The organism is Novosphingobium album (ex Hu et al. 2023), from assembly GCF_022832385.1.
In the GTDB taxonomy this organism is placed as follows: Bacteria; Pseudomonadota; Alphaproteobacteria; order Sphingomonadales; family Sphingomonadaceae; genus Novosphingobium; species Novosphingobium album.
The window spans coordinates 112,757-170,219 of the sequence record NZ_JALHLE010000004.1; the positions used below are offsets into that span (position 1 = coordinate 112,757).

The window sequence follows — 57,463 nt, forward strand, 5'->3', positions numbered from 1 at the left end:
CCCTGCTTGATCATTTGTGGTCACGAAGGCACGGGCAAAGAACACCCGGCTTGCACCGGCATCAAACAAAGACGCCAGAACATCTGCATCGTTGCTGCGATTGACATCAACCGTACCGAGCGCATCGAGCGTCTGGGAATCCTGTTCGACGATGACAAGGTGTCCCGACGCTTTCTCTTCATGCAACGACCAGCGCAAATTGCTGAGGACATCTTCCAGCGGCGAACTGACGGTTGTGACCCCGACGATGACTCCCGTCAGCGCCGCCCACAACACAATCCGGACGCGTTGATTTTTTGCGAACTTGCGCAATTGTGCCCACAACTCAGCCACGGGAGAGCATACCTTCCGGACAGAAACGACAGGTTGTTATGACACACGTGATCGCCGCGGGAAACGCCCGCTTTTGCTGACAGATATGGTGACCACGTTCGTTCATGCACGTCCCGTATTGACGCTCAGACCTTACCGGTAAGCCAAATGTCCTAAGAATCAGTATCGTTAATTTGACAAAGACACCGCAATTTCGCGGCCGCACCATCTGCCGGGCGGCCTCACATTCAACCGATGCCCAGCCCGGTGAATGCCTTTTCCAGCATGAGCAACTGCCACAGCAGACGCGAGTTGTCCGACATTCCAGATAGATGCGCATCGACGAGCGACGTCAGCCGCCGCGTGTCGAACCAGCCCGTCCGCGCCAATGCCTTGCTTGTGGCGATGTCCCGCGCCGTCTGCGCCAATGGGCCGCGGAACCATTGCGCGATAGGCGTCACGAATCCCTGCTTGGGCCGGTACAGGATGTCATCAGGCAGGAACCGCCTCATGGTGCGCTTCATCAGCCACTTGCCCTGCCCGCCATGCACCCTCATCGATTCGGGCAGGCCGGCAGCGAATTCGATCAGCCTGTGATCGAGCAGCGGTTCGCGCGATTCCAGGCTGACCGCCATGCTGGTCCGATCGACCTTGGTCAGGATATCGCCGGGAAGCCAGACCTTGAGATCGGCGTACTGCGCCCGGTCCAGCCCCGAACGCGCCGGAGCCGACCGCATGACGTCATACAGCGGCTGCTCTGCTCGGTATTCCCCGCGCAACCGCCTGAAGGCGTCCGTATAGAGCCCTTCGCGCAATTCCGGTGACGTCACCGCCAGAGCGCGCGCGTACCCTTCCGCACTGTCACCCGCCAGCGAGAGCAGCGTCGTCTTGGCGCGCAACGGCCGAGGCGCCCAGTCCGCCTTGGGGTAGATCGCCCCCAAGGTTCCGAACACCGGGCCGCGCAACCCTTGCGGCAGCAACGAGCGCACGCGGTCCTCGTTGTACTGGAACAAGTGGCGGCGGTAGCCCGCCAGCGCCTCGTCGGCGCCGTCGCCGGACAAAGCGACCGTCACCGATTCCCGCGCCAGCTGGCAAACCCGCCAGGTCGGCAGCGCTGAGGCATCGGCGAAAGGTTCATCGAACATGCCCGCCAGCGCATCGATCGCCTCGAAATCGTCGGGCGAGACCAGCCGCGAGGCGTGATCAGTGTGGTACTGCTGCGCGACCTGCGTGGCGTAGGCGCTTTCGTCGAGCGCGGCGACGTCGAACCCGATCGAACAAGTCCTGACCGGGTTCGAACTGGCCTCGGCCATCAGCGCGACAACGCTGGAACTGTCGACCCCACCCGAAAGGAAGGCGCCCAGCGGAACGTCGGCCACCATGCGCGAGGAAACCGCCTGCCGCATCAGGTGCAGCAGTTCCGCTTCCAGATCGGCCACCTTGCCCTTGTGGCGGTGTTCGAAAGACACGTCCCACCACTGGCTGGGGCGCGGCATCGGCGCGCCGTTGCGCAGCAGCAGCGAACGCCCCGCGGGCAGCTTCGTCACGCCCTTCAGGATTGCGCGGTGATCGGGGACATAGCCCCAGGCAAGATAGTCCTCGACCGCGAGCGGATCGATCTCCCGCCGCAGCAGCGGATGCGCCAACAGCGCCTTCAGCTCCGAGCCGAAAGCCAGACTGCCGTCGCTGAGCGGCGCGAGATAGAGCGGCTTCACCCCCAGCCGGTCGCGCGCGAGGAACAGCGTGCGCGCATCGAGATCGTAGATCGCGAAGGCGAACATGCCGTGCAACCGGCTGACGCAATCCGGCCCCCAGCGCTGCCAGGCGGCAAGGATGACCTCGCTGTCGCCGTCGGTGCGGAAGTGGGCGCCAGCCTCCTTCAGCTCCTGCCGCAATTCGCGGTAGTTGTAGATCTCACCGTTGAACACCAGCATCGCACGGCCATCAAGCGACGCCATCGGCTGCGGCGAACCGGCAAGGTCGATGATCGACAGGCGGCGGTGGCCCAACCCCACGCCCGGCGCGGTCCAGACGCCGTGCCCGTCGGGCCCGCGGTGCACGAGCGCATCGCACATGGCATCGACCCTTGCGGGATCGACCGGCTTGGGCGTTTCCAGATGAAAGATACCGGCAATACCGCACATGAGGCCGGGACTTTACCGGACGTGAGTCATGCGGTCCATCCACGGCCCCAGCGGGCCTGTGGACGCGCGGAAATGGCGGATGGCCTCTTCGGCCGGGCCTTGCGCCGTATCTTCCGCCGAGAGTATCAGCATCGTGGTGGGCCGCACATGGAAGGACAGGTGGTTGGCCATCACCGCCAGCTTCAGCCGGGCATTGCTGCCCGACAGCAGACTGCCGTTGCGGTACCAGGTGACGGCCAGCCGCTTGGCAGTGCCCCCGCCCAGCAGGCGTTCGCTCCGCCCGTCGCCGAAAGCAGGCCCTGGTGCCTGCCAGGCCCACGGGCTGTCCGGCATCAGGGCACCCTGCCCGAAGCCACCCGCTTCATGGCCTTCGCCCTGCCGCGAATAGAGCGCCACGAAGACATCGACCTGCCGGCCTTGCTGGTCCCTGTAGCGCCCGAGCAGCCGGTGCCCGGCCCCCTCGGCGCGCGGTTCCCACCAGATCCGCGGCGTGTAATCGACGCGCGTCCAGCCGGGAACGGCGGGCAGGTCGATCTGCCGGGGCAGCGGCGCCGCCAGCGTATCGGCCGCATAGGCCCAGCCACGCACCACTATCAGCAGAAGCAGGAGTGCAGCCAGCACCTTTCCGCCCGAAACCGCCCTCGTCTCCAGACGGCCCAGCAGAGGCGATGCCGCAAGGGCCTCAGCATCGATCACCGGTGCACTGGGCTGGCGGTCGAAGAAACGCCATGCACCGAAGATCACCAGCGCGAGCACGATCGCGAAGAAGAACCAGCCATAGACGATATGATCGAACCCGGCCGCCACTTCGACGCCGAAGAACTGCGCGGCGTAGATCGTGCCCCAGGCACGAATGCCATTGGCTACGATCGGCACGACCAGACAGGCCACCATCAGGGCCACGCGACGGCGCCAACTCACGAAGCAGACATTGGCCGCCAGCACCCCGAAGGCAATCATGGCGATCAGGAACTTCACGCCGGAGCACGCCTCGGCAACTTCGAACAGGCCCGCAGGCGTGTCGATGAACACGCCGTCGATCACCGCGGGAATACCGCTCAGATGCGTCAGGGCGACAGTGATCTCCGCCGTGATCATCTGAAGCATGTTTTCCAGCTCCTCGCCCACCGGAACGAGGAAAACCATGTAGGCGAGCGGGAAGAGCAGCCCTGCCGTCACCCGAACACCCAGCAAGAGCGGCACCACCGCTCCCGGCATCGCGACCGCAGCCGCCTGCCGGGCGATGTCCAGCCCGGACATCGCGCCGAGTAACCAGAGGAATGCTGCCGCTGCAAAGGGCACAAGGCCGGGCCACCACACCTTCGGCTCGAGCCTTTCGAGTTCCGGCCAGCGCTGCCAAACCAGCCAGCCGAGGATCGCCGGGATCAGGACGATGTGGTTATAGGTCGAGATGTCCCACCATTGCCGCGCCATCGCTGCCCAGTCGGAAACGAAGACCGCGAGCAGCACAGCCCACACCAGCGCCAGCCGGACCAGCGCCGCATGCCAGGCGGGAGACAGCCGCTGTCCGGCCGCAGTAACAGAGGTCATCACGGCGCGCATTTCAGGCGGCATCGCTCATGTCCTCGCTGCCCTCGAAACCGAGATAGCCCGGAAGCTGTGCCAGCGCAGCGTCCCATGCCGCATGGCCGACGATCCATTCGCGCGCAGCCATGCCCATGGCCCGGGCCCGTGCCGGATCGTGCGCCAGCGCGACGACGGCGCCGGCAAGCTCGGCATCACTCTGCGCAATGGCAAAGTCCCGCCCGTCCTGCGCATCGATCCCGGTCGCCGAACCGGGCGAAAGAACGACCGGCAGCGCCATGGCCATGGCTTCGAGCACCTTGTTCTGCACACCGCGCGCGATTTCGAGCGGGACGAGCGCGATATCGGCGGCGGCGAGCCACGGCCTCACGTCCTCCACCCTGCCCCAGACTTCGATGCCGTCACGCCCCCCGCGTGCCTGAAGCACGGCAGGCGGATTGCGGCCGACCACGTGCAGGCTGGCCTGCGGGCAGGCTTCGCGCACCAGCGGCATGATCCGGTCGATCGCGCGCATGACCGCCTCGATATTGGGCGCATAGTCCATCTGGCCGGTAAAGATCAGGCGCGGTGCGCCGCAAGCGGTCATGCGCGGCTCCGGCGTGACCAGCGCGGGATCGAACCAGACGCTGTCCATGCCATTGCCCATCGCGCAGACCCGCGCGGCCGGATCAGACAGGCGTGCGTGGAGCAGCGCCGCTTCCGCCTTGCTGATCAGCAGGGTGACATCGCTGGCCCCAGCGATCCGCGCTTCCTCAGCCTGCAGCAGGTACCCTTCGCGGCGCTCCATCCACGACCGGATACCATGGCTCTTGGTGGCATAGGCCTCGAACTTGGCGGAATCAACGTCGACCAGATCGGCGACCACGCGTCCCCGGTAACCGTTGGGCACGTACTGTGCCATCTGGCCGGAGAAGATGTAGATCACGCTGATGTCGCGCTGCGCGAGCACGTTGCGGACATAGCGTTCGAGACGGCTGTCATGGAAAGCGGCGATGCTCAGCGGCTTGCCCGTCGCCAGCGCCTCAAGCCCGGCCACCGGCAGCCGCTTGCGGCGGCGGACAAGGCGATAGCTGGCGCTCAGCGCGGCAAGATCGGCCTCGAAGCGGTGATCCTGCTCATCATCCGCGAATGTCGCGACATGAACCGGCGCCAGCCGCGCCAGCGCCTTCAGGACATGGTGCGAGCGGATCTTGTCGCCCCGGTCCGGCGGGAACGGGATGCGATGGGCCAGAAACAGGATCTCGCCCATCAGCCGATCCCGCGCGCGATCAGTGGCCCGAGGCGGTTAGCGACCGGTAGCGGCAGGCGCTGCCACACCTTGATCTGCAACGAGAGCTTGGAACTGGTGGGATCGGCCCCGCGCTTGGCCGTGCCGGGCCGCGTCCACGTCGCATACGTCAGCAGTTCGGGCTCGAAACCCCAATTGCGCTTGAAGTGATAGGCGCCGCTGTTCGTCTTGGAGCGGCCGAAATCAAATACCGTGCAGCCGCGCCGCCGGGCGTGGAGCATCAGCTCGTAATACATGCGGTCGTTCGCGCGCAGGCGCCTCGCTTCCCACGTACCGCCGCCCCAATAGGGCATGACCGCGCCGCCATGATAGACACTGATGACACTCGCCACCGGCTTGCCCTCGTGGCGCACGGTGAGGATATCGGCCTGAGCGCCGAAGGCATCGACCACGCTGTCGAGCAGCGCGCGCGGGAACACCGGGGTGCCGAGGTTGCGGTAGCTTTCGCAGAAGACTTCGTAATGCGCCTGCCGGTCGCGTTCGGCCGTGCCCACTTCCACCGTCAGGTCGTTCGCCAGAGCCTTGCGCACGTCGGCGCGCTGCTTTCGCGGAATGTCGAGCAGTTGCGTTTCGTCATCTGCGGCCAGCGGGCGGGCGAAGTTGCAGTGCGATTCGGTCTTGAGCGCCCAGCCGCCCTGCTCCTGCGGCATCGGGCCACCGCGCAATTCGATCGTCGGGCACGACAGACGCCGCGCCAGTTCCTCGGCCGCGGCGAACATGCTGCGCGGATCGACATCCTCGTTGGCCAGCAAACCGCCACCGACGGCAAAGCCGGTGGAGGCCAGCACACGCCCGAACACCGGCGAGTGAATGGCATCGAACGGCAGGAACGCGACGATCTCGCCCTGACGGGTCTTCACCAGCGCGTGGGCCTCGTTCCCGGTCGCCTCGGCGACGGACAGGAACCAGGCCGGACGGTGAAACGGTGTGCCATGCGGATGGCGGGCCACGTAAGCCTCGATTCGCGTGATCTCGTTCGGATCGTGCAGCGCCGCAATGCGCACCGAGCTGCGGGTCAGGGGGAACGGCGCGTTCATGCCGCCAGTGCCTCCGCCCTTGCCGCTTCGCGCGCTGCCAGTTCGTCCATGCGGCCCCAGCGGAAATCGCCGATCAGTTGGCGCAGCTTCCTCTCCATCACGCCGAGATTGGTGTAGTGCCGCAACCGCGAGCGCAGCGGCGCATGGGCAACGCGCGGCTGGCCGGGATCGATCTCCCACGGGTGGAAATAGAACACCGCCGGGCGCTGGTCCTGCCCGTTGACCTGCCGGATCGCCCAGCGAGTAAAGCCATAGGGCAGCACGCGGAAGAACCCGCCGCCGCCCGCAGCCAGCCGCCGCCCGGCGAAATGCGCGGTCGTCACCGGAATTTCCACGAAATCGCTGCCCGGCAGCGGATGGAACGCAAAACGCGGCGCCTCGCGCCAGCCGTAATGGTCGTGCACGATCGGCGCGACACTGGAACTGTAGGCATAGCCCTGTTCGGCCAGCACCTCGAACGCCCAGAGCGTGCGTGCGTCGATCGAGAAACTGGGTGCACGGTAGCCCTTCACCGCGACCCCGCAGGCATCCTCGATCGCCTTGCGGGCGCGGGTGACATCCTTGGCGAAGCCCTCGGCGCCGAGCCGGAATACGCGCTCATGATCCCAGCCATGGCTGGCGATCTCGTGCCCTTCGGCCGCAATCCGGCGCATCATCTCCGGGTGCCGCTCGGCGATCCAGCCCAATGTGAAGAACGTGCCCTTCACTCCGGTATCAGAAAAGAGCTGCAGAATTTCCGCGCAATTGCGCTCCACCCGGCCAGTCAGCGTGGGCCAGCTCTCGCGGTCGATCACCGTCTCGAAGGCGCCGACCTGAAACCAGTCCTCGACATCGACCGAAAGCCCGTTGACCGGCTGCTGGCTGGTATTCATCGGACGCAACTCCAGACGGCCGGATGGTCAGGCGGCTTCGCGCTGTCCGTCGCCGCTTTCCATCCATTCGATCATCATCGTCAGTGCATGACGCAACAGGCGCTCCTGCTCGCCAAGGCGGGCCTCGAGCCGCGCCGCGTGATCGCTGACCTCGACCAGACGGGCCTGCAGGTCATCCACGAGCACCTGACCGGAACCCTGCTGCACGTCAGCCGCATCGCGCCCCTGAGCCGTGGCGGCAAGTTCGAGCACGGCCTGCTCCAGCTCGTGGATCCTCGCGTCGCGATCGGCCATCGCCTTCTCGATTAGCGCGGTAGCAGCCATCATATCGATCCCGGCAGGCGCCGCGGCGGGTGCCACAGCATTGCTCCCTTGCTCTGCTGTCAACGCGACCGGCGGGATCGTTCCCGCTTCGGGATTCTGCGTGACCAGCGCCAGAGACCCGTCGTCGCTCATCTCGTCCAGCACCTGATGGACCATGGCGCTGTCGATAGTGTCGCGCTGATCCACCGCACCGAGCAGTAGCAGGCGGTTGACGATCTGGTTGATCCGGCGCGGAATGCCGCCGGTCGCTTCATAAATTTCCGCGAAGACGACCGGGTCGAAACCGGGATTGCCCTTCCAGCCGGCCCGTCCGAGACGGTGTTCGATATAGGCCTGCACTTCCTCGCGTTCCATCGGCCCGAGGTGGTGCGTTGCAATCACCCGCTGACGCAGCTGCTCGAGCTGATCGCTGTGCATCAGCGTGTCGCGGAACTCGGGCTGGCCGAGTAGCAGCGTCTGCAGCAACGGATGCGAGCCGAGCTGGAAGTTCGACAGCATGCGCAACTCTTCCAGTGCCCCTACGGCCAGGTTCTGCGCCTCGTCGATAATCAGCAGGCAACGGCGGCCCAGCCGCGCTTCCGCGTGGAAAAACGCTTCGATCGCCCCCAGTGCCGAGGCCTTGTCATGCCCCGTCACCGGCAGGCCGAAAGCCTGCGCGACAACATGGACGATCGCCTCACCGTCGAGCGCGCTGGTCACCACATTGGCCACCGTCATGCGCGAGGGATCGATCGTGGCCATCAGATAGGCGACGAGCGTCGACTTGCCGGACCCCACCTCGCCGGTGATCACCACGAAGCCTTCGGCCTGCGCCAGGCCGTAGCCGAGGTAGGACAGCGCCTTGCGGTGAGTCACGCTCTCGAAATAGAATTCCGGGTCCGGGGTAAGCTGGAACGGCTTTGCCTGAAGTCCGTAGAAATCGTCGAACATTGTTGGTCCTCCTGTCGGACTCAGAAATTGTAGCGAAGGCCGGCCAGCGCCGAAGCCGTCCAGATATCGTCGATCGCCGGATCCTTGCGGCTTGCCCCGTCGATCCCAACCGCAAGGCTCGCGCGCAGACGCCGGGTCAGCAAGCGAAAGTAACTGGCCGAGGCCCCGTAGGCGGCGGTATCCGCGAACAGCGCATCGTTGCTCGACAGCCAGTTGGCGTAGGCATTCGCCGACCAGCCGGCATTCCGTCCCAGCCGCCCGCTCAGATACGCCGCGAGCCAGTAGCTCTCATCGATCACCCCGTTCGCCGAAGCCAGAACAGTCCCTTCCGCGGCTATGAACTTGCGGCGGTCATAACCGAGCCCGACACCGGCATCGAGCAGCCCGATCTTCTTGGTAAAACTGGCGGCGACACCGCGCGCCCGGAACGTCGAGGAGCGGAGCGAGGCGAGCGCGCCGGACAGGCAGTTGCTGCCGTCGAGCGAGGACACGCAGCCCGTGAGGTCACCTGTCACCGGATCGCGCACCGCCTCGAAGTCGTCGGGCAGGTCGTCGATCAGGCGATTGAGCTGGCCGCCGAAACCGGCAATGTTGTCGTACACGGCGACGCTGAACTGGCTGCGGTCATCGGGCGCGTAAGACAGCGTTCCACCGAAGCTTGTGGTGCCATAGCGGCGTCCGACATGCGCGGACAGTGAGGTGCGGCGGCTCGGGCGCCACATGACCGCGACATCCCAGATCATACCACTGACGTCGTAGGCCAGCACGCGCGGGGCGCTCTTGTCGGTCACATAGCGGCCGTCGGAGCCGATCACAGGATTGCCATCAGCATCGCGCACGGCATCGCGGCTGGAGATTTCGACGTCCTCATAGCCGATGGCCGCCACAGCCTGCACCGTGCGGCTGACGGGCACGGTCACCATCGCCCGCGCCTGCATGTCACGCACGCGCTGGTCGAGGTTCGAGATGTCTTCCTGATAGAAGCTGCCGCCTACGCCGAGACCGACAGGCAGCACTGCGCCAGGAGCCACGCCTGCCTCCAGGTCGGCGACCTGCGTCACACTCTTGTCGAAGGTGTCGGCGGCAGCGGTACCGACGCTCGCGACATAGGCATTCGACTGGTCGACCTTGGTGAAGCCCGCGCGATAGTTGGCGGTGACGTCCACCGCCCCGGCGCGCGTCGCCACCGAAGGGCCGCCATAGACCGAATAGATATCGGTGCGGGTCTTGTCCGAAACGACGGAGGAACCGGTGCCATTGAACGAGGCCCGCGTGGCCAGGGCGCCCGCCTCCAGCGTCACGCCCGGTGCTACGGTGGTGTACCCGCGCACGATACCGCTGATCGCATCGCCATCCCGCGCCTTCTTGCCCCAGCCGAACTGGCGCTCGTAGCGCACGGATACCGATGCCGCATTGTTGCGCCCCGCTATGCCCGCATCAACCCCTGCCGCAAGCTGGGTATAGGTCAGCACATCGTTGCCCGGCGAAAGCTGCGCATCGACGATCTGGTCAACCTCGATGTATGGGCTGATTTCGAGCCGCTTGCTGCCCTTGTGGCTACCCTTACCCCCACGCTTACTGGATCCGGCGGGCTGGTAGACCGGCGTTTCGCCCTGATCGCCGCCACTCATGCTGCTCCCGCCACCTTCGTAGCCGATGGTCTGGGCCCGTGCTGTGCAAGGTGCGGCAAGAAGTGCCACCGCGCACAGCGATGCGCTCGCGGAGAGCCCTCGCGGCAACGACTGTCGCAGCCAGGTCATCCCTTGTACCCGTAGTAGGAACCGAACCGGCGTCCGCTCGGGCTGAATTGCGCACCGTTGAGCAGCAGTTGCACGTTTGGGCAGGCATTGAGCAGCGAGATCGCATCGTCCAGCGCCCCCTGACCAGTCCGGTCAGCGCGTACGATCACCACGACTTGCCCGACATATTTCGCCAGTTCCGCCGCAGGCGAGGCGGCGAGGACCGGCGGGGAGTCGAAAATGATGATGCGGTGCGGCGCGCCTTGGGTCAGACGATCCAGCACGCGGCCCGTGCGAGAACTCGACAGATACTCGCTGTCATGGCTGGTCGTATCGCCCGCAGGCAGCACCCAAAGCCCCGGAATGTCGGTGCCGAGCACGCATTCGGTTACATCGACGTTCTCATCCATCAGCGCGTCCATCAGCCCCGGACCACCCGGCAGCCTGAGCGCAGAAAGGATCGACGGCTTGGCGAAATCCGCATCGACAAGCAGGACTTCGCTTTCCTTTTCCGCAGCGATCGAAAGGGCAAGGTTGAGCGCGCAATAGGTCTTGCCTTCCCCCGGGAGAGGCGAGCCGATCAGTACCCGCTGCGCCATCGGGCCCGCCTTCTGGCGTCGTAAATCCGCTGCCTGAACGAGGATCTGGCGCTTGATGATCCGGAACTCCTCAAGGAGCGCCGTTACCGCGCCTTCAGGAACGATAAGCCCCTGCTCGCGCAAGTGCTCGCGGTCCACGTGATGGCGGGTTCCGTTGAATTCCACCGGCACGGCGACAGGTGCAGGCGCAGCTTGGGTGGCAGATTCACCTTGCGATGCCATCGGCGCCGGAGCGCCCGCCTTCGCCACAGGCTGCGGCGGCTGCGCAGGGGGCACAGGCACTGCCACCTTCGCCAGTGCCTGTGCTTCAGGAGGAAGCGGAGCAGGATGGGCAATAAAGCTGTTCAGGCCGAAGCGCCCGGCGGCACGCTCGATCAGCGATTCGCCTGGCTTCGGCGGGCAGGAGGCGCCTTTGGGCATGGGGATCTTGCTGTGCTCGGTCATGTCCGCTTCCCTCAGGCCACCATTCCGCGCTGGACGAATTCGACGGCCAGCAGCACCACGAACAGTCCGCACAGCGCCGCACCAGCAGTGTAGAAGTATTTCAACCGCTTGCGGCCCAACGCCCGCGCATCGTCCGTCAGGTTTTGCGAGATCGCGCCGAGAACCGGCAGACCGGTAATCCGCTCGAGCCCGGACGTAGTGGTGAACACCGACCGTACCCGGCTGAGTGCGAAAGCCCCCGCGCAGCCACCGCAGATCCCGACCACCAACACGCCCAGCAACAACACCGGACGGTTGGGAGCGACCGGCGAGCGCGGCGTCGTCGGCGGATCGACCACCTCGAATTTCACCGCCTCGCGCTCGGTCTTCACTTGGCCGCGCAGCTTGAGTTCCTCGCGGTCCTGCAGGAGCTTGTCATACTGCTGGCGCAGCACGTCATAGTCGCGGTTGATGCGCTGCGCTTCGGTGGCGAGTTCGGGATCCTTGATCGCCGAAGCCATCAGCGAGGCCACGTCGGACTGCAAAGCCGCCTTGCGCGACTGCAGCGCCTGGACATTGGCCTGCCGCTCGGCACGGATCGACTGGAGCGACGAGTAAGCCGGGTTGATCGCGCCACCGCCATTCGCCGCTTCTTGCGCCGCCGGTCCTTTGAGCGCGGCGATCTGGTTGCGCGCCGCTACCACGTCGGGATGGCTATCAGTCAGCCCCCTTGCCTTCATTCCGGCCAGATCGGACTGGGCCTTGGCCAGCGCCGCCTGCGCTCCGCCGCCAGCGCCGGCGATCGTACGGGGTGTTCCGGCCAGTTGTCCGTCTATCGCGGCCAGCGCGCTCTGTGCTCCGGCAAGATCTGCCTCGACATCGCGCAGCGAAGATCGCGAGGTTTCAAGGCGCTGCACCACGGCCGCGCCGCCCTGGGCCAGCTCGGGATGTTCCGCCTCGAACGCGGTGCGTTTCTGCTCGGCCGATTCCAGCTGCTTTTCGCGCTGGCGCAGCTGCTGGTTCACGAATTCCAGCGTCTCGACCATTTCGCCGCGGTCACCCGAGAGGTTCTCCTCGCGGAAAATGTCGATCAGCTTCTGCGCCACCGCCTGCGCCAGCCTGGCGTTCTCGGAATCGGAAAACGACGAATAATTCGCAGTCGCGGTGATCTGGAACAGGTTGTCCTGCTGGCTGACGATCTTCACATTGTCGGCCAGGCGAAGCACGGCGGCTTCCATCTGCTTGGGCGATTCGATGGTATCGCCAAGGCGCGTGCCGCGAACCACCTTTTCGAGGTTAACCGCACTCGTCAGCGTCTGGCGAATACGTTCAATGTCACGCTTCTTGTCAGCAACGCCGATGCCGACCTGTTCGGCCAGCGCATCGTCGAGCTGGATGAAGATCCGGGCCTGCGATTCATAGCTGTTGGGAATCAGCGCCACCACGAACCAGCCCAGCAGGCAGATCGCCCACGCCAGACCCAGCGCGATCCAGCGCCGGGTCCAGACACTGTGGACCGCCGAAAGCAGCTCTTCGTAGAGGTTGTTCATTGCGCCAACCCGCTCCTCAGAACATGCTTTCGGGGATGATGATGACGTCGCCCGGCTTCAGCATGACGTTGGCCTTGCTGTCGCCCTTCTTGAGCAGATCGCCGAGACGCAACTGATATTCCTTCTGCTTGCCGCTGGTCTTGTCGAAGCGGATCAGGCGCGCCTTGTTGCCTGCCGCGTATTCAGACAGGCCGCCCACCGCGATCATCGCGTCGAGCACTGTCATGTTTGCCCGATAGGGAATCGAAGCCGGCTTTTCAGTGGCACCGACGACGCGGATCTGCTGGCTGAACGTGCCCGAGAAATTGTCAACGATCACCGAGACCAGCGGGTCCTCGATGTACTGCGAGAGCTGGAGGCGGATGTCCTCGGCCAGCATCGACGGCGTCTTGCCCACGGCCGGCATGTCGGTGATCAGCGGGGTGGTAATGCGACCATCGGGCCGCACCTGCACTTTCGCGCCGAGTTCCGGATTACGCCAAACGAAAATGGTTAGCGTGTCGAGTGGGCCGATGACGTATTCCTCGCCCGGACCTTCCTGCATCGCGACAAACGAAGCCGGGGGCAGCTCCGGTCCGGACGCCGAGCCCATGCACCCCGTCAGGGTGGCACTGGCAAGTGCGCAACCGGCCAGAATCCGGGCAAAACGATATCGCGGCATGGACACACCTTTGTCTGCACCAGCCGCCTCCACGCCTGCAGGCTCGAAGTGACGGCTGGCAAAATCCGGCGTCCGTAATCCGAAAAAAGGGTGAACATTGCGTTAGCCGTGACTGTCGATTTATTGACCGGTCCAAAATCGGGACGCGTAAGGGCCTAAATCATTACGGCTTTTTCAGACGAGCAACTCAAACGCGGGGCCCTGTCCCAGAAACGCGGACGGGCTGGCACTGGCGCCATAGGCCCCGGCGCAGAACACGGCGGCCAGATCCCCCACATCGGCGCGGGGAAAACCACCTTTTTCTGCAAGCTTGTCCAGCGGAGTGCACAGGCAGCCGACGATCGAGGCCTCTTCCTCGACCGCCACGCCGAAACGCGTGGCGATAGCCGAGGGATAATTGCGCCGCACCACCGTTCCGAAGTTGCCCGAGGCAGCGAGCTGGTGATGCAGCCCCCCGTCGGTGACGAGGAAAACCTCGCCATGGCTGACCTTACGATCGACGATGCGGGCGAGATAGACCCCAGCCTCACCCACCAGATAGCGGCCAAGCTCCATGCAAAACGCGGTTTCCGCCAGCACGTCGGGCAGCACCGCGAACTGCTCGGCGAGCCGCTTGCCCACCAGTGGGAGATCGACCGGCGTATCGCCGGGGAAGTAGGGGATTCCCAGTCCGCCGCCAAGATTGCAATGCGGCAGCGGCACGCCGCTTTCCTCCGCCAGCCGCGCGGCCAGCGTCAGTGTCTGCGCCTGCGTGTCCGCGATGGCTTCGGCATCGAGCGCCTGGCTGCCCGCGAAGATGTGAAAACCGCGCCATTGTGCGCCGCTGGCCAGCACCGTGCGCACCAGCGCGGGCACGCGTTCAGCATCGACGCCGAACGGCTTCGCGCCGCCGCCCATCTTCATGCCCGAGCCCTTGAGGTCGAAATCGGGATTGACCCGGATCGCGAGACGCGGCGCCAGGCCGATGCGCTCGCCAATGGCAATCGCCCGCGCCGCCTCGCCTTCGGATTCGAGATTGAGTGTCACGCCCGCGCGGATCGCGGATTCCAGCTCCGTATCGCGCTTGCCCGGCCCGGCGAAGCTGACCTTGGCCAGCGGCACGCCGGCCTTGGCGGCAATATCCAGTTCCCCGCCCGAGGCAACATCGAACCCGTCGACCAGCGTCGCCATCAGCGCCAGCAGCGGCGGGAACGGGTTCGCCTTCATCGCATAGTGCAGCGCCAGCCGCTCGGGCATTGCCGCCCGCAGATCCGCCACCCGGCGGCGCACATGATCCGCGCTGTAGAGGAACAGCGGCGTCCCGCCCGCCTGCTCCACCCAATGCGTCACCGGCTGCCCGGCCACGGCCAGAACGCCGTCAATCGCCTCGTATCCGGCGGGGATCGGACCGAGCGGCTTCATGCCATGACCTCCGCCTGCAGCCCCGTTCGGTCGATCTTGCCGTTGGGGCCCACGGGCATGGCGTCACGCCAGTGGATGACTTTGGGTTGCATGAAATTCGGAAGGTCCTGCATGAGTTTACGCGGCAATTCTTCTTCTGCATCTGAAATGCCCGGCGCCGCGCGGACGATCAGGTGAACCGCCTGCCCCAGCCGGTCGTCGGGCACGCCCAGCGCCACCGCTTCGACCACGAGCCCGGTGGCTAGCGCGGCTTCCTCGATCTCCTGCGGGCTGATGCGGTTGCCCGCGCTCTTGATCATCGCGTCGCGCCGCCCGGCGAAGTAGAGCAGCCCGTCGGCATCGCGCCGCACCCGGTCGCCCGACCAGACGGCAATTCCCCCATAGACCGAGGCGGTCGGGGCAGGCTTGTACCGCTCGGCCGTGCGCTCCGCGTCCTGCCAGTAGCCTTGTCCGACCAGCGGCCCGCAGTGGACCAGCTCGCCTTCTTCCCCATCCTGACAAACTTGTCCCATATCATTGATAACAAGTATTTCTGCATGAGGGATGGCCTTGCCCATGGAGGTCGGGTGCGTATCGATCAGCGCGGGATCGAGGTAGGTAGAGCGGAACGCTTCGGTGAGGCCATACATCGCGAAAAGGCGCGCCTGCGGAAACAGGCCGCGCAGGCGCTTTACGAGATCGGCCGTCAGCGCGCCGCCGCTGTTGGTCAAGCGCCGCAGCCTGGCTGCCGTCTCGGGCGGCCAGTCCAGCTCGCAGATCTGCACCCAGAGCGGCGGGACAGCCGCGAGCGTCGTGATGCCATGGCGCTCCACCGATTTCATGACGTCACGCGGCATGAGGTAGTCGAGCGGGACCACGCAACCCCCGGCATACCATGTCGACAGCAGCTGGTTCTGGCCGTAGTCGAACGAGAACGGCAGCACCGCGAGCGTGCGGTCACCTTCGGCAAGGCCAAGGTAATCCGCGACACTTTCGGCCCCCAGCCACATGTTCGCGTGGCTGAGCATCACCCCCTTGGGGCGCCCGGTGGAGCCGCTGGTATAGAGAATGGCCGCCAGATCATCGGGATTGGCCGTAGAGGGCGCCGCCTCTCCGTCCAGTTCGGCAGCATCGGCCAAAGCCTGCGCCTCTTCCATCACCCGGCAACCGGCCGGTACCTCGTCCTCTTCCAGCGTCTTGAGGCGGGCGGGCGTGCCCACCAGCATCACCGCGCCGCTGTCGGATAGAATATGCTGCACTTGCGCGTGCTTGAGCAGTGGATTGACAGGCACATGCACCAGCCCGGCGCGCGCGGCAGCAAGCGGCATCAGGCAGGTCAGTTCGCCCTTGGCCGCCCATGTCGCGACCCGCGCACCTTTTACCGGCACTTCACGCGCCAGCCAGGCCGCCAGCCGGGAGACACGTGATCTTAATCCTCGGTAGCTAACAACGCCGTCGCGCAGCACCAGCGCATCGGCATCATCCGCTCCGCGAAGGGCCAGATGGTCGAGCGGCAGGATCGGATTTTCGAGGGGGCCGCGCATGGGTATGGAAAAGCTCCGTCCGGGGACATGACAGGTAACGTGGTAAAGATCGCATATCACTCCGATCTTAAGGAAGTCCAATCGGATGGCCAGCTGGCCCGCCTGCTGTCCGCCGCCTGCCAGCACGCGCCGTTCGACCGGCTGGAATGGTGGCTGATGCTCGAGGCGCATTGCGGGTTGCGCCCGATGCTGGCCGTGGCGCGCGATGGCAACAATGCCGCCGTGCTGCCGCTCACCGCGCAATCCGGCCATCCGACGGCACTCTCGAACTGGTACACGTTCCGCTTCCGCCCGATCCTGAGCGGTGATCCGGCCCTGCTGACCGCCCTCGCCCGCGATCTTGCCCGCAAGTCTCAACGCGTAACGCTGTCGGGCGTGCCGGACGAAGACGGCAGCGCCACCCTGCTCGAAACCGCCTTTCGCTCGGCCGGGTGGCTGGTGCTGCGCGAAGTGTGCGACACCAACCATATTCTTGCCGTCGCGGGGCGCGACTACGAAGCCTTCATCGCCGGCCGCCCCGGCAAGCTGCGCACCACGCTCAAGCGCAAGTCGGGCAAGGTCGAAACGCAGGTCCTCACCCATTTCGACGACGCGGTCTGGGCCGCCTACGAAGATATCTACGCCGAGAGCTGGAAACCGGAGGAAGGCTCTCCCGATTTCCTGCGCGCCTTTGCCCGCGCCGAGGGCGATGCGGGCCGCCTGCGCCTGGGTATTGCGCTGGCAGGCGGCGAAGCCATTGCTGCGCAGATGTGGACCGTCGAGGGCGGCACGGCCTTCATTCACAAGCTCGCCCACCGCGAGGCCGCCAGGCCACTCTCACCCGGATCGGTGCTGACCGCCGCGCTGTTCCGCCAGGTGATCGACACCGACAAGGTCGATCTGGTCGACTTCGGGACCGGCAACGATCCCTACAAGCGCGACTGGATGGAACAGGTCCGCCCGCGCTTCCGGCTGGTCATGATGCGCCCCATGGCGCCACAAAACTGGCCGGTTCTCGCGAAGGCGGGGCTGCGATACCTTGCCGCAAGGGCCAAGCGCGGCTAGAGGGCGCGCCGTTAATCATGCCATTGAACCGAGGGACCATGTCCGACGATACCGACCAGCTGCTGCGCCGCATCCTCACGGATGTGCTTGGCCTCAAGCCAGGTCAGGCCGACGGTTTCGACGCCGATACCGGCCTTTTCGGCCACTTGCCCGAGCTGGATTCGATGGCCGTGGCAGGCCTGCTGACCGAGCTGGAAGACCGTCTCGAAATCGTCATCGAGGACGACGAGATCGACGGCGAGATGCTCGAAACCTTCGGCGGCCTGCTCGCCTTTGCCGAGGCCAAGCGCGCAGAGGCATGAGAGAGGCGCGATGACCCCGGCAACCTGGCCCTGCCCGCTGCCCGCCGGCGGCGCGGCCCGGGAATATGCCCTGGTCTTCGACAGGGGACGCCAGCACCGCCTGCTCATCCTCCCCGCCCTGTTCGACGAAAGCAACCGCCTGCGCCGCTTCACGGTGGAGGTCATGCGCCGCCTCGATGCCGCCGGAATCGACGGCTTCCTGCCGGATCTTCCCGGCTGTAATGAGAGCCTTCAACCGCTCGAACAGCAGGACACCACCGACTGGACCGACGCCGCCACCGCCGCCGCACGCCATTTCGACGCCACCCACGCGCTCGGCATCCGCGGCGGCTGCCTGTTCACGCCCGCCGGCCTGCCTGTGTGGCACTATGCCCCGGCCAAGGCATCATCAATCCTGCGCCAGATGATGCGTGCGCGCATCCTTTCCGCGCGCGAGGCCGGACGCGAGGAAACGCGCGAACTGCTGGCGGAAATGGCCGTCGTGTCGGGCATCGAGCTGAGCGGCTACCCGATCGGCGCCGACTTCTTCCGCCATTTCGAGAAAATGGCTCCCGATCCGCGAGCCACGGTGATCGCACAGGACGCGTTGGGCGGGAGCGGCTTGTGGACGCGCGCCGAGCCGGACGAGAACAGCGCGCAGGCCGACGCCCTTGCCGCCATTGTGATCGCGGGCATCGCGCGATGAGCCGCCGCCATTTCACCTTCCCATGCGAGGGGGCGCAGCTTGCGGCCACGCTCGACGAGGCACCCGGCAAAACCGGCCTGCTGCTGGTGACCGGCGGCAACGAGGTACGGGGCGGTGCGTGGAACGGGCAGGCTCGCTTCGCTGCGCGGATCGCCAAGGCCGGTTTCCCGGTCCTGCGCTTTGACCGGCGCGGCACGGGTGACAGCGAGGGCACCAACGGCGAATTCCGCTCCAGCGTGCCCGACATTGCCGCCGCGCTGACCGCGTTCCGGCGGGAATGCCCCCATGTCACCCGCATTGCCGGACTGGGCAATTGCGACGCCGCCTCCGCGTTGATGCTGGCCGGTGGTGCCGGTCTCGACGCGCTGGTGCTGTCCAATCCCTGGACGATCGAAGATGAGGGTGAAGAGGCTCCCGCCGAAGTGGTGCGCGACCATTACCGGCGGCGGCTGGCCGATCCGGCCGCGATCCGGCGCCTGCTGACCGGGCAGGTTCCCATCGGCAAGCTCGTCCGCAGCCTGCTGTCCGCGCTTCGGCCTTCCCCGAAGGCTGCCGCAGGCCTTGCAAGCGAAATCGCCGCAGGGCTGACCTCGTTCAAAGGCCCTGTGCGCTTCCTGATCGCCGGTCGCGACCGCACCGGTCTTGCCTTCGTGGCGAAGTGGAACAAGGCCGACAAGCGCATCCGCACCTGTCCCGGCGCCTCGCACAGCTATGTTGAGCCCGAAGCGCAGGACTGGCTTGTCTTGCAGGTTCTGGAAATCCTTCAGGTCTGAGGGCTTTTCCTCAGCCCGCCTTGAATTCCTTCTCCGCCAGATAACGCTCGGCATCGAGTGCGGCCATGCAGCCCATGCCGGCGGCGGTGATCGCCTGCCTGTAAGTGTGATCGCAGACGTCGCCAGCGGCAAAAACGCCCGGGATGTCGGTCTTTGGCGTCCCGGGCTGGACCAGCAGGTAGCCGGTATCGTCCATCGCCAGCTTGCCCTTGAACAGCTCTGTCGCAGGCGCATGGCCGATGGCGACGAACGCGCCATCGGTCTCAATCTCACTTTCTACGCCGGTCACGGTGTCGATCAGGGCCAGCGCGCGCAGGTCGCCCGCCTCGCCCGCGACGAAATGCTCGACGCGCTTGTTCCACACGACCGAGATCTTCGGGTTGGCGAAGAGACGGTCCTGCAGGATCTTCTCGCAACGCAGGGAATCGCGGCGATGGATCAGGGTCACGTCGTCGGAGTGGTTGGTGAGGTAGAGTGCCTCTTCCACGGCCGTATTGCCGCCGCCGATGACGACGACCTTCTTGCCGCGATAGAAGAACCCGTCGCAGGTGGCGCAGGCCGAGACGCCCTTGCCGGAGAGTTCCTGCTCGCCCGGCACGCCCAGCCACTTGGCCTGCGCACCGGTGCAGATCACGAGCGTATCGCCTTCGTAGATGTCGCCACCGTCACCGATGGCCTTGAAGGTACCCCCGGTCAGATCGACCGAGGTTATCGTGTCCCACATCATCCGCGTGCCCACATGCTCGGCCTGCGCCTGCATTTCCTGCATCAGCCAGGGGCCCTGGATAACTTCGCGGAAACCGGGGTAGTTCTCAACATCGGTGGTGATGGTCAGCTGGCCGCCCGGCTGCAGGCCCTGCACCACGATCGGCTCCATGCCCGCGCGCGCGCCGTAGATCGCGGCGGAAAGCCCGGCCGGGCCGGAACCGATGATGAGCATGCGGGTCTTGTGCGTCGTCGCCACGTCTGTCCTCCGGCGTGAATTGCGTTGGCGGGCGAGATAGGGACAAGGGGCAGGGTTTGCCAAGCGCGGGGTGGCAATCGTTTTGCTTCATCCCCGCAAATCACAGCTTCGATTGACCTCAGCGCCCGCGCGTCCCACGTTCGGGGCATGGAAACGCAACTCGGCCCCACCTCCAACCGTTTCATCTCGCAGCGCCTGCGCCTCAACTACGTCGACTGGGGCAATCCGGACGCACCGCCGCTTATCCTCCAGCACGGCGGGCGCGACCATTGCCGCAGCTGGGACTGGGTGGCTGAGGAACTACGGCACGACTGGCACGTGATCTGCCCGGACCTGCGCGGCCACGGCGACAGCGAGTGGTCGCCCGAAGGCAACTACAGCATGGACGCCTTCGTCTATGACTTCGCCCAACTGGTCCACACGCTGGGCTACGAGCAGGTGACGATCATCGCCCATTCGCTCGGCGGCAACATCGCCACCCGCTACACCGGACTCTACCCGGAAAAAGTGGCGAAGTTCGTCAACATCGAAGGGCTCGGCCCGCCGCCGCAAATCCGCCGCCAGCTGGAAGAGAAAAGCGTAGGCGACCGCCTTCGCCAGTGGATCGAGGACAAACGCAAGGCCTCGGGCCGCAACCCGCGCAAGTACGCGACCCGGCGCGACGCCTATCAGAGGATGAAGGAGGAGAATTCGTTCCTTACCGACGAACAGGCCCGCCACCTCACTATCCACGGCGCCAGCCGCAACGAGGACGGCACCTGGAGCTGGAAGTTCGACAACTACCTGAACATCTGGTCCGGTTCCGATCTGCCCACCGACGGCATCATCGCCCTGTGGGAGGCGATCACGTGCCCGGTGCTGCTGCTGTGGGGCAAGGACAGCTTCGCCAACAGCCCGGCCAGCGACGGACGCATGGACCACTTCCCGACAGCAAAACTTATCGAGTACGAGAATGCCGGGCACTGGCTGCACCACGACCAGTTCGACCGGTTCATGAGCGATGTGAAGGTGTTTCTGGGGTAAGTTTGTGGAGGGACGATGGTCGCCGCTGGCGGTATTTCCATCGAAAAGCGAACGGCCAGGGCGCACCGGCGAAGCGGGCGTAGAGTCCGCTACCCCCCACCAGCAAGCTGCAGGCCCCGGGACTTACTGAGCCGCGGGCGAAGTCAGCCGCCGCGGGGTGGGCTGTTTCGAACGTCCGCCATCCCCGGCTTCCCTTACATTGGAGGCACCTTCAAAGCACTCGGCAAGCGGATACCGCTACCCCTCCAGCAATACCCCGCGTATCCTCTCGCGCGTGGCAGGGCCTGCGCCTAGCGCTTCCTCCAGATAACCATCGACCGTCCCGTGCCGCGCCTCGACGGCGGCGAAAGCCGTTTCGAGGTATTCGGGCTCCACGCCCATCAACACCCGTACGACATCCTCCTCGAGCGGCCCTGAAACGACGGTGATCGTTTCGGCACCTGACGTTATGCGCGCTTCGGAATCGCCCGCGGTGTTGGTGAGCAGGTAATCCTCCATCACGTCGTCACGGTGCACGCCGGCAACCAAGTGAAGCATCGCGACTGCGATTCCGGTGCGGTCCTTGCCAGCCATGCAATGAATCAGGCTCGGCCCACCATCCTTAGAAAGCCGTGCGAACCAGCCGCGCATCATCGCCTGCAATTCGGGACGAAAGGCGATGCCAGTATAGGCGCGCAGCAGGTTTTCACGCATCGATTCGGGCGTCCGCTGCGGCCGCACATGCGCCGCGGCCACGTGCGGTGCATGGACCCTCTCCGAATCGCCACACAAAAACACTTCCGCGCCAAAGCCTTGAGGGCGGCGGCAGGGATGTGACGCGCGCTCCTTCGAACTGCGCAGGTCAAATACGCTGTCCAGCCCCAGCCCAGCAATCGCCGCCAGATCCGCATCGGTCGCACCATGGTGCTGTCCCGACCGCCAGAGAACGCCGCGCCGAAGCCGTCCGCCACCACTAACCGCATAGCCGCCGCAATCCCGGAAGTTGTGAACCCCTTGCAGCGGCAGTACCCGTTCGGTCATCATCTAGATCTTCCTATTGCCGATAGTAGCCATGCTTAGTATCGGCACCATAGCAGCCACGACAGGGATTTTCATGAACGCTGAGAGCACGATTGCGGCCGATGGCGAAAACGACGCCGTCACCCCGCCCCGCAAGCGCAGCCTGCGCACGATTCTGATGATTGCGGGTCCGGCGCTGGTGCTGGCCGGCGCGGCCTGGTTCTACCTGACCGGCGGCCGCTACGAATCGACCGACAACGCCTCGCTGCAGACCGGCATGGTGGCGATCAGCCCCAGCGTCGCAGGCACGGTCGTCTCAGTTGAGGTCAAAGAGAATCAGCGCGTGCAAAAGGATCAGGTACTCTTCCGCATCCGGCCCGACAGTTTCGAATCCGCCGTTGCCGAAGCACAGGCCGAACTTGCCAACGCACGCACCGATGTCAGCGCGACTCGCGCCGACTACCGTGAAGCGCTCTCGCAAGTGAGCGCCGCCAAAGCCCGCTTCCAGCTCGCCACGAGCGAGGCGGCGCGGCAGAAGTCTCTGGTGGCCGAAGGCATTTCATCGCAGGCCCAGTACGACGAAGCCGTCACCGAAGTGCAGACGGCGCGCGACAGCATTGCCGCCGCCCAGGCCAAGGCCGACAGCCTGCTGGCGAGCCTTTCGGGCAATGCCGAAGGCGACATTTCCGCGCAGCCCGATGTCCGCAAGGCGGCCTCGAAGCTCGAACAGGCCCGCATCAGCCTGGCCGACACCATCGTGCGCGCGCCGCAGGACGGGATCGTCACCCGCGTCAACCAGCTGCAGGTCGGCAACTACGTGACTCCGGGCCGCCCCGTCTTCATGATGACCGGGCTGCATTTCTGGGTTCAGGCGAACTTCAAGGAAAACCAGCTGCGCTACATGCGTCCCGGCCAGTCTGCGGAGATCGAAGTGGATGCCTATCCCGATCACCCGCTGAAAGGCCATGTCGAAAGCTTCAGCCCCGGCACCGGATCGAGCTTTTCGGTGCTTCCGGCCGAGAACGCGACGGGCAACTGGGTGAAGGTGGTCCAGCGCCTGCCGGTCCAGATCGCGATCGACGAGGCACCGAAGGGCCTTCCGCTCAGCGCCGGTCTCAGCGCCAGCGTCGAGGTCGATACCGGGCACGAACGACATCTCATCGGTTCCGATACCCCGCCCAGTCAGAAGCAGTAAGGTACCGGCAAGCGGCTCCGGGCGATGACGGCAACGGCACTTCCCATCCAGTATCCCAGCAAGGCGCGGCGGATGCTGATCACGATTCCGTCGATGATCGCGTCCACCATGGTGGCGGTGGACATCACCATCGCCAACGTGGCCCTGCCGCACATGCAGTCCAGCCTCTCCGCCTCGCAGGAGCAGGTGCTCTGGGTGCTGACCTCATACCTCGTCGCCGGGGCCATCGCGACGCCGCTCAGCGGCTGGCTGGCCGGGCGCGTGGGGCGCAAGAACGTGATGCTGGTCTCGGTCGCCGGGTTCACCGCCGCTTCGGCGCTCTGCGGTCTTTCCACCAGCCTGACGATGATCGTGCTCGCTCGCTTCATGCAGGGCGCCTGTGGAGCCTCGCTGGTCCCGCTCAGCCAGGCAATCCTGCTCGACATCAACCCACCGGAGGAACATGCCAAGGCCATGGCGATCTTTGCGCTGGGCTCTATGGCAGGACCGATCATCGGCCCGACGCTGGGAGGCTGGCTTACCGATACACTGAGCTGGCGCTGGGTGTTCTTCATCAACGTACCCTTCGGCATTCTCTCGTTCCTGGGTATGGCCGCATTCCTGGTACGCCGTCGTAACCGCGATGTGCCCCGTTTCGACCTGTTCGGCTTCATCACCGTGTCGATCGCACTGACATCGCTGCAGCTTATTCTGGACCGCGGCGAACACCTCGACTGGTGGGAATCGGGTGAAATCCGGATCTATGCCCTGATCCTCGGGATTTCTGGCTACCTGACGGTCGTGCACATGTTCACTGCACGTGACACCTTCATCCGCCCGCAGCTATTTCGCGACCGCAACTTCGCGGTTGGGTCCCTCTTCAGCATGATGATCGGGATCGTCGCCTTTGCCACGATCCCTCTGGTGGTCGTGATGACCCAGTCACTGCTGGGCTATTCGGCTCTGCACACCGGCGTAGTCGGCTTGCCACGCGCGTTCGGAACCCTGTTTTCGATGGTCATCGTCACCCGGCTGGTTGCACGCATCGATGTGCGCGCCATCATCATCGCCGGGCTCGCCATCATGGCATACAGCATGCTGATGTATTCGCACATGGACCTCTACGTCGATGAGCGGACACTGCTGATCACGGGCTTCGTACAGGGCATGGGAAGCGGACTGATTTTCGTGCCGCTCTCGGTCGTGGTGTTCTCGACGCTTGCGCCCGGGCTGCGCAACGAAGGCGCCTCGATGTATGCGCTCACCCGCAATATCGGCAACGCCATCGGCATTTCTCTGCTCAACGTGCATCTCGTTCGGGACATCGCCTCTTCGCGCAATACACTTGTGCAGGGACTGCGGCCCGACAACCCCATCGTGCAATATGCTCGTCCCGACCTCGATTTCGGCTCAACGGGCACTCTTGCCGGCCTTAACGGAGAAGTAGTCCGTCAGGCCAGTATGGTCGGAAACGTCTCGATCTATCACCTTGTCTTCCTCCTCACCTTGTTCCTGATACCGCTGGTGCTCCTGATGCGGGTCGACAAGGTCAAGGGCGGGGACGCCACCCTTCCAATTGGGGAATGACATGAAGCGCCTGCCTGCCGCCCTGCCCGCCGCTGCCGTTGTTTCGCTGCTCGGCGCATGTCTCATGGCCACCGGCTGCACCACCGTGGGGCCGGACTTCACTCCGCCGGCCGCGCCTTCCGCCAAGGCTGGCTACGCCGATGACGGCGGTGACCGCGCTGCACTCGCCGACGGTCCTGCCTCCGGATGGTGGAAGGCGTTCGGGTCGGAAGCCCTCGACGGCTTCGTGGATCGTGCGATCGCCGGAAACCACAGCCTGGCCGCCAGCCGCGCCACCCTCGAAAAGGCGCGCCAGCGCATTGCCGCGGTCGCGGGCAAGAGCCTGCCGCAAGTCGATGCGCAGGCACGGGCCGAGTACGAACGCGTCAACCTCGCGGCCTTCGGATTCGACGGGTTCGGCGGCGGCACGAGCATCTCCAATCCCGAGTTCGACCTCTACACCGTTGGCGGCGGCGTCACTTACGATCTCGACCTGTTCGGCAAGAACCGCCGCGCGCTGGAGCAGGCCAGGGCGCAGGCAGAAGCGCAAGTCCGGGCCACCGAAGCGGCGCATCTGGTGATCGCCGGGCGGGTGGTCGCGCAAGTGCTGGCGATTGCCGCACTCAACGATCGCGTCGCCACCGAACGCAAGCTGCTCTCCGAAGACGAGCGCAACGTGTCGTTGACCCAGTCGCGTCGGAAAGCCGGAGCGGGCACGCTGGTGGAAGTGCTGAGCGCGCAAGGACAGCTCGCCAGCGACCGCGCTAGCCTGCCCGCCATGGAGCAGCAACTCGCCGAGGGGCGCACGATGCTGGCGGTTCTGCTCGGCATTTCCCCAGCCGAACTGGAGCCGACCGACTTCGGGCTCGACGACTTCATCCTTCCTGCGAGCGTGCCTGTCGCCCTGCCCTCCGCTCTGGTGCACAAGCGGCCAGACATCCTCGAGGCTGAAGCCCGTCTGCACGCCGCCACTGCCGCCGTTGGGGTGGCAGCAGCGGAACTCTATCCCGACATTACTCTGGGCGGTTCGATCACGCAGGCAACGTCCGAACCGGACCGAATCCTGAGTAACAAGTTCAACGCCTTCGATATTTTTGCCGGCATGACAGCGCCGATCTTCCATGGCGGGACCCTCAAGGCCAACAAGCGCGGCGCCGAAGCCGAAGCCCGCGCCGCAGCCGCACAGTACCAGCAGGTCGTGACCGAAGCCTTCGGGCAGGTTTCCAGCCTGCTATCCGCACTCGACAGCGACAGCCGCGAACTGGCCGCGCGGCACGAAACCGCGCAAATCGCCGACCGCTCGCTCTACTTGTCCCGCCGCAGCTTTCAGGTCGGCAACAGCGGCATCCTGCAGGTTCTCGACGCCAGCCGATCCTACCAGCGCGCTAGGCTGGCACTCGTGGAAACGCGCACCCGGCAATACCAGAACGTCGCGCGCCTCTACGTTGCAACGGCCGGCGGCTGGCTCGAAGAGCCGCCAGAATAGGAAACAGCGCGGGGCTCTGCGCCAATCGCGCCAGCGTCAGCCGGTACCGTTCAGGAGAGCAGGAAGAAGCCCAGCGCCGCCCAGCAGCACACACACAACAGGATCGCAATGACCAAGCCACGGGCGTCGTGCTCCTGCCCCAGATCCTGAGCCCGTTGCGACAGGTAGACCGTCGTGGCGGATCTGCCCTGATCGCGCTCTACAGGCCCTTCCGGACGATGATCGAACCGGATGATATTTTCTTCTGCGACCTTCATCCTGCATCCCCAACTTGTCGGAGAAAGGCGTACCCCACCCCGATCTTTCTTCCCACTTCGCAAAATGCGCGTCTATTGACGTCGTTCGCGTCACCAGCCTTTAATAACAAGAATTGTAATTTCAAGCCAGAATTGTGTCACCATATTTTCCAGTTCCAGCGCCGCCTTTCACAGGCATGAACGACTATCTTCATGGCAAGAAATGGATGACATAAAGCCGTGTACAGACATCAGTCCGCGATGATTTTGCATCGCACAAAACTCTTCTTTGGCCTTGAAATGAAAATGATGGCAGCATTTTCCTGAACAGGCGAACACCACGTTCGTTGCGTGGCAACATCGTCCGTTCGGACCGTCCGTCCCCAAGACGGCTCCATACAGACATTTTCGCATGCGCATCCTGCCAACAGAGTTCGGGCCGGCCAGCGCAGGCGATTCGTGGTTCGCGGACTTGCTGAGCCCTTACGATGGGCCTAGGTTCCGTCCATGAGCCGCACCATGCAACTGAAGATCAAGATTCAGATCTATTGCGGGAACGAGATCGCCATGGGTCCCGGCAAGGCGGACCTGCTGGACGCAATACGCGAACATGGTTCGATCTCCGCGGCCGGCCGCGCCATGGAAATGAGCTACCGTCGCGCCTGGCTGCTGGTCGATGCCATGAACCGGTGCTGGCAGGAGCCATTGGTGCATACCGCTCCGGGCCGCGCCGAAGGCAGTGGAGCGCGGCTTACTGCGATGGGGGAACGGGTGCTCGCGCACTATCGTGCCTTGCAGGCCACGCTGAGCAACGCGGCCGAAGGCAAGGACTGCGCCGTGCTTTCACAGTTGCTCCTCACCGAACCGCGTGTGAGCCAGAAGGCCTGAGTTCCGGTTCTCCAGCCCCGCCAATGATCAAAGGCTGGGCTTTGGCGCTAGGCAATCGCCGCATATCCATATACATTAAGATACAGAACCTGCCCGGAGACGTTCTGCAATGCGCAAGGCCCTTGCCCTTTTCGCAATTCTGACAGCCATGCTGGCGGCACACGGAGCCTTTGCCGCCCCCCGTGCCGAGCCGCCACTGGTACTGGCCGCGGCCAGCTTGCAGGAATCGTTGAACGCCGCCGCGGATGCCTGGAGTGCAAAAGGGCACCCGCGCCCGCGCATCTCCTTTGCGGGTTCCTCGGCGCTCGCCCGGCAGATCGAAGCAGGTGCACCTGCCGATATCTTCGTCTCTGCCGACGAGCCGTGGATGGACGAAGTCGCAGGCAAGAAGCTGCTGAAGCCGGGCACCCGTATATCGTTCCTGCGCAACACACTGGTGCTGATCGCCTCTCGCAGCAGCACCGTGAAACTGACGGTGCGCCCTAACATGCCGCTGGCTCAGGCGTTGGGATCAGGACGGCTGGCGGTTGCAAACCCGAATGGCGTACCGGCCGGTGTCTACGCGAAACAGGCGCTCACACGACTGGGCATCTGGAATTCCGTGCAAGGCAGGTTGGCCCCCGCGGAAAACGTGCGTGCGGCACTGGCGCTCGTGAGCCGCGGCGCCGCTCCGCTCGGGGTTGTATACGGCACCGATGCGCAAGCGGATCCGTCGGTTAAAGTTATCGGTGTGTTTCCCCAGACCAGCCATGACGAGATCAGCTATCCTGTCGCACTGCTCGCTTCGTCGAAGAATCCGCAGGCCGACGGGTTTCGCCGCTTCCTGATTTCCAGCGAGGGCAAAGCCGTATTTCGCCGCTTTGGCTTTGGCACCAAATAGGCCATGGCGGTGGAGGGACTTTCTCCGGAGGAATGGGAAGTCCTGCTTCTCTCCCTCAAGGTCAGCAGCGTAGCGATCGCGGCGATCATGCCGGTCGCCTTCGCGCTGGCATGGATTCTGGCGCGCTGGCGGTTTCCCGGCAAGGTCCTGCTCGACGCGGTGGTACACCTGCCGCTCGTGTTGCCCCCGGTCGTGACAGGCTGGCTGCTGCTGCTGACGTTCGGCACCAATGCCCCCGTCGGCCGCTTTCTGTCTGAAACCGTCGGCCTCACCTTCCTGTTCCGCTGGACCGGCGCGGCGCTGGCTGCGGCGGTGATGGCGCTGCCGCTCATGGTGCGCGCCATGCGGCTTTCGCTGGAAACGGTCGACCGGCGGCTGGAAAATGCGGCACGCACGCTCGGCGCGGGGCCCTGGCGTACGTTCTTCTCCGTCACCTTGCCACTCGCCACACCGGGGATCATGGCGGGGCTGGTTCTGGGCCTCGCCCGCTCGACAGGGGAATTCGGCGCCACGATCACCTTCGCCTCGAACATTCCCGGCGAAACCCAAACACTGCCGCTGGCAATCTACAGTGCACTGCAGCTTCCCGGATCAGAATGGCAGGTGGCCCGCCTGGCGGGGCTGTCTGTCCTCCTTTCCGTCAGCGCTCTGGCGCTGTCCGAATGGCTCTCGCGCCGGAATGGACAGGGGAAGGACCGTCATGTCCTTTGACGTCGCCATGACGCTGCAACGCGGCAGCCTGCGCATGCACTACGAATTCACGGCCGGGCCAGGCCTTACTGCACTTTTCGGCCCTTCCGGCGCAGGCAAGACCAGCCTTCTGGACGCCGTTGCCGGACTGGTGCGCCCTGTGGAGGGGCACATCGCCGTCGCCGGCGCCACATTGTTCGACCGCGCCCGCAAGATAGATCTCAAACCGGAAAAGCGCCGGTGCGGCTATGTGTTTCAGGATCATCGTTTGTTCCCGCACCGGTCTGTCCGCCGCAATTTACTCTATGGCTGGCGGCTGGTTCGCCCGGAGGAGCGCTGGCTTTCCATAGACATCACGCTTGACCTGCTTGGGATCAGACATCTGCTCGACCGCATGCCTGCAACTCTATCAGGCGGCGAGGCCCAGCGCGTCGCCATCGGCCGCGCACTGCTTTCGGCCCCGCGCTTTCTCCTGATGGACGAGCCGCTGGCTTCTGTGGATGCCAGTCGCCGTGAGGAAATCCTGAGCCTGATCGAGCGCATTCGCGACGAGCTGAAGTTGCCGATCCTTTATGTCAGTCACGATCGCGGTGAAGTGGAACGCCTGGCCCAACAGATTGTCCCCATCGAACCGGCCAGCGCGACAGCCTGAAAAACACCTATTCCTGGGACTCAGGGGTACGGACGACCAGTCCTTCCAGAGCAGGAGACACTTCGATCTGGCATGACAGGCGCACGCCCGGATGCGTGTCGCCACTCGCTTCGATCATCGGCTCCTCCATTTCGGTAACGAGGCCAGTAACAGCCCGCCAGTCCGGTTCGACATGGACTCTGCAGGTTCCGCAATAGGCATTGCCCCCGCAAAGGGCCACGATCCCCTCGATCCCGTTGGCAATCGCATTCTCCATCAAGGAAATGCCGCAGGTAGCGTCGATTGTCTGTTCGCTGCCGTCAGCAGCAATGAAACGGATAGCGACCATCGGGTTCAGCCCTGATCGCACGCAACGACGGCACCCCGGAGCTCGTAACCCTGTATCTGCGGATTCCAGAGGATGTCCGGCTCTGCCTCAAGACGGATGCCTGGCAGGCGCAGGAGCCGATCGAGGAATACACGGGTTTCATGCAGGGCAACTTGCGCACCGGGACAGCGGTGCGGACCGTCGCCGAAGCTCATGTAGGGGCCCACCACCTTCATCCGCTTTGCCCGGTCGGGATCAAGTTCGAACGGACAGGGCCCGGTGATCGCCTCATCGACATTGGCGTCGCGGATCGAGATGCAGACGGTCTCGTCCTCTGCCATCGCGCCGCCCCGCGTAGTGCTATCGGTCTTCTCCACCGCGCGGCGGTGAAGCAGCGAAGCCACCGGTTCCAGCCGCAGAATCTCTTCGAGAATGGCGAACTGGTCCTCCTCGTCCCCGCTCAGGAAGCGTTCGCGCAGGGCCGGTTTCTCGAACAGGTGCCAGGCGGCCATGACGATGAACTCGCGCGTGGTCATCATCCCGGCCCCGCCGTAGCTCAGGGCTTCCATGATCATGCCCTTCCTCGAATAGTTCTCCTTCACCATGTAGGAAATCACATCGTCCTTCGGTTCCTTGCGCCGTGCCTCGATCACAGGAAGCAGATCATGCTTCCAGAAGCGGCCGACCCGGATCATCATCAGCGCCCTGAACAGCAGTTTCTTGAGCATGCTCGGATTATGCGAAACCGAGGAATCAAGCACCGCCCTCACCCGCTTGGCCAGGTTTACGTTGCTGTCGCTCTCGGTCAGCCCGATAATCTCCGCCGCTACATCCACCGCCATCTGCCAGCTCAGTTCATCGAGTGGCGCTGCACCGCGCTCCTGCAGGCTGGCAATGATCGAATCCATCGTCCGGTCCATCACCGCGCGGTGGCGGGTGACGATCGTCTTGGGCGCGAACAGCCCGGCCACTGCAGCGCGGCGCTTGCGGTGCTGATCGCCGTCGAGAAAGAAGAACGAGATCTCATCGGGCCGGCTGAGGTCCACCATTTCCGCACCGGCCCCCGCCTGTCGGACCTTGGACGAACGCAAGATCTCGCGCCCGGCGGCGAACGAACCGACCACCCGAGCGTTCTCCGCCGGGGCCAGATTGGCATCTGCCAGGCGCGCACTCTTCCGGTCATCCCGTCCCTGATGAACAGGGCAGCCCCGAGCCTGTACAGTAGACATCACGCTTTCTCCCGATCCCAACCGCCTCGGAGCCAAGTCCGACTTATGATCTAATGTGTATCACTTGTTTAGGTCGGTTAAAGGGATTTATCCAGTCCGATGTCCTCAATCGGAAATCAGCCTTGCGCCTTTCGGAATTGCGGAGACGCGCCGCACGAACCGATCCGGCGTTAGCCAGCCCCGATCAGTTCCCGCCCGATCAGCATGCGGCGAACCTCGTTGGTACCCGCGCCGATGTCCAGCAACTTGGCATCGCGCAAGTAACGCTCGACCGGCCAATCCTTGGTGTAGCCGGCTCCACCCAGCGCCTGCACCGCCTCGCCCGAAACACGAAAGGCGTTCTCGCTCGCCAGCAGGATCGCGCCTGCCGCATCGAAGCGCGTCGTCTGCCCGGCATCGCAGGCCCTGGCCACCGCATAGACATAGGCTCGTGCCGACTGCAGCGCGACGTACATGTCCGCCACCTTCGCCTGCATAAGTTGAAAGGCGCCGATCGGTTTGCCGAACTGCTTCCTCTCACGGACATAGGGGATAACAGTATCGAGGCAGGCCTGCATGATCCCGAGTTGCAGTCCGGCCAGCACCACGCGTTCGTAATCGAGCCCGCTCATCAGCACGCCGACACCGCCGTGCAGCGGGCCCATTACGTTGCCTTCGGGCACGAAGCAGTCCTCGAATACCAGTTCGCACGTGGGTGAGCCGCGCATCCCCATCTTGTCGATTTTCTGGCCGATGGAAAAACCAGGCATGTCCTTCTCGATCAGGAACGCGGTGATGCCCTTCGAGCCCTCGCCCGTCTTGGCATAGACAACCAGCGTATCAGCACAGGTTCCATTGGTGATCCAGAACTTGGTGCCGTTGAGCCGGAAGCCGCCCGCCACCGTATCCGCCCTGAGCTTCATGCCCACGACGTCCGATCCCGCGCCCGTCTCCGACATGGCGAGGCTGCCGACATGCTCGCCGGAGATCAGCTTCGGCAGATACTTCGCCTTCTGCTCCTCGCTTCCCCAGCGGCGGATCTGATTGACGCACAAGTTCGAGTGCGCGCCGTAGGAGAGCCCCACCGAAGCCGAAGCGCGACTGACTTCCTCGACCGCGATCACATGTTCGAGATAGCCGAGGCCGATCCCGCCCCAGTCTTCCTCGACGGTGATCCCGTGCAGGCCAAGATCCCCCATCGCGGGCCACAACTGGCGCGGGAACCAGTCCTCCGCGTCCACTTTCGCCGCCAGCGGCGCGATCTGCTCGTCGGCAAAGCGCGAAACGCTCTCGCGGATCATCTGCGCGCTTTCGCCCAGCGCAAAATCGAAATCGGGGGTGGCGCGCATGTGTGAAGATCCTTTCCCGGGGAGCCTGTCGATTAATCAAGCAATAACGATACGGAGAAAAGACGCAATATTTCACACCGTGCATCTATCGTTACTCAGGCAGGATCTTCCTACCGGACCTCACCGCCCATCCGAAGCGATGCACCTGCGGCCACCAGCAATGTGACGGAAGCAAAGGCCATCGTCCAGACCGGCTCATGCGGGAAGAACGCCTTCATGATCGAACCCATCACCGTGGCCACCAGCAATTGCGGCAGGACCACGAAGACATTGAACAGCCCCATGTAGATGCCGAGCTTGCCTTGCGGCAGGCTGCTCGCCAGGATGGCATAGGGCATGGCGAGGATCGAGGCCCAGGCAATGCCGATACCGACCTCGCAGATCACCAGCGCTTCCGGATCACGCAAGACGAGGAAACCGGCGAAACCCGCAGCCCCGGCGATGAGGCAGATCGCATGCGCGCGCGCCTTGCCCAGCCGCGAGGACAGCAAGGGCAGCAAAGCCAGCGCCGCAATGGCCGCCACGCCGTTATAGATTGAAAACAGCACCCCCACCCAGTTCCCCGCTTCCTGATAGGCCGCACTGGCAGGATCCGCAGATCCGAAAAAGTTCTGGGCCACCACCGGCGTCGTGTTGATCCACATGATGAACAGCGCCGACCAGCTGAAGAACTGGACGAAAGCCAACCGCTTCATCAGTGGCGGCATTCCCGAGAAATCGCCGACGATCCCCGCCAGCATCGAAGCGCTGCGCCCGCTGCGGGCAAGACGGATCGCCACCATTGTCGCCACCCCGTAGGCCGCGAGGAGCCCGGCTAGCAGATAGACTTCCTTTTCAAGCGCCCATGCCCGCACTGCCAAGGCAACGACCGCGCCTGCCGCAATCCATGCCAGACCGTCCGCCATACCGCGTTCGGCCAGCGCCACCGCCGCAGGTGCACCCTCGCCTGCCTCGGGCTCGGCCCTGGCGAACGCGGCCTGTTCCTCCGGCGCATACTCGCGCGTCGTCAGCACCGTCCACATAACTGCCGCGAACAGCGCCAAACCGCCGGCCCAGAAGCTGTAGCGTACGGTATCGGGAATGCCGCCTGCCGGTGCCGTGTTGGATACTCCCAGATGGTCGAGCAGATAAGGAAACAGCGAGCCGACAACCGCACCGGTGCCGATGAACGCCGTCTGCACGGCGTAGCCCGCAGTGTGCTGGTCTCGCCGCAGCATGTCGCCCACGAACGCCCGGAACGGTTCCATCGAAATATTGAGGCTCGCGTCAAGCATCCACAGCAGCATGGCCGCCATCAGCAGCCCGCCGCTTTCGGGCATCAGGAGCAGCGCGATCGCCGCCAGCACCGCCCCCGACAGGAAATAGGGCCGCCTCCGCCCCAACCGTCCCAGCCAGGTCCGGTCGGACATGTGGCCGACAATGGGCTGGACCAGCAGGCCGGTCAGCGGCGCCGCCACCCACAGCGCAGGCAGATCATCGATGCTGGACCCAAGCGACTGGAAGACCCGGCTCATGTTCGCGTTCTGCAGTGCGAACCCGATCTGGATACCGAAAAAGCCGAAACTGATATTCCACAGCCCCGCCCAACCCTGCCGGGGCTTTTCCCCGTGCGGTCCGTTCATCGCGTCCCTCTCCATTTCCGGCGAACTGGTGCCGCCTCCGGTGGAATTCCCGGCCTTGCACGGCCCGCCTGCCCCGGCAAGATGCATACGAATGCTCAAGCAGGCTTTAGCCGGCCGTGCTCCTGCGGATCACCAGACGCGCGGGAAGCGTCGGGACAGGAATTTCCTGATCCTCGATCTGCGCAATCAGCGTATCGACGAGGCACTCGCCCGCGCCTCTGAGATCCTGCATTACCGTGGTCAGCGGCGGATTGGTCATACTGGCGGCGGGGATGTCGTCAAAGCCCATGACCGCGACGTCACCCGGTATTGACAGGCCCGCTTCCGAGAGGGCGCGCATGGCGCCGATCGCGATCAGGTCGCTGGCTGCAAATACCGCATCAAACTTCACGCCAGCGGCGAGCAGGCTGCGAACCGCATCGCACCCTTCGTCTTCCAGATTGATGGCGTTGCACAGCAAGGAAGGATCCGGCGCAATCCCGGCCGCCTCCAGTGCCGAGCGCAGCCCACGATAGCGATCGGCAAATTCCGGGTAGTGCTCATCAGCCTGCCCCAGAAATGCGATGCGCCGCCGCCCGAGCCCGAGCAGATGTTCGCCCGCCATCCGCCCGGCCCCGGCATTGTCCGAACCGACCGTCGCACCAAGGCTTTCTCCGCCCACCGATCCCCAGCGCACGAAGTGCGTACCCTGCCCCACCAATTGCTCCAGCCGACTGCGGTAAAGCGTGTAATCGCCATAACCGAGCAGGATCAGGCCATCGGCACGATGGCTATCCTGATACCGCACGTGCCAGTCGTCCTCGAGCTTCTGGAACGAGATCAGCAGATCGAGCCCCCGGTTCGCACATTGCCGCGTGATCGCGCCCAGCATCGCGAGGAAGAACGGGTTGATCTTGGAATCGTCCGGCGTTTCTTCCTCGAAAAACAGCAGTGCAATCGTGTTGGAACGCTGCGAGCGAAGCGACGAGGCGTTCTTGTCGACCGAGTAGTTCAACTCGCGCGCGATCGCTTCGATCCGGGCACGCGTCGCCGCGCTGACCGAGCGGCTGCCACGCAGCGCCCGGCTGACCGTTGGCTGCGAGACACCTGCGCGGTATGCGATGTCGAAACTGGTGGGCCGGTTGCTCGGCTTGCGTCCCATCACCCCTTCCCGTCTTTTTGTTTTGCGCAAACGTATTGTGATTACAGGCGATTAGCCAGGATACAATCGAATGCAAACGCGCCATACAAAACCGTTGCACCTTCGCAACGCTCCGTGGCCTCTCAGTACCTGCGTATACGTATGCCATATTATGCGTAGCGCTGTCGCGGCCTAATCGGGGGGCATCGACGGAGTCGCGGCAGTAATCGCCGGACCCGCCGAATGGACAATGCCAGCCATCAGACTGTCCGGGTCTGGCTGGTGCAGGAGAGGACAAGAGATGTCGCTTCGTAAAGAGATTCCGGCCGTCAGGACATCGTCCTGCCTGGCCATAGCTGCCGCACTTATCGCCACCACTCCGGCGCAGGCGCAGGACGCCCCCGGGCAGTCAGGCGATGCCACGCTTGAAAACGGCGCCATTGTGGTCACCGGCTACCGCGCCAGCCTGGAAAACGCGATCAACAAGAAGAAGATGGCGGAGCAGATCGTCGAGTCCGTCTCGGCCGAAGACATCGGCAAGCTGCCCGACGCCTCGATCGCGGAATCGATCGCCCGCCTGCCGGGCCTCACCTCGCAACGCGTGTCCGGTCGTTCGAACTCGATCTCGATCCGCGGCCTGGCCCCGGACTTCTCGACCACCCTGCTCAATGGCCGCGAACAGACCTCGACCGGCGACAACCGCGCCGTCGAATACGACCAGTATCCGTCGGAAGTCATCAGCGCCGTCAATGTCTACAAGACGCCCATGGCCAGCCTGATCGGTCAGGGCCTGTCCGGCACCGTCGATATGCGCACGATCCGGCCGCTGGAAGCGGGCAAGCGCATCGTCTCGGTCGGCGCCCGTGGTTCCTACGCCGATCTCGGCAAGCTCAACGCGAAGTCCGATGACATGGGCTATCGCATCAACGGCATGTACGTCGATCAGTTCGCAAACGACACGATCGGCATCACGCTCGGCGCGAGCTACACGGACGAACCCTACCAGATTCAGGAATTCAACGCCTGGGGCTATCCGCAGACGGACGCCGGCGACTATGTGATCGGCGGCTCGAAGTCCTACAACACGTCGACCAAGCTCAAACGTCTCGGCCTCAACGGCACGCTCGAATGGCGCCCCGATCCGCGTTTCACCTCGACGATCGACGCGTTCTATTCGAACTTCAAGGACGATCAGATCAAGCGCGGCATCGAACTGCCGCTCTACTGGTCAAGCGCGACGCTGCAGGACGGCTACACCGCGACCGACGGCATGGTGACCCAGGGCACTTATGATGGCGTCAAGGGCGTGGTTCGCAACGACGTATTCCAGCGCCACGCCAAGCTCTATTCGTTCGGCTGGAACAACGAATGGAAGGGCGACGACGGCTGGAACGCGATGCTGGACATCAGCCATTCGCGCACCGACCGCAACGAACTGACGGTCGAAAGCTATTCGGGCACGGGCCGCGGCGATACCGGCGCCACCGACACGATCGGCTTCACCAGCGGCGGTTCGGGCACGAACTTCACCCATGGCCTCGACTATGGCGACTACAATTCGATCCTGCTGACCTCGCCTCAGGGCTGGGGCGGCACCCAGATCGCCACAGACGGGACGACCATCCTGGGCGGCCAGGACGGCTACTACAACAACCGCATCGTCAAGGATAAGCTGTGGCAGTACCACATCGAGGTCTCCAGGGATCTCGAAAACAGCTTCTTCAGCAGTATCCAGGCGGGCTGGAACTATACCGACCGCTCCAAGTCGCTGGTCCCGGATGAATACTTCCTCGGCCTGACCGCCAACACCGATGGCACCACCAGCGTGGCGATCCCGGAAGCCTATCAGCTGGGCACCACCAATCTGAAGTACCTCGGTCTGGGGCCCGTCGTCAGCTACGATCCGCTCGCCCTGCTCAAGGACGGGATCTACCAGCTTGTCCCCAACCCCTACGGCGACGTTGTGGTGAAGAGCTACTCGATCAGCGAAAAGCTCATGACCGGCTATCTGCAGGCCAACATCAGGAGCATGATCGGCAGTGCGGAGCTGACCGGCAATATTGGCGTTCAGGCGATCCTGACCGACCAGAATTCGACGGGCGCATCCGCCGTCTATCTGGGCACCAACGACAATGGTTCACCCAATGTTGGTTCGCTGATCCGCCATGCCTCCACGAAATATACCGACATTCTGCCCAGCCTGAACCTCTCGCTGCGGTTCCCGAATGACTTCGTGATCCGCTTCGCTGCGGCGCGTGAGACGATCCGGCCGCGCCTTGACGACATGCGCGCCTCGGTCAGCTACGACTACAGCCGCGTGGGCGACGTCGCTTATGTCACGGGCAAATCGGGCAATCCCGACCTGCGTCCCTGGCGCGCCAATGCAGTGGATTTGACGTTCGAGAAGTACTTCGGCGCCAAGGGCTACATTGCCGCGCAGTTCTTCTACAAGGACCTGAAGAGCTACATTTACACCGCGATCGAGGAGGTGCCGGTCGAAGGGCTCGCACTTTCCAGCCCGGGCGACGGCGTCACGGTCGCGCCCACGGGCCTGATCACCATTCCGGTCAACGGCCAGGGCGGTTCGCTCTACGGTGTCGAAGTGGCGGGCACCCTACCGTTCGAAGCCTTCACCTCTGCCCTCTCGGGCTTTGGCATTACCGGCAGCGCGTCCTATACCGATACGAGCATCCATCCGACTCCGACGACGCCAACCGGCGATCTTCCCGGTTATTCAAAGTGGGTGGTGAACGGCACCGCCTATTTCGAGAAGGCAGGCTTCAACGCACGCAGCTCGCTGCGCTACCGTTCCAGCTTCATGGGTGAAGTCTCGGGCTTCGCGGCCAACCGCGTCCTACGCCGCGCCCAGAGCGAGGCCATCGTCGATGCCCAGATCGGCTATGACTTCCAGCCGGGCAGTTCGCTCGAGGGACTCTCGCTCTACATACAGGGCCAGAACCTGACCGACGAACCGTTCGTGACGACGGCTCCCGGCGATAGCCGCCAGATCATCGACTACCAGAGCTATGGCCGCCGGTTCCTGGCCGGTTTCACCTACAAGTTCTGATGTGGCATCCGGGCCGGTGCCGGCCCGGATGCATGTGTTGGCGGTCCGGGAGGAATCCCTCCTCCTCCCTCCTTCCGGACCTGGCGGCGGAACCACGACAAGGGACACTTCACGTGGTTCCGCCGCTGCCTCCCCGTTAAACACGCGGGCAAGAGGAGTGCGAATGTCCGGCGATGACAATGCGGCGCCTGTTTCGGGAGATCGGCCAGCGTGACGGATACCAGCTTCAGGATCGTGATCCTCGGCGGCGGGACTGCCGGGTGGATGAGCGCAGCGGCCCTCGCGCGCTTTGCCCCGCCCGGTTATGCGGTGACGTTGATCGAAAGCGACGCGATCGGCACCGTCGGCGTGGGTGAAGCCACGATCCCGCCGATCCGCCTGTTCAACAATGCCCTGGGCATCGACGAGGCAGAGTTCCTGCGCGAGACCTCGGCCTCCTACAAACTCGGCATCGAGTTCGACGGCTGGCTGCGCGAAGGCCACAGCTACATGCACGCCTTCGGCACCGTCGGCCGCCAGCACGGACTGCTCCCGTTCCGCCACTACTGGGCACGCGGCGCGGCCATGGGCATCGCCCGGCCGCTCGGCCACTATTCCGCCAACGAGATCGCCGCGCGCACCGGGCGGATGGCGACGGGCGTCAGCGGCCCCGGCATCCCCGAACTGCCCTGGGCCTATCATTTCGACGCGAGCCTCTATGCCGCGTTCCTGCGCCGCCATGCCGAAGGCATGAGCGTAACCCGCCACGAAGGCCGCGTCGCGCAGGTACAGCGGCATGAGAATGGCGACATCGCCGCCGTCGAAACCGAGGATGGCCGCACATTCGCGGGCGACTTCTTCATCGACTGCTCGGGCTTTCGCGGCGTGCTGATCGAGGAAGCGCTGCAGACGGGCTACGACGACTGGCGCCAGTGGCTCCCCTGCGACCGTGCAGTTGTGGTGCCCTGCGAAGCCGCCGGGCCGTTCACGCCCTATACCCGCTCCATCGCCCGCAGCGCCGGGTGGCAATGGCGCATTCCGCTGCAGCACCGCATCGGCAATGGCCTCGTCTATTGTTCGGAATACCTCTCCGACGACGCGGCCGTACGCACACTGCTCTCCCATCTGGAAGCGCCCACGCAGGCTGATCCCCGCCCGCTGCGCTTCGTGACCGGGCGCCGCCGCAAGACGTGGAACCACAATGTTCTCGCGGTCGGCCTGTCGAGCGGGTTCATGGAACCGCTGGAATCGACCTCGATCCACCTGATCCAGTCGGTCATCACGCGCTTCCTCACCGTGCTGCCGTCCGCCCCCGTGGGCGACGCCGTGCGCGAGGGCTTCAACCGCCGCTGCGCCGAGGACTTCGAGGGCATCCGCGACTTCCTGATCCTGCACTACAAGGCCAATGCGCGCGAAGGCGAGCCGTTCTGGGATCACTGCCGCACTATGCCCATCCCCGCCTCGCTCGAAGCACGCATCGCCGAATTCCGAGAGGCCTGCGTGATCCAGCCCGGCACCGACGAACTGTTCACCGAAGTGGCGTGGCTGCAGGTTCTCACCGGACAGGGCGTTATGCCCGAACGCTGGAACCCGATCGCCGACGCCCTTTCACCCGAAGACCTCGGCGGTTTCCTCGGCGCGGTGGAGAAGGCCTGCATCGAGACCGTGCGCCCGATGCCCCTGCACCTCGATTTCCTCGCGGGGCGCTGCGCCCGCCCATCCGCACCGGAGACTGTCCAGTGAACCGCCCCCTCGCCTCGCTGCTCGCCCTGTCGGTGTCTTTGACCTTGGGCCTGTGCAGCACCGCCGCGCTCGCCACGCCCGAACAGGACATGCGCGCCCGCACGCCCGATCAGGAAGTGATCTATTTCGTCCTCCCCGACCGCTTCGAGAACGGTGACACCGCCAACGACAAGGGCGGGTTGAAAGGCGGCAAACTGCAGACCGGCTTCGACCCGTCGGACAAGGCCTTCTACCACGGCGGCGACCTCAAGGGGCTGACGAACAAGCTCGACTACGTTCAGGGCCTCGGCGCAACGGCGATCTGGGTCGGCCCGGTGTTCAAGAACAAGCCGGTCCAAGGCTCCCCGGGACAGGAGAGCGCAGGCTACCATGGCTACTGGATCACCGACTTCACGCAGGTCGATCCGCATCTGGGCACCAATGCCGAATTCAAGGCCCTCGTCGACGCCGCCCACGCGCGCGGGATGAAGGTCTACATGGACATCATCGCCAACCACACCGCGGACGTGATCCGCTACAAGGAAGGCGCGGCGCAAGGCTATCCCTACCGCTCCAAGGCCGCCTATCCCTTCTCGACGCGCGGCGGCGCTAATGGCCCGGCGATCAACGCGGGTTTCGCGGGAGACGACGATCCCGATCCGGCGAACTGGGCGACGCTGACCGATCCGTCCTTCGCCTATACCCCCGTGGTGCCCAAGGGCGAGGAGCACGTGAAAGTGCCCGGCTGGCTCAACGATCCCATCTACTACCACAACCGCGGCAACACCGACTGGAAGGGCGAAAGCGCGCAGTACGGCGATTTCGTGGGGCTCGACGATCTGGCGACCGAGAACCCGCGCGTGATCGACGGCATGATCGCGATCTACGGCGACTGGATCGACAAGTACGGCATCGACGGCTTCCGCATCGACACCGCCAAGCACGTCGATCCCGCATTCTGGCGCAAGTTCGTGCCCGCCATGGAAGCAAGGGCGAAAGCACGCGGCATCCCGAACTTCCACATCTTCGGCGAAGTGACGGATGACGACTACGACCCGGCCCTGCTCGCCTCGTGGACCCGCAACGCCGGGCTGCCCGCCGTGCTCGACTTTTCGTTCATGTGGGCAGTCGTCGACGCGGTCTCCGGCAAGAAGGGCACGGAGGAACTTGCACGGCTGGACGATGACGACGCGCTTTATCAGGGCGGCAAGGCCGCCGCGCTGCAACTGCCCACCTTCCTCGGCAACCATGACGCCGGGCGCATCGCCATGTTCATCGAGAAGGCGAACCCCGGCATCGGCGCCGGTGAACTGCTCGCCCGCGACGAACTGGCCCACGCCATGCTGCTGACGCTGCGCGGCGTGCCCACGATCTATTACGGCGACGAACAGGGCTTTGCCGGCACCGGCGGCGACCAGCTTGCCCGGCAGGACATGTTCCCCTCGAAGACCGCGCTCTACGATGCCGAAACGCAGGTCGGCACCCACGCCACCCCGGCGCAGGACAACTTCGATACGCACCATCCGCTCTACACACTGATCGCGCAGCTTTCCGCCGTGCGCCGCGCGACGCCCGCGCTGACCGGCGGCGATACGAAGCTTCGCGGCTCGTCCGACAAGCCCGGCCTGTTCGCGGTATCGCGCTTCGATCCGAAAACCGGACAGGAAGTGCTGCTTGCCTTCAATACTTCGAACCAGCCGCTGGCGGCCTCGGTCGAAGTGGAAGCCCGCTCGCACGCCTTCACCACGCTGGCCGGATGGGCCTGCCCAGCCGCTGCCACAGCGCCCGGAAGCATCGCCATCACCCTGCCGCCGCTCGGCTTTACCGTCTGCGCCGCCAACCCCTGACCCCGCAGGATCCCGATGAAACAAGCCCTCCCCTCGACTTCCCCTGCAACCGGCGCGGCCAGCGAATGGTGGCGCGGCGCCGCGATCTATCAGATCTATCCGCGCAGCTTCCGCGATTCCAACGCAGACGGCATCGGCGACCTGCCCGGCATTACCGAACGGCTGCCCTATGTCGCATCGCTCGGCGTCGATGCGATCTGGGTCTCGCCCTTCTACGCCTCGCCCATGGCCGATTTCGGCTATGACATTTCGGACTACTGCGCGGTCGATCCGATCTTCGGCACACTGGCGGATTTCGATGCCCTCGTGGCGCGTGCCCGCGAGCTGGGCCTCAAGGTCATGATCGATCAGGTCTATGCCCATACCTCGGACCAGCACCCGTGGTTCGCCGAGAGCCGCGCCAGCCGCACCAATCCGCGTGCCGACTGGTACGTCTGGGCCGATCCCAAGGTGGACGGCTCGCCGCCCAACAACTGGCAGTCCGTGTTCGGCGGCCCGTCGTGGCGCTGGGACGCGCGGCGCGGGCAGTACTACATGCACAATTTCCTCGCCGAGCAGCCGCAGCTCAACCTCCACAACCCCGATGTGCAGCAGGCCCTGCTCGATGTCGCGAAGTTCTGGCTGGAGCGGGGCGTGTCCGGCTTCCGCATCGATGCACTCAACTTCTCGATGCACGATCCCGAACTGCGCAACAACCCGCCCGCGCCGGACGACGGCAAGGCTCGCACCCGCCCCTTCGATTTCCAGCTGCAGGTGTACAACCAGTCGCACCCGGATATCGTGCTGTTCATCGAGCGCCTACAGGCGCTGATCGCCAGCTATCCTGATACGTTCTCGCTCGCCGAAGTGGGCGGACGCGAGGCTGCCAGCGAGATGAAGGCGTTCACGCAGGGCGACGAGCGGCTGAACAGCGCCTACGGCTTCAACTTCCTTTATTCGGAAGTGCTGACGCCCGCTCTGGTGGCCAAGGCGCTCAATTCCTGGCCCGATACGCCCGGCACCGGCTGGCCGAGCTGGGCCTTCGAGAACCACGACGCCCCGCGTACCCTCTCGCGCTGGTGTGCGCCCGAGCACATCGAACCCTTCGCGCGGATGAAGGCCATGCTGCTGCTGTCGCTGCGCGGCAATCCGATCCTGTTTCAGGGTGAGGAACTGGGCCTGCTGCAGGATGATGTTCCCTTCGAACTGCTGCAGGACCCCGAAGCCATTGCCAACTGGCCGCTCACGCTTTCGCGCGACGGCGTGCGCACGCCCCTGCCGTGGACCTCGCAGCCTCCCGGCGGCGGGTTCACCGACGGCACGCCCTGGCTGCCGCTGAGCGCGCAGAACCTCAGCCGCGCCGTCGAGGGGCGGGAGGCCGACAGTGCCTCGCTGCTGCACCTCACGCGCAGCCTGCTGCGCCTGCGCCATGGCAGCGCCGCGCTTTGCAAGGGTGCCTGCGAGGTCGTGCTCGCGGACGAGGCCCGGCTGGTGCTGCGCCGCACGTTCGAAGGTGAAAACCTCCTCGCGGTGTTCAACATCGGGGCGACCGAGGAGTCGTGGCCTGCGGACCTGTCCGATAGCGGCACCGCGCTCGCCGCCGTCAATGGCGCCGCCCCGGGCACGCTGCCCGCGTGGGGCGCACTCTGGATGATCGAGGGAGACCGGGCATGAAGCCGCTTCACCTGCTGGCCGCCGCCGGCCTTTCGCTGGCGACTGTCACTGCACAGCCCCTCTTCGCGCAGGAGACGCGGCCCTCCGTCACGGCGACGTCGCCAAACGGCAGCCTCGTGCTCACTGTCACCACCGACAATGACAGCCGCCCCACATGGTCGCTCTCGCGCAAGGGCAAGCTGCTCATCGCGCCGAGCAAGCTGGGCTTCCTGCTGACCGACGGGCTCAACATGGTGCGCGGATTCCGCATCACGGGCAGCGAGACCGCCAGTCAGGACGATACCTGGGAACAGCCCTGGGGCGAGCGCCGCTTCGTGCGCGATCACTACAACGAAGTGACCGTGAAGCTGAAGCAGTCCGAAACGCAGGGTTCGCGCCTGATGAACCTGCGCTTCCGTCTGTTCGATAACGGCATCGGCTTCCGCTACGAACTGCCGAAGCAGCCCGCGCTCAAGACCATGCGCATCGCCGACGAAGTCACCGAATTCGACATCGTCCCCAAGGGCACCGCATGGTGGATCCCCGGCGGCGAATGGAACCGCTACGAGCAGGTCTATCAGAAGACCCCGATCGACGCGGTCTCCACCGCGCATACCCCGATCACGATGCGCCTCGACGACGGCACGCATCTTTCGTTCCACGAAGCCGCGCTGACCGACTACGCCGGGTACTGGTTCAAGCGCGCCGAGGGGCAGGACTTCCGCACCACGCTGGCGCCCTCGCCCGATGGCCCGCGCGTCGTGCGCGACCTGCCTTTCGCCACGCCATGGCGCACGATCCGCATTGCCGACAATGCCGCCGGACTGGTCGAGAACGATCTGGAACTCAATCTCAACGAACCCAACAAGCTGGGCGACGTGAGCTGGTTCAAGCCCGCGCGCTACATCGGCATCTGGTGGGGCATGATCCGGAGCGACTGGACATGGGCGGAAGGGCCGAAACACGGCGCCACCACCGCCCGCGCCAAGCAGTACATCGACTATGCGGCGAAGCACCACTTCGGCGGCGTGCTGGTCGAAGGGTGGAACAAGGGCTGGAACGGCGACTGGTTCGGCCATGGCGATGAATTCAGCTTCACTCAGCCCACGCCCGATTTCGACATCAAGGCCGTGACAGACTACGCCCGCAAGAAGGGCGTGCGCCTGATCGGCCACCACGAAACCGGCGGCAACATAGCCAATTACGAAGCGCAGATGGCTGACGGCTTCGCCTTCTATCACAATCTGGGCGTGAATGTGGTCAAGACCGGCTACGTCGCCGATGCCGGCGGGATCATCGCGCCGGGCGCCAAACCCGGCGAAAAGCTGATGGAATGGCACGACGGCCAGCGCATGGTGAACAACTACCTCGACGTGGTGAAGACGGCGGCGAAGTATCATATCGCCATCGACAGCCACGAGCCGGTCAAGGACACCGGCCTGCGCCGCACCTATCCCAACTGGGTCGCGCGCGAAGGTGCGCGGGGCATGGAATACAATGCCTGGGGCCAATTCGCCAACGGCCCGGACCATGAGCCCACGCTGGTCTACACCCGGATGCTTTCCGGCCCGATGGACTACACCCCGGGCGTACTGAGCCTCGAAGGCGCGAATCATGTGCCGCTGGCCTCGACACTGGCCAAGCAGCTTGGCCTCTACCTCGCGATCTATTCGCCGATCCAGATGGCGGCCGACTTCATCGAGCAGCTCGACAAGTATCCGCGCGAGATGGATTTCATCTCCTCGGTGCCCACCGACTGGTCGGAAAGCCACCTGATCGCGGGCGAAGTGGGCGACTACGCAATCTTCGCGCGCAAGGACCGCGCCTCGCAGCGCTGGTTCGTCGGCGGTGTCAATGACGCGACGCCGCGCACGGTTACGCTGAAGTTCGACTTCCTCGATCCAGGCAAGACCTACAAGGCCTCGATCTGGAAGGACGGCGAAGGCGCAACCTACCTCACCGAGGCCCGCCACCGCATCGCCTACGACAACCGCACGCTACGCAAGGGCGACACGCTGGACGTGTGGCTCGCGCCCGGCGGCGGCACGGCGATCCGGCTCGAACCGGGACGTTGATCGCCCCGCACCGTGCCGGGAACATAGTCCCCACCTTTATTGAAACTCTTCGTCATTGCGAGCGGAGAGAAGCAATCCAGAGCGGGGCCACGACGCTCTGGATTGCCGCGGCCCTGCGGGCCTCGCATTGACGATTCCGAGTGAAACGAGCACGCTCTAAAGTGCGAAAACCTTGTCCACCAAATGGTGCAGCCCCTCGCGGTGACTGACGAGAATCAGGCCGGTTCCGGTCTGGTCCAGCCATTCGCCAAGATTGCGCGCAAGGTGCTGCTCGGTCGCGCTGTCCAGCCCTTCGCTCGGCTCGTCGAGCACGATCCAAGGCCGTTCGCCCAGCAGCGCCCGCGCCAGCGACAGACGCTTGCGCTGGCCGCCTGAAAGGCGCGCACCGTCGCCGCCGAGCCACTGGTTGAGCCCATCGGGCAAGGCACGGACGGTTTCGGCCAGGCACGCCGTGTCCAGCGCTGCCCACATCTCGCTTTCGATCACGCCCTGCCGGGCCATCCGCAGGTTGTCGGCGACGGTCCCGGCCAGTAGACTCGCATCCTGAGGCGCCTGCGCGAAGAGCTTGCGCAGCGTCTCCAGCCCCAGATCGCGCACGTCGGTGCCTTCGATGGTGACGCGCTGCGGGGCATCGCCGCGCAGGCCCATCAGGGTGCCGAGCAGGCGCGTCTTGCCCTTGCCGGAGGCGCCGCCGATCAGCAGCCGGCTGCCGGGTTGCACTTCGCATATGCGCCCTTCGCTCTCGAAACGAAGCGGTGCGCGGGCAAGGCGCTCGATCCCGCTGTGATGCGGCGCGCGGGGCGGCAGCGAGGCCATATCCTCCAGCCTGCGCAGCGCGTCATCGACACGGGGACGGTTGAGATCGGTGCGCACCAGCCCTGACCAGGCTTCCGCCGCCGAAGCCCCGGCCAGAGCCGCCGCTGCCGCCAAAGGCGCGGCGCCATTGGCCAGCGCAAGGACGCACGCGACCGTCACGGCCGCCAGCACCAGTTGCCCACCTTGTGTCATCGCTTCGAGCCGCACGATGGCAAGGCGCGAGGCTTCGAGTTCCTCGATATCCATGCCGATGGCCTCGATGATCTGCGGGATCAGGCCGTAAACCGCGATTTCGGCCGAGCAGGCCGCATATTCGGCATAGGAGGACTTGAGCCGCGTCATCGCATCGGCCCGCCGCCGCACTTGCGCAGCAAGCAGGCCGGGCACCACGCCTCGCGAGGCCAGGCGCATGGCGGCCAGCCCCGCCAGCAAGGCCGCCGCCGCCCATGGCCCGGCCAGAAAGCAGGCGATCAGCCCGGTACAGGCCCCGGCGACAGCGCCCGGCAGCGTGACCCGACGCACGACGGCATCTTCCAGCGCATCGACGTCCGACCCAAGCTGTGCCGCCACTTCGCCGCTCGGGCGCGAGAACACCGCGGCAGGCTCAGCCCCGGCCAGCCGTCCGAACAGCGCGGGACGGACATCAGCCAGCGCGAAAAAGGCCGCGCGGTGGCTGAACAGGCGCTCCCCATAGCGGCCCAGCGTGCGGGTGATGGCAAAAGCGCGAATGCCCGCGCTGGGCAGCAGGTAATTGAACCCGCGTACCGCCGCGACACCGGCAGCCCCGGCAATCGCGGCGCCCGTAAGGAACCAGCCCGAGACGGCCAGCAGGCCTACGCCCGCAATGGCCGCGAGCACCGCCAGTATGATCGCCACGCCCGTCGCGCTGCGCTGCCGCCGGCTGGCGTCCTGAAGCATCTGTGCAATCATGACAGCGTCACCACGCTGGCACTGCGTTCGACAAGGCCCGCATCATGCGTGGCGGCGATGACCAGCCGGTCGCGCGCAATCTCGGTAATCAGGTCGATCACCTGCCGTGCGGTCGCGCTGTCGAGATCGGCCGTCGGCTCGTCGAGCAAGAGGATCGGGCGGCCCGAAGCAATCGCCCGGACCAGACCGATCCGCCGCCGCTCACCGCCCGAAAGCCCGGAACCGCGCGGGTCTATGACAAGATCGAGGCTACGCTCCCCGATCAGCGAGGCCAGGCCGCAAGCCTCCAGCAAGGGCAGCAGGTCCGCTCCCCCTTCCCGGGAGGCCAACGTCAGATTTTCCCCGAGGGTTCCCGGCAGCAACAAGGGGCGCTGACCGGCCCAGCCCACCCATTGCGACAGCGAAGCAGGCTCGACCCCGTTGCCGTCAATCGACACAATGCCCTGCACGGCAGGCGCCATGCCGATCAGGGCATGCAGCAACGAGGATTTTCCCGTTCCTGTCGGCCCCGTCAGCGCATGCAACCCGGGTCCCTGCCACGCCGCCGAGTACGGGCCTACGCGATTGTCTTCCGCATAGATCACCTCCAGCCGGTCGATCGAGAGGCAGCTCATGTTCGTAACGCTAGCAATAGGCGCTGCCGGGCGACGGGCTTCGGCCTGTTGCAAGGTTGCGGCCATGCTGGCCTCTGCCGCCTCGCCCTGCTGCTTGTCGTGATAGCCCGCCGCCATCCGGCGCATGCCGAGATAGAATTCGGGTGCGAGCGCCAAAGCGAAGAAAGCGCGTCCAAGCGTCAGCGACTCCGGTGCGGGAAACGGCAGCAATCCCAGCAGCGAAAACCCGCAATAGACCGCCACCAGCGCCACGGAAAGCGCCGCGAAGAATTCCAGCACCGCGCTCGACAGGAAAGCCACGCGCAGGACCTGCATCGTGCGCGTGGCGACTTCGCGCGCGGCTTCTCCGATCTGGCGCGTCACCCGGTCCTCGGCCCCGAAGGCCAGAACCACCGGCAGCGTCGCCACGCGATCAACGAACAGGCCGGACATCCGCGAAAGCGCCTGCAGCTGCTTTTCCGCCTCGGCCTTGCCTGCAAGGCCCGCGAAGGCCATGCCCACGCCGAACGGGACCAGCGTCACCAGCATGATCGCCGCGCAGACCCAGCTGGCGAAGGCGACGATCAGCGCAATCAGCAAGGGCGATGCCACGGCCGCGAATTTCAGCGGATTGAAGCGCGCGATCAGGCCTTCGTAGGCCTCGACGTCGTCGATAGCGACGCGCATGTCCTCACCGGCCAGACGGCCGCGCACGAGCCCGGTTGGAAGCAGCGCCGCGATCAGTCGCGTTCGCAATTCCCGCTTGGTGCTAATGGCATCCCGCTGCCCGGAAAGGCCCGCCATACCCTGCGTTCCGGCACGCAGAATGCCGCTCAGTACAATACCCGCCAGCAGAGCCGGCATGATCACCGGTGGCCTTCCCTGTGCCGCCCAGTCTCCCAGCAGCAGGGAAAGGCAACCTGCGAACAGGACCGCCCCCGCCGTATCGGAGAGCCACCACAACGCGGCCGCGTCCAGCTTGCGCCGCGGTTGTCCCGGGAACGAGACGGAATCGATCGTAACAGTATGAGATGAAGACATTCAGATCCGGACAGGCATTGACTACATTAACACGGGCTAATATTAGGACCCCGCTATACGACGGGGCCCTTTGAGTCGAGTCCCGCCTCCGGCTACCCACAGCGACAGGAGCATGCTCATGGATATGGCAGTTGTCGAGCTTTCGCGGCTGCAGTTCGCGCTCACGGCCATGTACCACTTTCTATTCGTACCGCTGACCCTGGGCCTTTCGTTCCTGCTTGTCATCATGGAAAGCATCTATGTGATGACGGGCAAGGAGATCTGGCGCGTCACCACCCGCTTCTGGGGCAAGCTGTTCGGCATCAATTTCGTGCTGGGCGTTGCCACCGGGATCACGATGGAATTCGAGTTCGGGACCAACTGGGCCTATTACTCGCACTACGTGGGCGACATTTTCGGCGCACCGCTTGCGATCGAGGGCCTGATGGCCTTCTTCCTCGAGGCGACCTTCGTGGGCCTGATGTTCTTCGGGTGGGACCGGCTTTCCAGGGTCGGGCACCTCTTCGTGACATTCTGCGTCGCGCTGGGCTCCAACCTCTCGGCGCTGTGGATCCTCATCGCCAACGGATGGATGCAACATCCGGCGGGCGCCACGTTCAACCCGGAAACCATGCGCATGGAAGTCACCGACTTCTATGCGGTGCTGTTCAACCCGGTCGCGCAGGCCAAGTTCGTCCACACTGTCAGCGCCGGTTACGTCTGTGCCTCGGTCTTCGTTCTGGGCGTTTCCGCCTTGTACCTGCTCAAGGGCAAGTGGACGAATGTGGCGCGCCGTTCGATGATGGTGGCGGCAGCCTTCGGCCTCGCCTCCTCGCTTTCCGTCGTCGTTCTGGGCGACGAGTCGGGTTACACGCTCACCGACAACCAGAAGATGAAGCTCGCCGCGATCGAGGCGATGTGGGAAACCGAGCCTGCCCCGGCGGGTCTCTCGATCTTCGGCATCCCGGACATGGAAAAGCATGTCACGCATGCCGACATCAAGATCCCCTACCTGCTGGGCCTGATTTCCACCCGCAGCCTGACGGGCGAAGTTACGGGCATCAACGATCTGGTCCTCAAGGCTGACGAGCGCATTCGCAGCGGGCTGATCGCTTATGATGCTGTCGAGAAGCTCAAGGCTGACCGCAAGGACATGGCTGCACGCGAGGCCTTCGAACTGCACAAGGGCGATCTCGGCTATGCCATGCTGCTCAAGCGCTACGTTGCCGATCCGCGGCAGGCAAGCGAGCAGCAGATACTGATGGCGGCGAAAGACACGATCCCGAACGTCCCCGTGATGTTCTGGCTGTTCCGCATGATGGCGGGGCTCGGCTTCTTCTTCATCGGGTTCTTCGCGCTGGCCTTCTATTGCGCCTCGGTCTGCCAGTTCAACAAGCGCTGGTTCCTGAAGGTCGCGGTGGCGATCATGCCACTACCCTGGCTTGCCATCGAAGGCGGCTGGGTGCTGGCCGAGATCGGACGCCAGCCCTGGGCCGTGGACGGCGTGTTGCCAACATTTCTCGGCGCATCCTCGCTGACCGTGAGCCAGATCTGGGCGACGATCGTCGGCTTCACCCTGCTCTACGGTACGCTCGCCGTGATCGAAGTTCGCCTGATGATCGCATCGATCCACAAGGGGCCGGTCGAACACCTGCCCGGCACCGGACAGCAGCAGCAAGGCAGCGCGGGCTTCGCCCCGCTGCCTGCGGAATAAGGGAGGTTCACAAGTGGCTATTCCCCTCGATTACGAAACCCTGCGCCTGATCTGGTGGACTCTGCTGGGCGTACTGCTGATCGGCTTCGCGCTCACGGACGGCTACGACCTTGGCGTTGCCAGCCTGATGCCCTTCATCGGCAAGACCGACGAGGAACGCCGCATGGCAATCAACGCCGTCGCGCCGCACTGGGAGGGCCATCAGGTGTGGTTCATCCTCGGCGGCGGCGCGATCTTCGCGGCCTGGCCTTTCGTCTACGCCGTGAGCTTCTCGGGCTTCTATCCTGCGATGTTCCTGGTGCTGGCGGCACTGATCCTGCGGCCGGTAAGCTTCAAGTACCGCTCGAAACATGCCGATCCGGCATGGCGCGCGCGCTGGGACTGGGCGCTGTTCACCGGCGGCTTCGTGCCAGCGCTGGTGTTCGGCGTGGCCGTCGGCAACGTCCTGCAGGGCCTGCCCTTCCGTCTCGATAGCGACCTGCGCACTTTCTACGAAGGCACGCTGCTCGGCCTGTTCTCGCCTTTCGCGCTGGTGGCCGGACTGCTGTCTGTCGCCATGGTCGTAATGCACGGCGCGGGCTTTCTCGCCGTGAAGATCGAGGAAGGGCCAGTGCTCGACCGCGCGCGGCGCATCGGCAGCGTTGCGGCCCTGATTGTGATCTTGTTGTTCGCTCTGGGCGGCGTGTGGGTCGCGATAGGCCAGATGGGCTTCCGGCTGGAAGGCGTGATCGATCCCAACGGACCGTCCAATCCGCACTATCTCCAGACCGTGGCGACACCGGGTGCATGGATGGACAACTACGGCACACACCCGTGGATGCTGCTGGCCCCGATCCTGGGCTTCGCCGGTCCGTTGATCGCGCTGGTGGGCATTCGTACCCGCAGTCACGTGCTCAACCTGATCGGCACGTCCCTGGCGACCGTGGGCATCATTGCAACGGTCGGCCTGTCGATGTTCCCGTTCATCCTGCCCAGCGCGATCGATCCGCAGTCCAGTCTGACGGTGTGGAACGCCTCGTCGAGCCACCTGACACTGTGGATCATGCTGCTGGTGACACTGGTCTTCCTGCCGATCGTGCTCACCTACACGGCCTGGGCTCTGAAAGTCATGTTCGGACGTGTAACGATCGAGCAGGTCCGCACCAACCCTGACTTCTACTGAGAAGGAGCGAGACCAATGTGGTACTTTTCCTGGATCCTCGGCGTGAGTCTCGCGGTTGCCTTCGGCATCGTGAACGGCATGTGGCACGAGTTCCGCTCGCCCATGGATGACGACGCCAACGTATAAACGCATTGAGCCGGGATGCCCGAAATCGGGCATCCCGGCTCAATGGTCACGATTTGGGAAGATTCAGGCCGTGGCCGAAACAAGCCAGGCGCAATAGGACATCATCACGCCTTCGCCTTGCCGGTAGTGGCGCGCATAAAGAGCCGTGAGATCCGCCGCAGCGGCAGCCTGCACTTCCGGCGGATAATCCAGCAGAACCTGTCCGAAGGCCATGGCGTTGGTGGCAAACGCTCTTGCCTCTTCCGCTGTGGACCCAACCCCGCCTACCGGAAGTTCACCTGTCGCGGCGACGATATCGACATGACCGAAGCCGGCGGCTGTCAGCACCTCGCGCAGATAGCCGGTCTCTTCGAATGCAAACGGACCGGGCGCTCGGGGCACCGGCGCGGGCATCTCGACATGTTCACGCGCGACCGCCATTCCTGCCGTCATCCAGGGATTTTCCGCGGGTGGGCCCCACACCGCCAGATCGATACGCCCGCCCGGTTTGATTTGCCCCCGCAGGTTCGTGAAGGCCGCCACCGGCTCGGAAAAGAACATGCAGCCAAGGCGCGAGACGAGCCGGTCATAGGGTGCCTCGGGAAGCGTGGCTGTGCCCGCGTCGGCGCAGACGAACTTCGCATTCGCGGCACCCGCCTGCTGCGCGCGCCGTGTCGTGGCAGCGATGAGATCGGGCGAGATGTCGAGCCCCAGAACGCTTCCACCGGGCGCGACCGCTGCGGCAATGCCGATCGACGTCGCCCCTCCGCCGCAGCCGAGATCAATGACCCGTTCTCTTGGGGCAAAAGCGGCGCGGGCCAGCAGTGCCTCGCCCATCGGCGCGATCGTTCCCTCGAAACCCTTGAGGTTCGCGAGCCATCGCGCACCCATTTCGCCTGCCCAGTCTTCATACTTGAGGGCGTCTGCGTGCGGATGCTCCGGTTCGGTCATGGTGTCTTGTCCTAAAGTCAGCCGAGCGTCTGCCGGACCCAACCCGTGATGGCGCTTTTCGGCATTGCGCCCGACTGGCGCGCGATTTCACGCCCGCCCGAAATCAGGATCATGGTCGGAATCGAGCGGATACCGAAACGCCCGGCGATGGCCTGCTCCGCCTCGGTATCAAGTTTACCAAGCCGGACCATAGGCTCCAAGTCTGCCGCAGCCGCCTCGAACTGCGGCGCCATCTGCCGGCACGGACCGCACCATGCCGCCCAGAAATCGACAAGCAGCGGGATCGCGCTCTTCACCGCATGCGCATCGAAATTGGCAGATGTCAGAGTGACGGGGTGCCCAGTAAACAGGGCCGAACCGCACCGGCCGCACTTGCCACCGCCGGTCAGCCTTTCGCGGGGTACGCGGTTAAGTGACGCGCAGGAAGGGCAAGCGATGATCAACGGGTCAGCCATGGTCACCTCTTCTCGTAATGCAGCATGCTACTGGCAAGCATCTCCGCAGATATCGCAAAGCGCATGGATGATCGCGCTCACAACTTTGTCCTTCAGACTGTAGTAACGCGTCTGGGCTTCACCGCGAATGGCAACAACATCCTCTTCCCGCAGCATGGCAAGGTGCTGGGATACCGAAGACTGCGAGAGCCCCGTCAGTTCAACGAGTTCCGACACCGACACCTCACCTTCATCCATCCGGCATAACATCAGCAGGCGTTCGGGATGGCTCATCATCTTGAGCCGGGCGGCCATGCTGTTGGCGTTTGCCTTGAGTTCAGTGAGTTGAGCGGACTTCATGCGTCAGAACTTTCCAGTGGGCGACCATCGTCCCTGAGGACGACATAAATCGCCGGGATAACCAGAACTGTCAGCAAAGTGGAAGAGGCCAGGCCAAAGAGCAGCGAAATCGCCAAGCCCTGGAAAATCGGATCGGTCAGGATCACCGCCGCGCCAATCATCGCCGCCGCCGCCGTCAGCACGATCGGCTTGAAGCGGATCATGCCGGCTTCGAGCAAAGTTTCACGCAAGCTTTTCTCTTCCGTGCGTGAATGGCGGATGAAATCCACCAGCAGGATCGAGTTGCGCACGATGATGCCGGCCAGCGCGATGAACCCGATCATCGATGTCGCGGTGAACGGCGCGTTGAACAGCATGTGACCCAGCACGATACCCACCAGCGTCAGCGGGATCGGTGTCAGGATCACCAGCGGAATGGTGAAACTGCGGAACTGGCCGACCACCAGCACGTAGATACCGAGCAATGCCACCATGAAGGCCCCGCCCATGTCGCGGAACGTGACCCAGGTGATCTCCCACTCGCCGTCCCACAGAACGGACGTGTGGCTCTCGTCCTCGGGCTGGCCGTGGAGGATAATCTCCGGTTTTTCGAGGCCCTGCGCCTTCCAGTCGAAGCTGTTGATCGCATCGTCGACCGCCAGCATGCCGTAGATCGGCGCTTCGTAGCGCCCGGCGAGTTCGGCGGTGACCATGTCGGCCCCGCGTCCGTCACGGCGGAAGATCGCCCTGCCACCCGGGGCCATCTCGGCCTTCACCAGTTCGCCGAGTTGGACGAGCTGCGGCCCCATCGGCCCTTGCGCCACGGCCACCGGCGTCGCCGCCAGCGATGCGGACCAGGTGCGCTGCGACTGGTCGAGCGTCATCTCGATCGGCAACGGGTCGCGCCCGCTGCCGCGCGGGGCATAGCCGACCGTCTGGGTGCCGAGCAGCGCGCCGATCGAATCAAAGAGCTGGCGTTCGGACAGGCCGTACTGGTCGAGCTTCGCCCGGTCCGGGATCAGCTTGAGCGTGGGCCGGGGCTGGCCGAAGGAATTATCGACATCGACGATGTACGGCACCGACTTGAAGATCTTTTCCACCTGCTCGGCGGTCTTGACGCGGGTGGCTTCGTCGGGACCATAGATTTCGGCCAGCAGCGTCGCCAGAACCGGCGGCCCCGGCGGCGTTTCCACCACCTTGAGAGAACCGCCTGCAGGCAGCGAGATAGCCTTCAATTTTTCACGCAAATCCACCGCCACATCGTGGCTGGAGCGGGAGCGGTCCCCCTTGGGCAGCAGCGTGACCATGAGGTCGCCCATTTCCGGCTGGTTGCGCAGGAAATAGTGACGCACGAGACCATTGAAGTTGAACGGTGCCGAGGTGCCTGCATAGGCTTCCATCGAGACCACTTCAGGCACGGTGCGGGTGATCGCCGCGGCCTGTTCAAGCACGCGCGAGGTCGTCTCGAGGCTGGTGCCTTCGGGCATGTCGGCGACGAGTTGGACTTCGCTCTTGTTGTCGAACGGCAGCAGCTTCACCGTCACCGCCTTGAAGTAGAACATCGAGCAGGCAACGAGCGTGGCCACGCCGACCGCGATCAGGAAACGCCATGCACCCTGCTTCGTCGCAATGACCTTCGAAGCCGTGCGCTTGTAGAGCGCCCCCAGCTTGCCGCCGTGCGCATCTTCATGCTCGTGATGCGCCAGCGCGCTACGGGCAAAGCGGATCATCAGCCATGGGGCGATGATCACGGCCACGAAGAAGCTGAAGATCATCGCGGCCGAGGCGTTGATCGGGATCGGCGCCATGTAGGGGCCCATCAGTCCGGACACGAACAGCATCGGCAGCAGTGCCGCGACCACCGTGAGCGTCGCGATGATCGTCGGGTTACCGACTTCGGCGACGGCTTCCACCGCCGCGTCGATGCGGCTGCGGTCATCCTTCATCGCCCAGTGACGCGCGATGTTCTCGATCATGACGATGGCGTCGTCGACGAGAATGCCGATCGAGAAGATCAGCGCGAACAGGCTCACGCGGTTGATCGTGAAGCCCATCACGTTGGACGCGAACATGGTCAGCATGATCGTCGTCGGGATGACGATGGCGGTCACGCCCGCCTCACGCCAGCCGATAGCAAAGCCGATCAGGATAACGATCGAAACCGTCGCCAGCGCGAGGTGGAAGATGAGTTCATTGGCCTTTTCGTTCGCCGTCTCGCCATAGTTGCGGGTGACGGCAACGTTTACCGAATCCGGAATCAGCTTGCCTTCGAGCAAGTGGACACGATCAACGATCTGCTCGGACACGGTCACGGCATTGGCACCGGCGCGCTTGGCAATGGCAAGGCTGACGGCAGGCCCCATCGACCATTTGCCATTATCATCCTTCGCCCATCGCCAGGCCCGCGCCTGTCCCTGCGTTGGCGCCTGCTCGACCCTCGCAACATCCGACAGCAACACTGGCGCACCCGTGATCGAGCGGACCGTCAGCCGCGAAAGCTCCTGCGCGTCGCGCAGCGTCTGGCCTGCCACGACGAGCGCCGCATCGCCGCCTTCACGCACGGTTCCGGCGGGGAACGCACGGTTGGCCTGACTGACTGCCTCGATCACGCTGCCCAGCGGCACGCGGTGCGCGGCCAGCTTTGCCGGATCAGGCACGACGCGCAGGGCCATCTTCTGGCCACCGGTGATGAACGTGAGGCCCACGTCATCGACCTTGGCAACTTCCGTTCGCAGCTTGCCTGCGAGTTCCGCCAGCGCCTGATCGTTCCACTGCCCCGCCGCTCCGGGCTTGGGTGTAAGCGTCAGCACGACGATCGGCACGTCGTTGATGCCGCGCACGGTCACCTGCGGAAAGGGAATACCAACCGGAATCAGGTGCTTGTTGGCCTCGATCTTCTCGTTGATCCGGGTCGCCGCATCTTCGGGATCGGAACCGACGAGGAAGCGCGCCGTCACCAGCACGCCGTTGTCCTGCGCCTGCGCGTAGACATGCTCGACGCCGTTCACACTCTTGACGATGGTCTCGAGCGGCTTGGCCACCAGTTCCACTGCATCAGGCGCCGAGAGCCCCGGCGCCTGGACCATGATGTCGACCATCGGCACCTTGATCTGCGGCTCTTCCTCGCGTGGGATCGTGATCGTGGCGATCAGGCCGACGATCATCGCGGCAAGCAGGAACAACGGCGTGAGCGGCGATTGGATTGTCGCGCGCGTCAGCTTTCCGGAGATGCCGATTTTCATTGGCCTGTTGCCCCGATGAGCGTGTCTCCAGCGGAAACGCCCGAGAGAATCTCGACCTTGCCCGCTTCGGACGAAGGCGCGGTCTGCACCGGCACCTGTGTGGCGGAGCCATCCTTGCTCGCCAGCGTAACGTATTCGATGCCGTAACGTTCGGTGACATACGCGGCGGGCACCAGCAGCGCCTTGCGGCTGCCGGTCTCCACCTTGGCAGCGACCCGGCGTCCGACGAGCTTGTTGTCGATGCCCGGCATCTGGACATCAGCCCTCACCTGTCCGGCAGTGACCGACGGATAAACCTTCACCACGCGGCCCGTCGCATCGCCCGAGCCGATACCACTGGCCTTCACCAGCGAACCGGCATGGACCTTGTCACCCAGCGATTCGGGCATTTCCAACCTCACGATGGTCGGCCCGGCGGTGATAACGGCAATCGCCATGCCGGGTGCCACCGGCGCACCGGCCGGCACGTCGGCACGCAGCACCCGGCCGCTCGCAGGCGCCACGACAGCGCCCTGCCCG

48 protein-coding genes (1 of these 48 only partly in view) are annotated in these 57,463 nt (G+C 64.6%); 20 read left to right on the forward strand and 28 right to left on the reverse strand.

Going from position 1 to position 57,463, the window contains the following annotated elements:
* The 13 genes from MTR64_RS03730 to MTR64_RS03790 all read right to left on the reverse strand — a co-directional run.
* Nucleotides 1–333 carry the start of an EAL domain-containing protein gene (locus MTR64_RS03730; RefSeq protein WP_243990938.1) on the reverse strand. 1,965 nt of this gene lie to the left of the window's left edge, so only the first 333 of its 2,298 coding nucleotides appear in the window; the start codon lies at nt 331–333; the stop codon falls past the left edge of the window.
* Nucleotides 334–560: 227 nt separating this feature from the next.
* Nucleotides 561–2,456, reverse strand: coding sequence for an XrtA/PEP-CTERM system amidotransferase (locus MTR64_RS03735; RefSeq protein WP_243990939.1), 1,896 nt, complete (start codon nt 2,454–2,456; stop codon nt 561–563).
* 12 nt (nt 2,457–2,468) lie between these two features.
* Entirely contained in the window at nt 2,469–4,031 is a 1,563-nt protein-coding gene (gene xrtA / locus MTR64_RS03740) for an exosortase A (protein ID WP_243990940.1), read from the reverse strand.
* Nucleotides 4,021–5,250 (reverse strand): TIGR03087 family PEP-CTERM/XrtA system glycosyltransferase, encoded by a 1,230-nt coding sequence (locus MTR64_RS03745; RefSeq protein ID WP_243990941.1) that lies wholly within the window; start codon nt 5,248–5,250, stop codon nt 4,021–4,023. The genes xrtA and MTR64_RS03745 overlap by 11 nt, the downstream gene beginning before the upstream one ends.
* Entirely contained in the window at nt 5,250–6,326 is a 1,077-nt protein-coding gene (locus tag MTR64_RS03750; protein WP_243990942.1) for a FemAB family XrtA/PEP-CTERM system-associated protein, read from the reverse strand. Before MTR64_RS03750 ends, MTR64_RS03745 begins: the two co-directional genes overlap by 1 nt.
* Entirely contained in the window at nt 6,323–7,198 is an 876-nt protein-coding gene (locus tag MTR64_RS03755) for an XrtA system polysaccharide deacetylase (RefSeq protein WP_243990943.1), read from the reverse strand. Before MTR64_RS03755 ends, MTR64_RS03750 begins: the two co-directional genes overlap by 4 nt.
* 27 nt (nt 7,199–7,225) lie before the next feature.
* Nucleotides 7,226–8,452, reverse strand: a complete 1,227-nt coding sequence (locus MTR64_RS03760; RefSeq protein ID WP_243990944.1) for an XrtA/PEP-CTERM system-associated ATPase — start codon at nt 8,450–8,452, stop codon at nt 7,226–7,228.
* Between the two features lie 20 nt (nt 8,453–8,472).
* Nucleotides 8,473–10,212 (reverse strand): preprotein translocase subunit YajC, encoded by a 1,740-nt coding sequence (locus MTR64_RS03765; protein WP_243990946.1) that lies wholly within the window; start codon nt 10,210–10,212, stop codon nt 8,473–8,475.
* Entirely contained in the window at nt 10,209–11,234 is a 1,026-nt protein-coding gene (locus MTR64_RS03770; RefSeq protein ID WP_243990947.1) for a capsular biosynthesis protein, read from the reverse strand. The genes MTR64_RS03765 and MTR64_RS03770 overlap by 4 nt, the downstream gene beginning before the upstream one ends.
* Nucleotides 11,235–11,245: 11 nt before the next feature.
* A complete protein-coding gene (locus MTR64_RS03775) occupies nt 11,246–12,763 on the reverse strand; it encodes an XrtA system polysaccharide chain length determinant (protein ID WP_243990948.1) in 1,518 nt (505 codons plus the stop codon).
* A 16-nt stretch (nt 12,764–12,779) separates the two neighbouring features.
* Nucleotides 12,780–13,424 carry an XrtA/PEP-CTERM system exopolysaccharide export protein gene (locus MTR64_RS03780; RefSeq protein ID WP_067737317.1) on the reverse strand — a complete coding sequence of 215 codons (645 nt, stop codon included), beginning with the start codon at nt 13,422–13,424 and terminating at the stop codon, nt 12,780–12,782.
* A gap of 174 nt (nt 13,425–13,598) precedes the next feature.
* The gene (locus tag MTR64_RS03785; RefSeq protein WP_243990954.1) at nt 13,599–14,825 is read right to left on the reverse strand and encodes a pyridoxal-dependent decarboxylase, exosortase A system-associated; all 1,227 of its coding nucleotides are present in this window, start codon (nt 14,823–14,825) and stop codon (nt 13,599–13,601) included.
* Nucleotides 14,822–16,348, reverse strand: coding sequence for an acyl-CoA ligase (AMP-forming), exosortase A system-associated (locus MTR64_RS03790; protein ID WP_243990956.1), 1,527 nt, complete (start codon nt 16,346–16,348; stop codon nt 14,822–14,824). Before MTR64_RS03790 ends, MTR64_RS03785 begins: the two co-directional genes overlap by 4 nt.
* Nucleotides 16,349–16,387: 39 nt before the next feature.
* Between MTR64_RS03790 and MTR64_RS03795 the strand changes: the two genes are divergently transcribed.
* Genes MTR64_RS03795 through MTR64_RS03810 form a run of 4 tightly spaced genes read left to right on the forward strand, consistent with a single transcriptional unit; the run spans nt 16,388 to nt 19,152 of the window.
* Entirely contained in the window at nt 16,388–17,392 is a 1,005-nt protein-coding gene (locus tag MTR64_RS03795) for a GNAT family N-acetyltransferase (protein ID WP_327194244.1), read from the forward strand.
* A gap of 38 nt (nt 17,393–17,430) precedes the next feature.
* Complete coding sequence (locus MTR64_RS03800; RefSeq protein WP_243990961.1) at nt 17,431–17,694, forward strand: acyl carrier protein; 264 nt, start codon at nt 17,431–17,433, stop codon at nt 17,692–17,694.
* 10 nt (nt 17,695–17,704) lie between these two features.
* Entirely contained in the window at nt 17,705–18,379 is a 675-nt protein-coding gene (locus MTR64_RS03805; RefSeq protein ID WP_243990963.1) for a hypothetical protein, read from the forward strand.
* The gene (locus MTR64_RS03810; protein ID WP_243990965.1) at nt 18,376–19,152 is read left to right on the forward strand and encodes a hydrolase 1, exosortase A system-associated; all 777 of its coding nucleotides are present in this window, start codon (nt 18,376–18,378) and stop codon (nt 19,150–19,152) included. The genes MTR64_RS03805 and MTR64_RS03810 overlap by 4 nt, the downstream gene beginning before the upstream one ends.
* Nucleotides 19,153–19,162: 10 nt before the next feature.
* On the opposite strand, the gene trxB is transcribed toward MTR64_RS03810, so the two are convergent.
* The gene (gene trxB, locus MTR64_RS03815) at nt 19,163–20,116 is read right to left on the reverse strand and encodes a thioredoxin-disulfide reductase (RefSeq protein ID WP_243990967.1); all 954 of its coding nucleotides are present in this window, start codon (nt 20,114–20,116) and stop codon (nt 19,163–19,165) included.
* A gap of 147 nt (nt 20,117–20,263) precedes the next feature.
* Between trxB and MTR64_RS03820 the strand changes: the two genes are divergently transcribed.
* The gene (locus MTR64_RS03820; RefSeq protein WP_243990969.1) at nt 20,264–21,139 is read left to right on the forward strand and encodes an alpha/beta fold hydrolase; all 876 of its coding nucleotides are present in this window, start codon (nt 20,264–20,266) and stop codon (nt 21,137–21,139) included.
* 237 nt (nt 21,140–21,376) lie between these two features.
* Here the strand turns inward: MTR64_RS03820 and MTR64_RS03825 are convergent, their stop codons facing one another.
* Nucleotides 21,377–22,162 carry a tyrosine-protein phosphatase gene (locus MTR64_RS03825; protein WP_243990971.1) on the reverse strand — a complete coding sequence of 262 codons (786 nt, stop codon included), beginning with the start codon at nt 22,160–22,162 and terminating at the stop codon, nt 21,377–21,379.
* 70 nt (nt 22,163–22,232) lie between these two features.
* Here MTR64_RS03825 and MTR64_RS03830 point away from each other — a divergent pair, with 70 nt between their 5' ends.
* The 3 genes from MTR64_RS03830 to MTR64_RS03840 are packed head-to-tail and all read left to right on the forward strand — an operon-like array spanning nt 22,233 to nt 26,364.
* Nucleotides 22,233–23,333, forward strand: a complete 1,101-nt coding sequence (locus MTR64_RS03830; RefSeq protein ID WP_243990973.1) for an HlyD family secretion protein — start codon at nt 22,233–22,235, stop codon at nt 23,331–23,333.
* Between the two features lie 24 nt (nt 23,334–23,357).
* Nucleotides 23,358–24,899: an MDR family MFS transporter gene (locus MTR64_RS03835; protein WP_243990975.1), complete on the forward strand. Its 1,542-nt coding sequence runs from the start codon at nt 23,358–23,360 to the stop codon at nt 24,897–24,899.
* A gap of 1 nt (nt 24,900) precedes the next feature.
* Nucleotides 24,901–26,364, forward strand: a complete 1,464-nt coding sequence (locus tag MTR64_RS03840; RefSeq protein WP_243990982.1) for an efflux transporter outer membrane subunit — start codon at nt 24,901–24,903, stop codon at nt 26,362–26,364.
* Between the two features lie 50 nt (nt 26,365–26,414).
* Here the strand turns inward: MTR64_RS03840 and MTR64_RS03845 are convergent, their stop codons facing one another.
* The gene (locus MTR64_RS03845) at nt 26,415–26,621 is read right to left on the reverse strand and encodes a hypothetical protein (protein ID WP_243990984.1); all 207 of its coding nucleotides are present in this window, start codon (nt 26,619–26,621) and stop codon (nt 26,415–26,417) included.
* A 486-nt stretch (nt 26,622–27,107) separates the two neighbouring features.
* Here MTR64_RS03845 and MTR64_RS03850 point away from each other — a divergent pair, with 486 nt between their 5' ends.
* From MTR64_RS03850 to MTR64_RS03865, 4 genes are all read left to right on the forward strand, one after another.
* Complete coding sequence (locus MTR64_RS03850; RefSeq protein ID WP_243990987.1) at nt 27,108–27,488, forward strand: winged helix-turn-helix domain-containing protein; 381 nt, start codon at nt 27,108–27,110, stop codon at nt 27,486–27,488.
* A 109-nt stretch (nt 27,489–27,597) separates the two neighbouring features.
* Nucleotides 27,598–28,368 (forward strand): molybdate ABC transporter substrate-binding protein, encoded by a 771-nt coding sequence (modA, locus tag MTR64_RS03855; protein WP_419144910.1) that lies wholly within the window; start codon nt 27,598–27,600, stop codon nt 28,366–28,368.
* A 3-nt stretch (nt 28,369–28,371) separates the two neighbouring features.
* Nucleotides 28,372–29,079: a molybdate ABC transporter permease subunit gene (gene modB, locus MTR64_RS03860; RefSeq protein ID WP_243991000.1), complete on the forward strand. Its 708-nt coding sequence runs from the start codon at nt 28,372–28,374 to the stop codon at nt 29,077–29,079.
* Entirely contained in the window at nt 29,069–29,710 is a 642-nt protein-coding gene (locus MTR64_RS03865) for a molybdenum ABC transporter ATP-binding protein (protein ID WP_243991009.1), read from the forward strand. Before modB ends, MTR64_RS03865 begins: the two co-directional genes overlap by 11 nt.
* Nucleotides 29,711–29,717: 7 nt before the next feature.
* On the opposite strand, the gene MTR64_RS03870 is transcribed toward MTR64_RS03865, so the two are convergent.
* The 5 genes from MTR64_RS03870 to MTR64_RS03890 form a co-directional block, all read right to left on the reverse strand.
* Entirely contained in the window at nt 29,718–30,038 is a 321-nt protein-coding gene (locus tag MTR64_RS03870) for a 2Fe-2S iron-sulfur cluster-binding protein (RefSeq protein ID WP_243991012.1), read from the reverse strand.
* 5 nt (nt 30,039–30,043) lie between these two features.
* Nucleotides 30,044–31,246 (reverse strand): cytochrome P450, encoded by a 1,203-nt coding sequence (locus tag MTR64_RS03875; RefSeq protein WP_243991014.1) that lies wholly within the window; start codon nt 31,244–31,246, stop codon nt 30,044–30,046.
* A 170-nt stretch (nt 31,247–31,416) separates the two neighbouring features.
* Entirely contained in the window at nt 31,417–32,574 is a 1,158-nt protein-coding gene (locus tag MTR64_RS03880) for an isovaleryl-CoA dehydrogenase (protein WP_243991016.1), read from the reverse strand.
* Between the two features lie 110 nt (nt 32,575–32,684).
* Nucleotides 32,685–34,196, reverse strand: coding sequence for an MFS transporter (locus MTR64_RS03885; protein ID WP_243991018.1), 1,512 nt, complete (start codon nt 34,194–34,196; stop codon nt 32,685–32,687).
* A gap of 106 nt (nt 34,197–34,302) precedes the next feature.
* Entirely contained in the window at nt 34,303–35,337 is a 1,035-nt protein-coding gene (locus MTR64_RS03890; RefSeq protein WP_243991020.1) for a LacI family DNA-binding transcriptional regulator, read from the reverse strand.
* Nucleotides 35,338–35,617: 280 nt separating this feature from the next.
* Between MTR64_RS03890 and MTR64_RS03895 the strand changes: the two genes are divergently transcribed.
* From MTR64_RS03895 to MTR64_RS03915, 5 genes are all read left to right on the forward strand, one after another.
* The gene (locus MTR64_RS03895; protein ID WP_243991022.1) at nt 35,618–38,383 is read left to right on the forward strand and encodes a TonB-dependent receptor; all 2,766 of its coding nucleotides are present in this window, start codon (nt 35,618–35,620) and stop codon (nt 38,381–38,383) included.
* A 210-nt stretch (nt 38,384–38,593) separates the two neighbouring features.
* Nucleotides 38,594–40,105 carry a tryptophan halogenase family protein gene (locus MTR64_RS03900; protein ID WP_243991025.1) on the forward strand — a complete coding sequence of 504 codons (1,512 nt, stop codon included), beginning with the start codon at nt 38,594–38,596 and terminating at the stop codon, nt 40,103–40,105.
* Nucleotides 40,102–41,931 (forward strand): alpha-amylase family glycosyl hydrolase, encoded by a 1,830-nt coding sequence (locus tag MTR64_RS03905; protein ID WP_419144911.1) that lies wholly within the window; start codon nt 40,102–40,104, stop codon nt 41,929–41,931. Before MTR64_RS03900 ends, MTR64_RS03905 begins: the two co-directional genes overlap by 4 nt.
* A gap of 15 nt (nt 41,932–41,946) precedes the next feature.
* Nucleotides 41,947–43,584, forward strand: coding sequence for an alpha-amylase family glycosyl hydrolase (locus MTR64_RS03910; protein ID WP_243991035.1), 1,638 nt, complete (start codon nt 41,947–41,949; stop codon nt 43,582–43,584).
* Entirely contained in the window at nt 43,581–45,638 is a 2,058-nt protein-coding gene (locus MTR64_RS03915) for a glycoside hydrolase family 97 protein (RefSeq protein WP_243991039.1), read from the forward strand. Before MTR64_RS03910 ends, MTR64_RS03915 begins: the two co-directional genes overlap by 4 nt.
* Before the next feature lie 156 nt (nt 45,639–45,794).
* Here MTR64_RS03915 and MTR64_RS03920 read toward each other — a convergent pair whose 3' ends face one another.
* Complete coding sequence (locus tag MTR64_RS03920) at nt 45,795–47,384, reverse strand: amino acid ABC transporter ATP-binding/permease protein (RefSeq protein ID WP_243991043.1); 1,590 nt, start codon at nt 47,382–47,384, stop codon at nt 45,795–45,797.
* On the reverse strand, nt 47,381–49,018 hold the full coding sequence (locus MTR64_RS03925; protein WP_243991047.1) for an ABC transporter ATP-binding protein/permease: 1,638 nt from the start codon (nt 49,016–49,018) through the stop codon (nt 47,381–47,383). The genes MTR64_RS03920 and MTR64_RS03925 overlap by 4 nt, the downstream gene beginning before the upstream one ends.
* A 118-nt stretch (nt 49,019–49,136) precedes the next feature.
* Between MTR64_RS03925 and MTR64_RS03930 the strand changes: the two genes are divergently transcribed.
* The 3 genes from MTR64_RS03930 to cydX are packed head-to-tail and all read left to right on the forward strand — an operon-like array spanning nt 49,137 to nt 51,999.
* Nucleotides 49,137–50,711, forward strand: coding sequence for a cytochrome ubiquinol oxidase subunit I (locus MTR64_RS03930; RefSeq protein ID WP_243991058.1), 1,575 nt, complete (start codon nt 49,137–49,139; stop codon nt 50,709–50,711).
* A 13-nt stretch (nt 50,712–50,724) separates the two neighbouring features.
* Nucleotides 50,725–51,873 (forward strand): cytochrome d ubiquinol oxidase subunit II, encoded by a 1,149-nt coding sequence (gene cydB / locus MTR64_RS03935; RefSeq protein WP_243991059.1) that lies wholly within the window; start codon nt 50,725–50,727, stop codon nt 51,871–51,873.
* Nucleotides 51,874–51,888: 15 nt separating this feature from the next.
* Complete coding sequence (gene cydX / locus MTR64_RS03940) at nt 51,889–51,999, forward strand: cytochrome bd-I oxidase subunit CydX (protein WP_243991060.1); 111 nt, start codon at nt 51,889–51,891, stop codon at nt 51,997–51,999.
* Between the two features lie 63 nt (nt 52,000–52,062).
* Here the strand turns inward: cydX and MTR64_RS03945 are convergent, their stop codons facing one another.
* The 5 genes from MTR64_RS03945 to MTR64_RS03965 form a co-directional block, all read right to left on the reverse strand.
* Nucleotides 52,063–52,929, reverse strand: coding sequence for a class I SAM-dependent methyltransferase (locus tag MTR64_RS03945; protein WP_243991061.1), 867 nt, complete (start codon nt 52,927–52,929; stop codon nt 52,063–52,065).
* Nucleotides 52,930–52,946: 17 nt separating this feature from the next.
* On the reverse strand, nt 52,947–53,384 hold the full coding sequence (trxC, locus tag MTR64_RS03950) for a thioredoxin TrxC (protein WP_243991062.1): 438 nt from the start codon (nt 53,382–53,384) through the stop codon (nt 52,947–52,949).
* Between the two features lie 27 nt (nt 53,385–53,411).
* Nucleotides 53,412–53,723 (reverse strand): ArsR/SmtB family transcription factor, encoded by a 312-nt coding sequence (locus MTR64_RS03955; protein WP_243991070.1) that lies wholly within the window; start codon nt 53,721–53,723, stop codon nt 53,412–53,414.
* The gene (locus tag MTR64_RS03960) at nt 53,720–56,944 is read right to left on the reverse strand and encodes an efflux RND transporter permease subunit (protein ID WP_243991072.1); all 3,225 of its coding nucleotides are present in this window, start codon (nt 56,942–56,944) and stop codon (nt 53,720–53,722) included. Before MTR64_RS03960 ends, MTR64_RS03955 begins: the two co-directional genes overlap by 4 nt.
* Nucleotides 56,941–57,463: efflux RND transporter periplasmic adaptor subunit (locus tag MTR64_RS03965; RefSeq protein WP_243991074.1), on the reverse strand; the 523-nt coding region annotated here is incomplete at its 5' end. The genes MTR64_RS03965 and MTR64_RS03960, both read right to left, overlap by 4 nt.

What these genes read in the sequence shown, in the direction of transcription:
- MTR64_RS03880 (WP_243991016.1), bottom strand. Translation starts at nt 32,574, where the DNA reads ATGCGCGCCACCCCCGATTTCGATTTTGCGCTGGGCGAAAGCGCGCAG.
- MTR64_RS03805 (WP_243990963.1), top strand. Translation starts at nt 17,705, where the DNA reads ATGACCCCGGCAACCTGGCCCTGCCCGCTGCCCGCCGGCGGCGCGGCC.
- MTR64_RS03960 (WP_243991072.1), bottom strand. Translation starts at nt 56,944, where the DNA reads ATGAAAATCGGCATCTCCGGAAAGCTGACGCGCGCGACAATCCAATCG.
- MTR64_RS03915 (WP_243991039.1), top strand. Translation starts at nt 43,581, where the DNA reads ATGAAGCCGCTTCACCTGCTGGCCGCCGCCGGCCTTTCGCTGGCGACT.
- MTR64_RS03790 (WP_243990956.1), bottom strand. Translation starts at nt 16,348, where the DNA reads ATGCGCGGCCCCCTCGAAAATCCGATCCTGCCGCTCGACCATCTGGCC.
- MTR64_RS03865 (WP_243991009.1), top strand. Translation starts at nt 29,069, where the DNA reads ATGTCCTTTGACGTCGCCATGACGCTGCAACGCGGCAGCCTGCGCATG.
- MTR64_RS03780 (WP_067737317.1), bottom strand. Translation starts at nt 13,424, where the DNA reads ATGCCGCGATATCGTTTTGCCCGGATTCTGGCCGGTTGCGCACTTGCC.
- MTR64_RS03930 (WP_243991058.1), top strand. Translation starts at nt 49,137, where the DNA reads ATGGATATGGCAGTTGTCGAGCTTTCGCGGCTGCAGTTCGCGCTCACG.
- MTR64_RS03845 (WP_243990984.1), bottom strand. Translation starts at nt 26,621, where the DNA reads ATGAAGGTCGCAGAAGAAAATATCATCCGGTTCGATCATCGTCCGGAA.
- MTR64_RS03875 (WP_243991014.1), bottom strand. Translation starts at nt 31,246, where the DNA reads ATGTCTACTGTACAGGCTCGGGGCTGCCCTGTTCATCAGGGACGGGAT.
- MTR64_RS03895 (WP_243991022.1), top strand. Translation starts at nt 35,618, where the DNA reads ATGTCGCTTCGTAAAGAGATTCCGGCCGTCAGGACATCGTCCTGCCTG.
- MTR64_RS03750 (WP_243990942.1), bottom strand. Translation starts at nt 6,326, where the DNA reads ATGAACGCGCCGTTCCCCCTGACCCGCAGCTCGGTGCGCATTGCGGCG.
- MTR64_RS03885 (WP_243991018.1), bottom strand. Translation starts at nt 34,196, where the DNA reads ATGAACGGACCGCACGGGGAAAAGCCCCGGCAGGGTTGGGCGGGGCTG.
- MTR64_RS03835 (WP_243990975.1), top strand. Translation starts at nt 23,358, where the DNA reads ATGACGGCAACGGCACTTCCCATCCAGTATCCCAGCAAGGCGCGGCGG.
- trxC (WP_243991062.1), bottom strand. Translation starts at nt 53,384, where the DNA reads ATGGCTGACCCGTTGATCATCGCTTGCCCTTCCTGCGCGTCACTTAAC.
- MTR64_RS03820 (WP_243990969.1), top strand. Translation starts at nt 20,264, where the DNA reads ATGGAAACGCAACTCGGCCCCACCTCCAACCGTTTCATCTCGCAGCGC.
- MTR64_RS03765 (WP_243990946.1), bottom strand. Translation starts at nt 10,212, where the DNA reads ATGACCTGGCTGCGACAGTCGTTGCCGCGAGGGCTCTCCGCGAGCGCA.
- MTR64_RS03745 (WP_243990941.1), bottom strand. Translation starts at nt 5,250, where the DNA reads ATGGGCGAGATCCTGTTTCTGGCCCATCGCATCCCGTTCCCGCCGGAC.
- MTR64_RS03755 (WP_243990943.1), bottom strand. Translation starts at nt 7,198, where the DNA reads ATGAATACCAGCCAGCAGCCGGTCAACGGGCTTTCGGTCGATGTCGAG.
- MTR64_RS03785 (WP_243990954.1), bottom strand. Translation starts at nt 14,825, where the DNA reads ATGAAGCCGCTCGGTCCGATCCCCGCCGGATACGAGGCGATTGACGGC.
- MTR64_RS03770 (WP_243990947.1), bottom strand. Translation starts at nt 11,234, where the DNA reads ATGACCGAGCACAGCAAGATCCCCATGCCCAAAGGCGCCTCCTGCCCG.
- MTR64_RS03920 (WP_243991043.1), bottom strand. Translation starts at nt 47,384, where the DNA reads ATGATTGCACAGATGCTTCAGGACGCCAGCCGGCGGCAGCGCAGCGCG.
- MTR64_RS03760 (WP_243990944.1), bottom strand. Translation starts at nt 8,452, where the DNA reads ATGTTCGACGATTTCTACGGACTTCAGGCAAAGCCGTTCCAGCTTACC.
- MTR64_RS03925 (WP_243991047.1), bottom strand. Translation starts at nt 49,018, where the DNA reads ATGTCTTCATCTCATACTGTTACGATCGATTCCGTCTCGTTCCCGGGA.
- MTR64_RS03945 (WP_243991061.1), bottom strand. Translation starts at nt 52,929, where the DNA reads ATGACCGAACCGGAGCATCCGCACGCAGACGCCCTCAAGTATGAAGAC.
- MTR64_RS03825 (WP_243990971.1), bottom strand. Translation starts at nt 22,162, where the DNA reads ATGATGACCGAACGGGTACTGCCGCTGCAAGGGGTTCACAACTTCCGG.
- MTR64_RS03890 (WP_243991020.1), bottom strand. Translation starts at nt 35,337, where the DNA reads ATGGGACGCAAGCCGAGCAACCGGCCCACCAGTTTCGACATCGCATAC.
- MTR64_RS03775 (WP_243990948.1), bottom strand. Translation starts at nt 12,763, where the DNA reads ATGAACAACCTCTACGAAGAGCTGCTTTCGGCGGTCCACAGTGTCTGG.
- MTR64_RS03810 (WP_243990965.1), top strand. Translation starts at nt 18,376, where the DNA reads ATGAGCCGCCGCCATTTCACCTTCCCATGCGAGGGGGCGCAGCTTGCG.
- MTR64_RS03850 (WP_243990987.1), top strand. Translation starts at nt 27,108, where the DNA reads ATGAGCCGCACCATGCAACTGAAGATCAAGATTCAGATCTATTGCGGG.
- MTR64_RS03955 (WP_243991070.1), bottom strand. Translation starts at nt 53,723, where the DNA reads ATGAAGTCCGCTCAACTCACTGAACTCAAGGCAAACGCCAACAGCATG.
- modB (WP_243991000.1), top strand. Translation starts at nt 28,372, where the DNA reads ATGGCGGTGGAGGGACTTTCTCCGGAGGAATGGGAAGTCCTGCTTCTC.
- modA (WP_419144910.1), top strand. Translation starts at nt 27,598, where the DNA reads ATGCGCAAGGCCCTTGCCCTTTTCGCAATTCTGACAGCCATGCTGGCG.
- MTR64_RS03735 (WP_243990939.1), bottom strand. Translation starts at nt 2,456, where the DNA reads ATGTGCGGTATTGCCGGTATCTTTCATCTGGAAACGCCCAAGCCGGTC.
- xrtA (WP_243990940.1), bottom strand. Translation starts at nt 4,031, where the DNA reads ATGCCGCCTGAAATGCGCGCCGTGATGACCTCTGTTACTGCGGCCGGA.
- MTR64_RS03870 (WP_243991012.1), bottom strand. Translation starts at nt 30,038, where the DNA reads ATGGTCGCTATCCGTTTCATTGCTGCTGACGGCAGCGAACAGACAATC.
- MTR64_RS03840 (WP_243990982.1), top strand. Translation starts at nt 24,901, where the DNA reads ATGAAGCGCCTGCCTGCCGCCCTGCCCGCCGCTGCCGTTGTTTCGCTG.
- MTR64_RS03910 (WP_243991035.1), top strand. Translation starts at nt 41,947, where the DNA reads ATGAAACAAGCCCTCCCCTCGACTTCCCCTGCAACCGGCGCGGCCAGC.
- MTR64_RS03830 (WP_243990973.1), top strand. Translation starts at nt 22,233, where the DNA reads ATGAACGCTGAGAGCACGATTGCGGCCGATGGCGAAAACGACGCCGTC.
- MTR64_RS03800 (WP_243990961.1), top strand. Translation starts at nt 17,431, where the DNA reads ATGTCCGACGATACCGACCAGCTGCTGCGCCGCATCCTCACGGATGTG.
- cydX (WP_243991060.1), top strand. Translation starts at nt 51,889, where the DNA reads ATGTGGTACTTTTCCTGGATCCTCGGCGTGAGTCTCGCGGTTGCCTTC.